General features: G+C 59.7%; 42 protein-coding genes, 4 tRNA genes and 3 pseudogenes. 35 read left to right on the forward strand and 14 right to left on the reverse strand.

All coding sequences use genetic code 11. The annotated features are described in order from the left end of the window. From PMI35_RS34655 to PMI35_RS13695, 9 genes and pseudogenes are all read left to right on the forward strand, one after another. Window positions 1-69, forward strand: a pseudogene (locus PMI35_RS34655) (electron transfer flavoprotein subunit alpha/FixB family protein); the annotation flags it as partial. 196 nt (window positions 70-265) lie between these two features. Then, window positions 266-1,081, forward strand: a complete 816-nt coding sequence (locus PMI35_RS13730; RefSeq protein WP_008060820.1) for a substrate-binding periplasmic protein — start codon at window positions 266-268, stop codon at window positions 1,079-1,081. Window positions 1,082-1,090: 9 nt separating this feature from the next. Beyond that, complete coding sequence (locus PMI35_RS13725; protein ID WP_008060823.1) at window positions 1,091-1,447, forward strand: DUF4398 domain-containing protein; 357 nt, start codon at window positions 1,091-1,093, stop codon at window positions 1,445-1,447. Next, window positions 1,444-2,256, forward strand: a complete 813-nt coding sequence (locus PMI35_RS13720) for an OmpA family protein (RefSeq protein ID WP_008060825.1) — start codon at window positions 1,444-1,446, stop codon at window positions 2,254-2,256. The genes PMI35_RS13725 and PMI35_RS13720 overlap by 4 nt, the downstream gene beginning before the upstream one ends. Before the next feature lie 202 nt (window positions 2,257-2,458). Beyond that, window positions 2,459-3,898 carry an aminotransferase-like domain-containing protein gene (locus PMI35_RS13715; protein ID WP_008060827.1) on the forward strand — a complete coding sequence of 480 codons (1,440 nt, stop codon included), beginning with the start codon at window positions 2,459-2,461 and terminating at the stop codon, window positions 3,896-3,898. 90 nt (window positions 3,899-3,988) lie between these two features. Continuing rightward, window positions 3,989-4,444: a hypothetical protein gene (locus PMI35_RS13710; protein ID WP_008060829.1), complete on the forward strand. Its 456-nt coding sequence runs from the start codon at window positions 3,989-3,991 to the stop codon at window positions 4,442-4,444. Window positions 4,445-4,609: 165 nt separating this feature from the next. Continuing rightward, window positions 4,610-4,864: a YkgJ family cysteine cluster protein gene (locus PMI35_RS13705; protein WP_008060831.1), complete on the forward strand. Its 255-nt coding sequence runs from the start codon at window positions 4,610-4,612 to the stop codon at window positions 4,862-4,864. A gap of 41 nt (window positions 4,865-4,905) precedes the next feature. Next, entirely contained in the window at window positions 4,906-5,511 is a 606-nt protein-coding gene (locus PMI35_RS13700) for an START domain-containing protein (protein WP_008060832.1), read from the forward strand. A 337-nt stretch (window positions 5,512-5,848) separates the two neighbouring features. Further along, window positions 5,849-7,948: an LTA synthase family protein gene (locus PMI35_RS13695; protein WP_032831701.1), complete on the forward strand. Its 2,100-nt coding sequence runs from the start codon at window positions 5,849-5,851 to the stop codon at window positions 7,946-7,948. 77 nt (window positions 7,949-8,025) lie between these two features. Here PMI35_RS13695 and PMI35_RS34035 read toward each other — a convergent pair whose 3' ends face one another. Then, complete coding sequence (locus tag PMI35_RS34035) at window positions 8,026-8,178, reverse strand: DUF3309 family protein (RefSeq protein WP_008060837.1); 153 nt, start codon at window positions 8,176-8,178, stop codon at window positions 8,026-8,028. A gap of 286 nt (window positions 8,179-8,464) precedes the next feature. Here PMI35_RS34035 and PMI35_RS13685 point away from each other — a divergent pair, with 286 nt between their 5' ends. The 3 genes from PMI35_RS13685 to csrA all read left to right on the forward strand — a co-directional run bounded on the left by PMI35_RS13685 (window position 8,465) and on the right by csrA (window position 10,021). After that, complete coding sequence (locus PMI35_RS13685; protein WP_008060839.1) at window positions 8,465-9,280, forward strand: SDR family oxidoreductase; 816 nt, start codon at window positions 8,465-8,467, stop codon at window positions 9,278-9,280. A 64-nt stretch (window positions 9,281-9,344) separates the two neighbouring features. Continuing rightward, a complete protein-coding gene (locus PMI35_RS13680; protein ID WP_008060845.1) occupies window positions 9,345-9,677 on the forward strand; it encodes a YnfA family protein in 333 nt (110 codons plus the stop codon). 152 nt (window positions 9,678-9,829) lie between these two features. Beyond that, window positions 9,830-10,021 (forward strand): carbon storage regulator CsrA, encoded by a 192-nt coding sequence (csrA, locus tag PMI35_RS13675; protein WP_008060847.1) that lies wholly within the window; start codon window positions 9,830-9,832, stop codon window positions 10,019-10,021. Here the strand turns inward: csrA and PMI35_RS13670 are convergent. From PMI35_RS13670 to PMI35_RS13655, 4 genes are all read right to left on the reverse strand, one after another. Next, complete coding sequence (locus PMI35_RS13670) at window positions 10,010-10,237, reverse strand: YheU family protein (RefSeq protein ID WP_008060849.1); 228 nt, start codon at window positions 10,235-10,237, stop codon at window positions 10,010-10,012. The genes csrA and PMI35_RS13670 overlap by 12 nt on opposite strands. Window positions 10,238-10,383: 146 nt before the next feature. Then, complete coding sequence (locus PMI35_RS13665) at window positions 10,384-11,574, reverse strand: osmoprotectant NAGGN system M42 family peptidase (protein ID WP_008060851.1); 1,191 nt, start codon at window positions 11,572-11,574, stop codon at window positions 10,384-10,386. Window positions 11,575-11,720: 146 nt separating this feature from the next. Beyond that, window positions 11,721-13,466 carry an N-acetylglutaminylglutamine synthetase gene (gene ngg / locus PMI35_RS13660; protein ID WP_008060854.1) on the reverse strand — a complete coding sequence of 582 codons (1,746 nt, stop codon included), beginning with the start codon at window positions 13,464-13,466 and terminating at the stop codon, window positions 11,721-11,723. A 3-nt stretch (window positions 13,467-13,469) separates the two neighbouring features. Continuing rightward, window positions 13,470-15,242 (reverse strand): N-acetylglutaminylglutamine amidotransferase, encoded by a 1,773-nt coding sequence (locus PMI35_RS13655; protein ID WP_008060856.1) that lies wholly within the window; start codon window positions 15,240-15,242, stop codon window positions 13,470-13,472. 296 nt (window positions 15,243-15,538) lie between these two features. On the opposite strand from PMI35_RS13655, the gene PMI35_RS13650 reads away from it, so the two are divergent. Next, the gene (locus PMI35_RS13650) at window positions 15,539-20,365 is read left to right on the forward strand and encodes an NEL-type E3 ubiquitin ligase domain-containing protein (protein ID WP_008060858.1); all 4,827 of its coding nucleotides are present in this window, start codon (window positions 15,539-15,541) and stop codon (window positions 20,363-20,365) included. A gap of 5 nt (window positions 20,366-20,370) precedes the next feature. On the opposite strand, the gene mnmC is transcribed toward PMI35_RS13650, so the two are convergent. Then, the gene (mnmC, locus tag PMI35_RS13645; RefSeq protein WP_008060859.1) at window positions 20,371-22,353 is read right to left on the reverse strand and encodes a bifunctional tRNA (5-methylaminomethyl-2-thiouridine)(34)-methyltransferase MnmD/FAD-dependent 5-carboxymethylaminomethyl-2-thiouridine(34) oxidoreductase MnmC; all 1,983 of its coding nucleotides are present in this window, start codon (window positions 22,351-22,353) and stop codon (window positions 20,371-20,373) included. A gap of 160 nt (window positions 22,354-22,513) precedes the next feature. Here mnmC and pap point away from each other — a divergent pair, with 160 nt between their 5' ends. The 3 genes from pap (at window position 22,514) to PMI35_RS13630 (ending at window position 26,412) form a co-directional block, all read left to right on the forward strand. Then, window positions 22,514-24,019 (forward strand): polyphosphate:AMP phosphotransferase, encoded by a 1,506-nt coding sequence (pap, locus tag PMI35_RS13640; RefSeq protein ID WP_008060861.1) that lies wholly within the window; start codon window positions 22,514-22,516, stop codon window positions 24,017-24,019. Window positions 24,020-24,124: 105 nt separating this feature from the next. Continuing rightward, a complete protein-coding gene (locus tag PMI35_RS13635) occupies window positions 24,125-25,309 on the forward strand; it encodes a thiolase family protein (RefSeq protein ID WP_008060862.1) in 1,185 nt (394 codons plus the stop codon). Between the two features lie 143 nt (window positions 25,310-25,452). Continuing rightward, window positions 25,453-26,412, forward strand: a complete 960-nt coding sequence (locus tag PMI35_RS13630) for a DMT family transporter (protein ID WP_008060863.1) — start codon at window positions 25,453-25,455, stop codon at window positions 26,410-26,412. A 129-nt stretch (window positions 26,413-26,541) separates the two neighbouring features. Here the strand turns inward: PMI35_RS13630 and PMI35_RS13625 are convergent, their stop codons facing one another. Next, on the reverse strand, window positions 26,542-27,936 hold the full coding sequence (locus PMI35_RS13625) for a class II fumarate hydratase (protein WP_008060864.1): 1,395 nt from the start codon (window positions 27,934-27,936) through the stop codon (window positions 26,542-26,544). Between the two features lie 192 nt (window positions 27,937-28,128). On the opposite strand from PMI35_RS13625, the gene PMI35_RS13620 reads away from it, so the two are divergent. From PMI35_RS13620 to PMI35_RS13590, 7 genes are all read left to right on the forward strand, one after another. After that, the gene (locus PMI35_RS13620; protein WP_008060865.1) at window positions 28,129-28,647 is read left to right on the forward strand and encodes a DUF2059 domain-containing protein; all 519 of its coding nucleotides are present in this window, start codon (window positions 28,129-28,131) and stop codon (window positions 28,645-28,647) included. Window positions 28,648-28,660: 13 nt separating this feature from the next. Continuing rightward, a complete protein-coding gene (locus tag PMI35_RS13615) occupies window positions 28,661-28,960 on the forward strand; it encodes a BolA family protein (RefSeq protein WP_008060866.1) in 300 nt (99 codons plus the stop codon). A gap of 173 nt (window positions 28,961-29,133) precedes the next feature. Next, the gene (gene trhO, locus PMI35_RS13610) at window positions 29,134-30,075 is read left to right on the forward strand and encodes an oxygen-dependent tRNA uridine(34) hydroxylase TrhO (protein ID WP_008060867.1); all 942 of its coding nucleotides are present in this window, start codon (window positions 29,134-29,136) and stop codon (window positions 30,073-30,075) included. Window positions 30,076-30,111: 36 nt separating this feature from the next. After that, the gene (locus PMI35_RS13605; protein ID WP_177325078.1) at window positions 30,112-30,714 is read left to right on the forward strand and encodes a DsbA family protein; all 603 of its coding nucleotides are present in this window, start codon (window positions 30,112-30,114) and stop codon (window positions 30,712-30,714) included. Continuing rightward, a complete protein-coding gene (locus PMI35_RS13600; protein WP_008060869.1) occupies window positions 30,707-32,524 on the forward strand; it encodes an ABC transporter ATP-binding protein in 1,818 nt (605 codons plus the stop codon). Before PMI35_RS13605 ends, PMI35_RS13600 begins: the two co-directional genes overlap by 8 nt. Window positions 32,525-32,661: 137 nt before the next feature. Beyond that, the gene (locus PMI35_RS13595; protein WP_008060871.1) at window positions 32,662-35,121 is read left to right on the forward strand and encodes an EAL domain-containing protein; all 2,460 of its coding nucleotides are present in this window, start codon (window positions 32,662-32,664) and stop codon (window positions 35,119-35,121) included. Window positions 35,122-35,166: 45 nt separating this feature from the next. Then, complete coding sequence (locus PMI35_RS13590; RefSeq protein ID WP_032831695.1) at window positions 35,167-35,961, forward strand: TenA family transcriptional regulator; 795 nt, start codon at window positions 35,167-35,169, stop codon at window positions 35,959-35,961. Window positions 35,962-36,021: 60 nt separating this feature from the next. On the opposite strand, the gene sugE is transcribed toward PMI35_RS13590, so the two are convergent. The 3 genes from sugE to rdgC form a co-directional block, all read right to left on the reverse strand. Continuing rightward, window positions 36,022-36,336 (reverse strand): quaternary ammonium compound efflux SMR transporter SugE, encoded by a 315-nt coding sequence (gene sugE, locus PMI35_RS13585; RefSeq protein WP_008060873.1) that lies wholly within the window; start codon window positions 36,334-36,336, stop codon window positions 36,022-36,024. A gap of 120 nt (window positions 36,337-36,456) precedes the next feature. Continuing rightward, the gene (locus tag PMI35_RS13580; RefSeq protein ID WP_008060874.1) at window positions 36,457-37,422 is read right to left on the reverse strand and encodes a bile acid:sodium symporter family protein; all 966 of its coding nucleotides are present in this window, start codon (window positions 37,420-37,422) and stop codon (window positions 36,457-36,459) included. Window positions 37,423-37,560: 138 nt separating this feature from the next. Further along, the gene (gene rdgC / locus PMI35_RS13575; RefSeq protein WP_008060875.1) at window positions 37,561-38,481 is read right to left on the reverse strand and encodes a recombination-associated protein RdgC; all 921 of its coding nucleotides are present in this window, start codon (window positions 38,479-38,481) and stop codon (window positions 37,561-37,563) included. A 160-nt stretch (window positions 38,482-38,641) separates the two neighbouring features. On the opposite strand from rdgC, the gene PMI35_RS13570 reads away from it, so the two are divergent. From PMI35_RS13570 to PMI35_RS13555, 4 genes are all read left to right on the forward strand, one after another. Continuing rightward, window positions 38,642-38,717 (forward strand) — tRNA-Val (locus PMI35_RS13570). A gap of 19 nt (window positions 38,718-38,736) precedes the next feature. Next, window positions 38,737-38,813 (forward strand) — tRNA-Asp (locus PMI35_RS13565). Window positions 38,814-39,010: 197 nt separating this feature from the next. Then, window positions 39,011-39,086, forward strand: a tRNA-Val gene (locus tag PMI35_RS13560). 19 nt (window positions 39,087-39,105) lie between these two features. Next, a tRNA-Asp gene (locus tag PMI35_RS13555) sits at window positions 39,106-39,182 on the forward strand. 196 nt (window positions 39,183-39,378) lie between these two features. Here the strand turns inward: PMI35_RS13555 and PMI35_RS13550 are convergent. Continuing rightward, window positions 39,379-40,512, reverse strand: a complete 1,134-nt coding sequence (locus PMI35_RS13550; protein ID WP_008060883.1) for a catalase family protein — start codon at window positions 40,510-40,512, stop codon at window positions 39,379-39,381. Continuing rightward, window positions 40,509-42,317 (reverse strand): di-heme-cytochrome C peroxidase, encoded by a 1,809-nt coding sequence (locus PMI35_RS13545; protein ID WP_008060885.1) that lies wholly within the window; start codon window positions 42,315-42,317, stop codon window positions 40,509-40,511. The genes PMI35_RS13550 and PMI35_RS13545 overlap by 4 nt, the downstream gene beginning before the upstream one ends. A gap of 254 nt (window positions 42,318-42,571) precedes the next feature. On the opposite strand from PMI35_RS13545, the gene PMI35_RS13540 reads away from it, so the two are divergent. The 6 genes from PMI35_RS13540 (at window position 42,572) to PMI35_RS13515 (ending at window position 46,046) form a co-directional block, all read left to right on the forward strand. Further along, window positions 42,572-43,285, forward strand: a complete 714-nt coding sequence (locus tag PMI35_RS13540; protein WP_008060887.1) for an FKBP-type peptidyl-prolyl cis-trans isomerase — start codon at window positions 42,572-42,574, stop codon at window positions 43,283-43,285. A 296-nt stretch (window positions 43,286-43,581) separates the two neighbouring features. Next, the gene (locus tag PMI35_RS13535) at window positions 43,582-44,037 is read left to right on the forward strand and encodes a YkvA family protein (protein ID WP_008060888.1); all 456 of its coding nucleotides are present in this window, start codon (window positions 43,582-43,584) and stop codon (window positions 44,035-44,037) included. A gap of 114 nt (window positions 44,038-44,151) precedes the next feature. After that, a complete protein-coding gene (locus PMI35_RS13530; protein ID WP_008060890.1) occupies window positions 44,152-44,493 on the forward strand; it encodes a helix-turn-helix domain-containing protein in 342 nt (113 codons plus the stop codon). Next, on the forward strand, window positions 44,490-44,861 hold the full coding sequence (locus PMI35_RS13525) for a hypothetical protein (protein ID WP_008060892.1): 372 nt from the start codon (window positions 44,490-44,492) through the stop codon (window positions 44,859-44,861). Before PMI35_RS13530 ends, PMI35_RS13525 begins: the two co-directional genes overlap by 4 nt. After that, window positions 44,862-45,269: a sel1 repeat family protein gene (locus PMI35_RS13520; RefSeq protein ID WP_008060894.1), complete on the forward strand. Its 408-nt coding sequence runs from the start codon at window positions 44,862-44,864 to the stop codon at window positions 45,267-45,269. A 450-nt stretch (window positions 45,270-45,719) separates the two neighbouring features. Next, a complete protein-coding gene (locus PMI35_RS13515; RefSeq protein ID WP_008060896.1) occupies window positions 45,720-46,046 on the forward strand; it encodes a hypothetical protein in 327 nt (108 codons plus the stop codon). A gap of 389 nt (window positions 46,047-46,435) precedes the next feature. On the opposite strand, the gene PMI35_RS13510 is transcribed toward PMI35_RS13515, so the two are convergent. Then, window positions 46,436-47,203: a GIY-YIG nuclease family protein gene (locus PMI35_RS13510; RefSeq protein ID WP_238543183.1), complete on the reverse strand. Its 768-nt coding sequence runs from the start codon at window positions 47,201-47,203 to the stop codon at window positions 46,436-46,438. Between the two features lie 20 nt (window positions 47,204-47,223). Further along, window positions 47,224-47,892 (reverse strand): TIR domain-containing protein, encoded by a 669-nt coding sequence (locus PMI35_RS35360; protein ID WP_238543184.1) that lies wholly within the window; start codon window positions 47,890-47,892, stop codon window positions 47,224-47,226. Between the two features lie 297 nt (window positions 47,893-48,189). Here PMI35_RS35360 and PMI35_RS35365 point away from each other — a divergent pair. Next, window positions 48,190-48,291, forward strand: a pseudogene (locus PMI35_RS35365) (VOC family protein); the annotation flags it as partial. A 200-nt stretch (window positions 48,292-48,491) separates the two neighbouring features. Continuing rightward, window positions 48,492-48,627 (forward strand): annotated as a pseudogene (locus PMI35_RS34045) (molybdate ABC transporter substrate-binding protein); the annotation flags it as partial.

The following is a 48,627-nucleotide window of genomic DNA, read 5'->3' on the forward strand; positions in this document are numbered from 1 at the left end:
CAGGTGGCCGATTACGGCCTGGTGGCGGACCTGTTCGAAGCCATCCCTGAGCTGGAGAAGCTGGTCTAATCCGGCGGCTTCACTTATAAAGAGCCCGACCTTCTGGTCGGGCTTTTTTTTGCCTTTCCCCCTGTAGGAGCGAGCCTGCTCGCGATGGACGTCAACGATGACGCGGGGAACTTGGATGCACGCGGTGCATTTGAGACCATCGCGAGCATGCTCGCTCCTACAGGGATATAAACGGTCTCAACGGGAGTGTGCTGCTATGGATCTGCGTCTCGTGTGGAGTTTTCTGGGTCTGGCGCTATTGCCAGCACTGTCGATCGCCGCCGGCAAGTGCGAACGCCTGGTGGTCACCGGCAGCCCGGATGCGCCACCGTACCTGTGGCAAGACCCGCAAGATCCCAAGCACCTGATCGGCGCCAGTGCCGATTTGTTGCAGCAGGTAGCGGGGCAGTTGGGCATCAAGGTCCAGCTGCTCTACGCCGGCAAACGCGCCCAGGCGCTGGAGGAAGTACGCAGCGGGCGCATGGACATGCTGGCCGATGCCCCGTTGACGGTCAGCGAGCTGGAATCCCTGGACTACATTCATCCAGCGTTGCTGGAAAACGATTACCTGGTGTGGACCCGCAAGGATTCATCGCTGGTCTACAACGCAGTCGCGGACCTGCACGGTCATCCCGGGGCGTTGTCGGAAAAGTCGCGATTAACCGCGCAATTCGCCACTTTCGCCGAGCAGCAATTGACCCTCATCCGTACGCCAAACCTGACCCAGGCCTTTCAGAAACTGCTCTTGGGCGAGGTGGAGTTTGTCCTGGCAGGGCGTTACTCCGGCATGGCGATGGCGCAGACACTGGGCATGGCCAATGACCTGGTGGCCCGCGCGCAACCGGTCGACAAACCGGGTCTGTTTCTGGCGGTTTCCCACAACTCGGCCTGCAACGATCCGTGGTTGCGCGGACAGTTGGCCAAAAAGATGACAGAATTGCCCGCGTCCGGACTGACGGAGGCCGTGCTGCAACGCAATATCGAGCGTTGGAACGCGCAGCAGAAACAACCTGTCAGTACCCCAAAACAGTAGGGATTCTTAGTGAGTATTCGACCTCTTTTCGCTGCCCTGGCCGTTCTGGCTCTGGCGGGTTGTGCAGCCGATCCGGCGCCGAATGAACAAATGCGCCTGACCGCACAGGCCGTCGAGCAGGCCAGGGCCGTGGGTGCCACTGCCGACGAAGTGCCGGAAATGAAACTGGCCGAAGACAAGTACAACCGGGCCAAGGGCAGCATGGCTGACCAGTCTTTCCGGAATGCGCGGATGCGCGCCGAGCAGGCCGAGCTGGACGCGCGCCTGGCCGAAGCCCGGGTCCTGACCCTCAAGAGTGAAGAACAGCTGAACGTGCTCAACACCCGCATCGCCCGCCTGCAAAAGCAGTTGGGAGCCGCCCAATGAGCCTCAAGTCAAACGTTCTCGGCGCTTTGATCCTGGCGGGTACTGTCAGCCTTGTCGGCTGCGCCGGCCAGCAAGGCGAGGCGGCGCTGCAACAGGCGGGCGCCGACTTCCAGAAGGTCAAGGAAGACTCCAACGTGCTGCGCATCGCCCCCAAGGATGTGATTCGCGCCGGTGAGTCCCTGGCCCGCGCCGACCGTTTGTCCACCTATTGGGGCAGCGGCTCGGATGTAGTGCATTACGCTTACCTGAGCCAGCGCTACAGCGAAATCGCCAGGGAGCACACCAATCTGGTGCTCAACGAAGAGCGCGCCGCCAAGCTGGAGCTGGAACGACAGCGTCTGCAACTGGCCCTGCGCGAATCCAAGTTGCTCAGCGTGCAGCAGCAGGGCAAATGGCTGGAAGAGCAGATCCTTGCCCTGGCCACCACCCAGACCGACCGTGGCCTGGTGATGACCCTGGGCGATGTGCTGTTCGACACCGGCGAGGCAGAGCTGAAAAACTCGGCCAACCGCGTGGTGTTGAAGATTGTGCAGTTCCTGCAGCTTAACCCCAAGCGCGTGGTGCGCATCGAAGGCTACGCCGACAGTACCGGCGGCAAGCAGGAAAACCTCAAGCTGTCCCGCGACCGGGCGCAATCGGTGGCGGATGTGCTGATGGACCTGGGCATCGACGACAAGCGCATCCGGGTTGAAGGCTATGGCGACGAGTATCCGGTTGACGCGAACGCCTCCGAACGGGGCCGGGCGCAGAACCGTCGGGTGGAAATTGTGTTTTCCGACGAAAAAGGCCAGCTCGGCGCTGCCCGCTAAAGGGTAGCGTCTCTGGAAAGCCCGGCCTGCCAGACAGCGCCGGGTTTTTTTTCGCCTGCCGATTACCGCACAAAACAGTACAGTTTTTGCTGACACTGCACTGTACTGTCGACTATTGTGGCAACTGTCCCCGTACACTTCTAAACTGTTCCGGTATTGTTTCACACAAGAATAAAATGCCCGTGAAATCGAGTGCTGCGTCATGACCAACCTCTTGCTCTACCAACGTATTGCTCAGCAACTGGCCGAAGACATCCGCCGTGGTGTCTATCAACCGGGAGAGCGCGTGCCTTCGGTGCGCAAGATGAGTTCGCAGCTCAATGTCAGCCATGCCACGGTGCTGCAGGCGTATGCCAATCTTGAAGATCAGGGGCTGATCCGCGCGCGGCCGCAGTCTGGTTACTACGTGCACCAGACCCCGGCGCTGACCGCGCCGACACCGGACATTGCCCGGGTCGAACGACCAGGCCTGGTCACCCGCAGCAGCATCATTCAGCAGGTGTTGGTCGAGTCCCGTCGCGAAGGCGTATTTCCACTGGGCGCCGCGGTGCCCAGCGTCGACTATTTGCCCGTGCGGGCCCTGCATCAGCAATTGGCCAAAGTCACCCGGTTCCATAGCCCGCGGGCGTTCAGCTACATGTTCAGCCCCGGTTTCGAACCCTTGCGCCGACAAGTGGCGATCCGCATGCGCGATGCCGGCGTGGTGGTCGACCCTTCGGAAGTGGTGATCACCCACGGCTGCGTCGATGCCCTGCAGATGTCACTGCGGGTGCTGACCCGGCCTGGTGACCTGATCGCGGCCGAGTCGCCGACTTACTACGGGTTGTTGCAGCTGGCCGATCTTTTGGGTCTCAAGGTCATCGAAATCCCCAGCGACCCGTCCACCGGCATGAGCCTCGAAGCCCTGCAATTGGCGGCCAACCAGTGGTCGATCAAGGCGCTGGTGCTGACCACTCGTCTGAGCAATCCGTTAGGCGGTACCATGCCTGAGGAGCGGCAGAAGCAACTGCTGCGCCTGGCGTCGGACTTCGACATCCAGGTCGTCGAAGACGATATCTACGGCGAGCTGATGTTCGAGCAGGGCCGTACCAAATCGCTCAAGGCCTATGACCGGCTGGACCGGGTGATCTATTGCTCGAGCTTCTCCAAGACCCTGTCGCCGGGGGTGCGGATCGGCTGGATGATTGCCGGCAAGTACCAGCAGGAGATCCAGCGCTTGCAGACCTTCAGTACCCATTCGGCCTGCAGCGTCACGCAGATGGGCATTGCCGCCTATCTGGAAAACGGTGGTTACGACCGTCACTTGCGTTACATCCGCCAGGAGTACCGCAAGAACCTCAGCGCCTTCCAGCTGGCGGTGCAGCAGTATTTCCCCGAAGGCACGCAGATGACCCGGCCTACCGGCGGTTTCATTTTGTGGGTGAGCTTGCCGGGGCGGGTCAATACTCAGGAACTGCATGTGCGGGCGTTGCAGCAGGGCATCAGTATCGCGCCGGGGCTGATTTTCAGTAACACCGAGCAGTTCAACCACTGCATCCGGCTCAATTGCGGCATTCCGTGGAACCGCGAAGCCGAACGTGCGTTGATGACCCTGGGCATGCTTGCCACCCAGCTCTGCCAGGAGATGGCCGGCGGCTTCTGACCGGGCGGCCTCTGTCCGTGCTTGTCACGGGGCGTGCAACAGGCGAGCATAGGCACCTCTGTCGTTTTCGCCGTTTGCGTCGTTGGGTACATGAAGCCGATTTCTCCTGCCGTCTGGCTGTTGATCTGCCTGTTAGTGAGTGTTCAGCCGGCGTCCGTGAAGGCCGAATCCGTGCCGGAAAAACCCGCCGTGAGCGCTGCCAAGGCAACTCCGAAAAAAACCGCACCGGTCAAAAAGCCCGCCGCGGTAAAAAAGCGCCCACCGATTGCCTCCAAGTCCAAACCGGCCAGCGAAGTGGTGAAAACCCCGGTGCCTTCAGCCGACCTGGATTTGAGCCTGCCCAAGGACATGGTCGAAGAACTGAAACCGGTCGGTACCGTTCCATTGCCCAAGCGTGAACCGGTATTGCCGCAAATGTTCGGTGACAAAAGCAGCCAATTCCAGCTCAACGGCAGGCTGATCAACAACGAAATGCAGTTGCAAATGCGTAACGAAGAGCGCCGTGAAGTCGAAGGCGCAGCGCTGGAATTCGAGTTCAAGCGGTAAATCCCGTCTTTGGCTGACCTGCCCGTCAGACGCTTGGTCGGAGACTGGCCGGTCACACCCGTTTACAGGCAAATACCCAGTCCAGGGTAATTTAAAACAACTGTTTTAGCGGTTACTCTGTGCCCCGTCCTTTAACACATTGCACGTCGCGAGGAGCTTTTCGTCATGAAATGCCGTGAGGGCTGTGGCGCCTGCTGCATTGCCCCTTCCATCAGTTCACCGATTCCCGGTATGCCCCATGGCAAAGCCGCCGGGGAACGTTGCCTGCAACTGTCTGCCGAAAACCTGTGCAACATTTTCGGTAAACCCGAGCGCCCGGCGGTGTGTTCGGCCTTCGAGGCCGACATCGAGGTGTGTGGCAACAGCAGCGTAGAGGCTATCCGCTTGATTGGCTGGTGGGAGCAGATGACCGCGGCGTGATGTGTTCGACGAACGGAACTTCAACAATAAGGAATAAGATTATGGGTTCGCTGCATCGTATCGCTGTGTTGTGTGGTTTGACGGCTGTACTGGCCACTTCGGTCGTCCAGGCCGAAGACTGGAAAGTCGCCAAGAATGAAGACGGCATCAAGATCTCCCTGAGTGAAGTGGCCGGCTCCGACTACAAGGCCTATCAGGGCGTTACCCTGATGAAGACCACCGTGGCCAAACTGCGGGCGCTGCAGGACGACGTGGTCGGTGCCTGCGCCTGGATTCACGAGTGCAAGACCCAGAAGCTGCTCAAGCACGAAGGCGATCAGAGCTGGACCTACACCCAGTTCAATACGCCATGGCCGGTCACGCCGCGTGATTCGGTGTTGCACATCACAACGATCACAGGCGCCGACGGCAGCCTGACGCGCAAGCTCGAGGGCGTGCCGAAATACCTTCCTGAAGAAAAGGGCTTTGTGCGGGTCGCCAAGGTCGATGGTTTCTGGAAGTTCGTCCCCAAGGGCGATCAGGTTGAAGTGACCTACCAGGTGCATACCGAGCCCGGTGGTAGCGTGCCATCGATGGTGGCCAACAAGTTTGTGGTGGATGCGCCGTTCAATACCCTGAAAAATCTGAAGGCTCTGGCCGAGAAATAAAAGCGGGTTGTAGGAGCGAGCCTGCTCGCGAAAAACCTGAGAGCGCCGCAGGGTGCCAGTTACCCCGCGTTAACGTTGGCCCTCCATCGCGAGCAAGCATCGCTCCTACACAAACCTTTATTGTGTTTCCGAATATTCGTTGCACAAAATTTTCACAAAGCCTCCAAGACAATTCCCCCCCGCGCGGCCATCGACGAACAGTAATCAATGGCAATGCCGCGATTGATCGTGCAACATTTGCGCACCGCGCGAACCCCGGGGCCGAGTACTGGCCAACAGAGGGCAGGGCGCAGCTGTATTTTCGAAACTTAAACTTCCAATGGGTCCTAAAAACGACATGGCAATCCCGGACGCCCTGAGTCAGAAGCGAGCATCGAGTCGCTTGCTGCAACCGACCGTCAAATCGCATCTGGCCTACACACTGTTGTGCGCTCTGGTCATGATGGTGATGTTTTCCGTGCTGCGCCTCGCGCTGCTGGTCTACAACCGCGAAATGATCCTCGACACACCGGCCGCGACCTTTTTCGAAGCATTCGCCAACGGCTTGCGTTTCGACCTCCGCCTGGTGGTCTACCTGAGCGTTCCGTTGGTGCTGGCGCTGTTCAGTGCCCGGGCCATGGCGGCGCGGGGGATCTTCCGCTTCTGGCTGACAGTCACCTCCAGCATCGCGCTGTTCCTGGGCCTGATGGAGATGGACTTCTACCGTGAGTTCCACCAGCGCCTCAACGGGTTGGTCTTCCAGTATGTGAAGGAAGACCCGAAAACCGTGATGAGCATGCTCTGGTACGGTTTTCCGGTAGTTCGCTACCTGCTGGCCTGGGCCCTGGGTACCTGGATCCTGAGCCTCGCGTTCAAGGGTGCCGACCGTGCCACGCGTCCTCGTGGCCCTTTCAGCGGCGGCAGTATCAGTACCCGGCAAGTTGCCCCCTGGTACTCGCGCGCGATGGTGTTCGTGGTGTGCCTGCTGATCTGCGTGGTCGCGGCCCGCGGTACCTTGCGTCAAGGCCCGCCCATGCGCTGGGGTGATGTCTACACCACCGATTCCAACTTCGCCAACCAACTGGGCCTCAACGGTACCCTGTCCCTGGTGGCTGCGGCGAAGAGCCGGATGTCCGAAGATCGCGACAACATCTGGAAAGCCACGTTGCCTCAACCGATGGCGCAGCAGACCGTGCGCGACCTGCTGGTGATGAAGGACGAAAAACTGGTGGATGCCGAGACCGCCGCCGTGCGTCGTGACTACATGCCGCCGGCCGACAAGACCTTGCCGATCAAGAACGTCGTCGTGATCCTGATGGAAAGCATGGCCGGTCACTCGGTGGGTGCACTGGGCGCACCGGGCAACATCACGCCGTACCTCGACAAACTGTCGAAGGAAGGCCTGCTGTTCGACCACTTCTTCTCCAACGGTACCCACACCCACCAGGGCATGTTCGCCACCATGGCCTGCTTCCCGAACCTGCCGGGTTTCGAATACCTGATGCAGACCCCGGAAGGCAGCCACAAACTGTCCGGCCTGCCGCAGTTGCTCAGCGCCCGTGACTACGACGATGTGTATGTCTACAACGGCGATTTCGCCTGGGACAACCAGTCGGGTTTCTTCAGCAACCAGGGCATGACCAACTTCATCGGGCGTAACGACTTCGTTAACCCGGTGTTCTCCGACCCGACCTGGGGTGTGTCCGACCAGGACATGTTCGACCGTGGCCTGGTGGAGCTCAAGGCCCGCGATGGCAAGGACAAGAAACCTTTCTATGCCTTGCTGCAAACCTTGTCCAACCACACCCCCTATGCGTTGCCGACCCCCTTGCCGGTCGAACGCGTAACCGATCGTGGCAGCCTGAACGAACATTTGACCGCCATGCGCTACTCGGATTGGGCGCTGGGCCAGTTCTTCGAGAAGGCGCGCAATGAGCCTTACTTCAAGGAAACCCTGTTTGTCATCGTCGGCGACCACGGTTTCGGCAACGAGCGCCAGATCACCGAAATGGACTTGGGTCGTTTCAACGTGCCGATGCTGATGATCGCACCAGGCATCCAGGAAAAGTTCGGCACGCTCGACCACACCGTTGGCACTCAAGTCGACATCGTACCGACCATCATGGGCCGGATCGGTGGCGAAGTGCGTCATCAGTGCTGGGGCCGTGACTTGCTCAACCTGCCGGAAGGCGACACCGGTTTCGGTGTGATCAAACCGTCGGGCAGCGAGCAGACCACCGCGATCATCACCGCGGACCAGATCCTGGTTCTGCCGAAGGACAAGGACATGGCGCCGAAGATGTACCAGTACGAACTGGGCGCTACGCCTCGTGCCGTGGTCGTTCCTGATGCACCGCGTACCGCTGAGCTTAAAACCAAGCTCGAAGCGTTCCTGCAAACGGCGACCAAGAGTCTGATCGACAACACCGCCGGTGTGGTCGACGGCAAGCCGGATTAAACTGGCAACACCGAGCAGATAGCGATGCAATAAAAAAGAGGCTCTTTTAGAGCCTCTTTTTTTTACCGGTCAGAACTTCATATCTTGCCGAGCAACAACAGGATCAGTATCACCACCAACACCACGCCGATGATACCGGACGGGCCATAACCCCAACTTCTGGAGTGCGGGAAGACCGGTAGACCACCGATCAGTAACAGGATCAGAATGATCAGAAGAATTGTGCCCATGTCTGTTTCCTTGCTTTAAGTATTCAGGAATGACCTAGCCGTTATCAGTCAGCGGGAATGTCATTTATTCGAGCTGCTTAAAAAATCCGACCGCTACTCAGGGCAAAAAATTCCATGTTTTTTTGCTGTTTTTAGAACTATTGCCTATTCCGTCTGATGTTGCGTTAGTTGGTTGAGCCGCGCCTGCGGTTTGCTCGGGGCATTCAGCAATCTGATAGAGCGTGGGACGACCAATATCCTTCGCTACACTCGACGCATCTTCCCCGGAACAACAAGGCTGTTTGCTATGCAAAATCGCATGATGATCACTGGTGCGGGCTCCGGCCTGGGTCGCGAAATCGCGCTGCGCTGGGCGCGCGAAGGCTGGCAGCTGGCCTTGTCGGACGTCAGCGAACCAGGCCTGCAGGAAACCCTGAAACAGGTGCGCGAAGCCGGTGGCGACGGTTTTATCCAGCGTTGCGATGTGCGTGATTACAGTCAGCTGACCGCGTTTGCCCAGGCCTGCGAGTCGAAGTTTGGTGGTATCGACGTCATCGTCAATAACGCGGGCGTGGCCTCGGGCGGGTTCTTCAGTGAACTGTCCCTGGAAGACTGGGACTGGCAGATCGCAATCAACCTCATGGGCGTGGTCAAGGGCTGCAAGGCCTTCCTGCCGTTGCTGGAAAAGAGCAAGGGCAAGATCATCAACATCGCGTCGATGGCGGCATTGATGCAAGGCCCGGCCATGAGCAACTACAACGTGGCCAAGGCCGGCGTAGTGGCGTTGTCCGAAAGCCTGCTGATCGAACTCGCGCATCAGGAAGTCGGCGTGCACGTGGTTTGCCCGTCGTTTTTCCAGACCAATCTGCTGGACTCCTTCCGCGGCCCGACGCCGGCCATGAAAGCCCAGGTTGGCAAGTTGCTGGAAAGCTCGCCCATCAGTGCCGCCGATATCGCCGACTATATCTACCAACAGGTCGCCGCCGGTGAGTTCATGATCCTGCCCCACGAACAGGGCCGCCAGGCCTGGGCGTTGAAGCAGAAGAACCCGCAACTGCTCTACAACGAAATGACCCTGATGGCCGACAAGATGCGCGCCAAGGCCAGGCAATCGGCAAGCTGAACTTGCCCGTACGGAACAGCCTCGCTAGGGTGGCCGCCATCGGCCATCCTCGCGAGACGTTCGCATGCTCAATTACCTGTGGTTTTTCCTCGCCGCGTTGTTCGAAATCGCCGGCTGCTTCGCCTTCTGGATGTGGTTGCGCCAGGGCAAAAGCGTCTGGTGGGTTGTGCCGGCGTTACTCAGCCTGACGTTGTTCGCATTGTTGCTCACGCGCATAGAGGCGACTTACGCAGGCCGTGCCTATGCCGCTTATGGCGGTATCTACATTATTGCTTCGATTGGCTGGCTGGCGGTGGTCGAGCGGATTCGTCCACTAGGCTCCGACTGGCTCGGCGTGGCGCTGTGCGTGATCGGGGCCAGCGTTATCCTGTTCGGCCCACGCTTCTCGGCTTCCTGACGAATCGGCCCTCGATTGAGGTGCGTGTCAGGCATTTCCTTCAGCAAGGCAACCCAGTGGTTGTAGGTTCGGTCTGGATTACCCTGGCTGTCTTGTAGGCCCGTCGTGCACCGGGCATCTTCAAGGCCCGGTAACCCTGAAGGACCAAAGCCATGCTTGTACTGAGTCGTGTAGTCGGCGAATTGATTTCCATCGGCGACACCATTTCGGTGCGCATCATTGCCGTCAATGGCGGTAACGTGCGCTTCGGCATCGAAGCCCCGAACCATGTCAACGTGCACCGCAGCGAGATCTACGAGCGAATCCAGCGCAAGCTGGCGCGCAACAAGAAATCAGTCGAATAGATGCTTGGGCACGTCGTGCTTGAGCATCAACTGGCATTGCTCGCTCTCCGGATCGAAGACAATCAGGGCCTGGCCCTTGATCAAGGCCTGGCGAACACGCAATACGCGGGTCTCCAGCGGCGTGTCATCGCCATTGTCGGTACCGTCGCGGGTCACGAAGTCTTCGATCAGGCGGGTCAGGGTATCGACTTCAAGTTGGTCGTGGGGAATCAGCATAGGCACCTCGGCTAAACAATGGCGCGATGCTACGGCGGTTATGAACACATCACCAGTAGGAGCTGCCGCAGGCTGCGATCTTTTGATCTTGCTTTTTAAGATCAAAAGATCGCAGCCTGCGGCAGCTCCTACATGATCGCATTCCCTTACCTGTCGTTGCGTTGCCCCACCAGGCTATCCACCGACGGCACTCGCGTATCGCTCTCCATCTGCGTCTCGTGTTCGATCTGGTGACTGAACCGGTCCAGCGAGCCCGTGGCCGGCTGCGCGTCGCTGGCGAACACCGGCGGGCTGAGGATGTAGGCGCCGAGCAGGCGGCTGAGGGCGGCGAGACTGTCGATGTGGGTGCGTTCGTAGCCGTGGGTGGCGTCGCAGCCGAAGGCGAGCAGGGCGGTGCGGATGTCATGGCCGGCGGTAACCGCCGAGTGAGCGTCGCTGAAGTAGTAGCGGAACAGGTCGCGGCGTACCGGCAACTCGTTGTCACTGGCCAGGCGCAGCAGGTGCCGCGACAAGTGATAGTCGTACGGCCCGCCGGAATCCTGCATCGCAATGCTCACCGCGTGTTCGCTGGAGTGCTGGCCGGGCGCGACGGGCGCGATGTCGATGCCGACGAATTCACTGACGTCCCAGGGCAACGCCGCCGCGGCGCCACTGCCGGTTTCCTCGGTGATGGTGAACAGCGGATGGCAATCGATCGCCAGCTCTTCGCCGCTGTCGACGATGGCTTTCAACGCTGCCAGCAATGCGGCGACGCCAGCCTTGTCGTCCAGGTGACGGGCGCTGATGTGGCCACTCTCGGTGAATTCCGGCAACGGGTCGAAGGCGACGAAATCACCGACGCTGATGCCCAGGGAATCGCAATCGGCGCGGGTGGCGCAATAGGCGTCCAGGCGCAGTTCGATGTGATCCCAGCTGATCGGCATTTCATCAACCGCGGTATTGAACGCGTGCCCGGAGGCCATCAAGGGCAGCACACTGCCACGGATCACGCCGGCGTCGGTAAACAGGCTGACGCGGCTGCCCTCGGCGAAACGGCTGGACCAGCAACCCACGGGGGCCAGCGTCAGGCGGCCGTTGTCCTTGATGGCGCGCACGGCGGCGCCAATGGTGTCCAGGTGCGCGGAAACGGCACGGTCCGGGCTGTTTTTCTTGCCCTTGAGGGTGGCGCGGATGGTGCCGCGACGGGTCATCTCGAAGGGAATGCCCAGCTCTTCGAGCCGTTCGGCGACGTAACGCACGATGGTGTCGGTGAAGCCGGTGGGGCTGGGAATGGCGAGCATTTCCAGCAGGACTTTTTGCAGGTAGGTCAGGTCCGGTTCCGGGTATTGGCGGGTCATGGAAACTCCTGATGAATTGGGTGCTGTTGGGGATCGTTCCCACGCTCTGCGTGGGAATGAATCAACGGACGCTCTGCGTTCGGCTCTTGAGGGACGCGGAGCGTCCCGGGCTGGATTCCTTTGCTGCGCGTGGGAACGATCGGGCGCTACACGGCCGGCTGACTGTGCGGAAACAACAGATCGACAAACCGCTCGGCCGTCGGTTGCGGTTCATGATTAGCCAGTCCTGCGCGCTCGTTGGCTTCGATAAACACGTACTGCGGTTGATCGGCGGCAGACACCATCAGGTCGAGGCCGACCACGGGAATATCCAGCGCCCGAGCCGCGCGCACCGCAGCATCCACCAGTGTGGGATGGAGGATCGCGGTGACGTCCTCGAGAATCCCGCCGGTATGAAGATTTGCCGTACGCCGCACGAACAGGTGCTCGCCAGCCGGCAGTATGCTGGCGTAGTCGTAACCGGCTGCCTGCACGGTTCGTTCGGTCTCAGAGTCCAGCGGGATCTTGCTTTCGCCGCCTGTAGCCGCCTGGCGCCGTCGGCTCTGGGCTTCGATCAGCGCACCGATGGAGTGCTGGCCATCTCCCACCACCTCGGCGGGCCGACGAATCGCCGCGGCGACCACTTCAAAGCCGATCACGAGGATCCGCAGGTCGAGGCCTTCGTGGAAGCTTTCCAGCAGCACGCGATTGTCGAATTGGCGGGCGGCTTCGATGGCGTTCTGGAGCTCTTCGATGGTCTGTAGATCCACCGCCACCCCTTGCCCCTGTTCACCGTCCAACGGCTTGACCACCACCCGCTGGTGTTCGTCGAGAAACGCCAGGTTGTCATCGGCATTACCCGCCAGTTGCTGCGCGGGCAGGTTCAGGCCGGCAGCCGTGAGCACTTTATGGGTCAGGCTTTTGTCCTGGCACAGGCTCATGCTGATAGCGCTGGTCAGGTCAGTCAGCGACTCGCGGCAACGTACCCGCCGACCGCCGTGGCTGAGGGTAAACATCCCGGCCTCGGCATCATCGACCTGCACATCAATGCCGCGGCGATGGGCTTCCTCGACGATGATCCGCGCGTACGGATTGAACGCCGCTTCAGGGCCTGGGCCGAGAAACAACGACTGGTTGATGCCGTTCTTGCGCTTGATGGCGAAGGTCGAGAGATTGCGAAAACCGAGCTTGGCGTAAAGGTTCTTCGCCTGGCGATTGTCGTGCAGCACGGACAAGTCCAGGTAGCTCAGCCCACGGCTCATGAAGTGTTCGATCAAATGCCGCACCAGCACTTCACCGACGCCGGGCCGCGAACAGTGCGGATCGACCGCCAGGCACCACAGGCTGCTGCCGTGTTCCGGATCGTTGAAGGCCTTTTGATGATTGAGGCCCATGACGCTGCCGATCACCGCGCCGCTGTCCTCGTCCTCGGCCAGCCAGTACACCGGGCCGCCCAGGTGACGCGGGGTCAGCAAACGGGCGTCGATCGCCAACATGCCGCGCGCCTGATACAACTGATTGATCGCCTGCCAGTCGGCATCGCCTTGCGCACGGCGAATGCGAAAACCGCGAAACACCCGGGTTGCCTGGCGGTAATCGCTGAACCACAACCGCAGGGTGTCAGAGGGGTCGAGAAACAGCTGGGCCGGTTCCAGCCCCAGCACTTGCTGGGGCGCGGCAACATACAGGGCGATGTCGCGCTCACCCGGTTGCTCGTTGAGCAACGCCTGGGCGAGGCTCACCGGGTCGGGGAACGTATGGCCGATCAACAGTCGTCCCCAGCCGCAATGCACGGCAATCGGCGCGGTACCGAGTTCGCTGCCGTCTTCGGCCAGGCGCGCCTGCAAGCGTTCGTAAGAGGGCGCCTGACCCCGCAACAGGCGTTGGCTGTACGCCGTGGCTTGAGGTTTCATCGATCAGATTCCTTGTTCACTGAGCCACAGGTTCAGCGCCGCCAGTTGCCACAGCTTGGAGCCGCGCAACGGGGTTAACTGGCCTTGTGGATCGGTCAGCAAACGGTCGAGCATCGCCGGGTTGAACAGGCCACGATCCTGGCTCGGATCCAGAAGCAATTCACGCACCCAGTTCAGCGTGTCGCCCTGCAAATGCTTGAGGCCCGGCACCGGGAAGTAGCCTTTCTTGCGGTCGATGACTTCGCTCGGAATCACCAGGCGCGCCGCTTCCTTGAGCACTTGCTTGCCGCCGTCCGGTAGTTTGAATTTGCCCGGCACCCGGGCTGACAATTCCACCAGGCGATAGTCGAGAAACGGCGTGCGCGCTTCCAGGCCCCAGGCCATGGTCATGTTGTCGACGCGCTTGACCGGGTCGTCCACCAGCATCACCGTGCTGTCCAGGCGCAGGGCCTTGTCCACCGCCGCATCGGCACCGGGCTGTGCGAAATGTTCCTTCACGAAGTCGCCGGCGGCGTCATTCGCGGTCAGCCATTTCGGCTGAACGGTGGCAGCGTAGTCGTCGTAGCTGCGGTCGAAGAACGCGTCGCGATAGGCAGCGTACGGGTCGCTGGCGCCATCGACCTGCGGGTACCAGTGATAACCGGCGAAGAGCTCGTCCGCGCCCTGGCCGCTTTGCACCACTTTGCAATGCTTGGCCACTTCGCGGGACAACAGATAGAAAGCGATGCAGTCATGACTGACCATCGGCTCGTTCATGGCGCGGAAGGCGGCGGGCAGTTGCTCGATGATCTCTTTTTCGTCGATGCGCAATTGGTGATGTTGGGTGCCGTAATGCCGGGCGATCAGGTCCGAATACTGGAACTCGTCACCGCGCTCGCCGCCGGCATCCTGGAAACCGATGGAGAAGGTCGACAGGTTTTCCACGCCGACCTCACGCAACAGGCCGACGAGCATGCTCGAATCGACACCGCCCGACAGCAGCACGCCAACGTCCACCGCCGCCCGCTGACGAATTGCCACCGCCTCGCGGGTACTGTCGAGTACGCGGTCGCGCCAGTCTTCGAGGGTCAGGTTTTTCTCATCCTCGTGTGGGCCGTAGGGCAGGGTCCACCAGATTTTCTGCTCGGTACGGCCATCCGCTTCAATGCGCATCCAGGTCGCCGGTGGCAGTTTTTCGATGCCGGCCAGCAACGTGCGTGGCGCCGGGACGACGGCATGGAAGTTCAGGTAATGATTGAGCGCGACCGGATCGAGGATCGGGTTGATGTCTCCGCCCTTGAGCAAAGCTGGCAACGCCGAGGCAAAGCGCAGGCGCTGGCCGGTGCGCGACAGGTACAGCGGCTTCACGCCCAGACGGTCCCGGGCGATGAACAGGCGCTTGGCGTCGCGCTCCCAGATAGCGAAGGCAAACATACCGTTGAGCTTGGGCAAAAGCGCTTCGCCCCAAGCGTGGTAGCCCTTGAGCAGCACTTCGGTGTCGCCCCCGGAATAGAAGGCATAACCGAGGCTTTCGAGTTCGCTGCGCAGTTCCGGGAAGTTGTAGATCGCGCCGTTGAAGGCCAGGGACAGGCCCAGTTGCTGGTCGATCATCGGCTGCGCCGAGCCGTCCGACAGGTCCATGATTTTCAGGCGGCGATGGCCCAGGGCAATCGGCCCCTGGCTATGAAAACCCCAGGCATCAGGGCCTCGAGGTGCCAGGTGATGGGTGATTCGCTCAATGGCTGCAAGGTCTGCAGGTTGATTGTCAAAACGTAACTCGCCAGCTAATCCGCACATAAATTCCTTACCGGTTTTTCCGTTGGGGAGGGTCAATCGATACCGTGCCAAAAGGGCAGGTACTCAAAAACTGACCCGCCTCGGTTGTGGGAGTTTTAGAACGATAAGTTATAAGCAGGAATAGCGGGGCGAATGGCAGGCACGGCAGAACCACCGTTGGCCGTGGCGGTAACTATTGCTGGGATGCATAGAAGTAGCTGCTGGGATGGGTTGCGATCCGACCCGGTATTCGAATTATCAATTGCCTGCCGGGCTTCCTAGACTGAGCGTCTCTTCACGCAATAAGGATATTGCTCATGCTGGCTACGACTTCCAAAACCGCCACCGCAGCGGAGCCGCTGACCTCGGCACAACGCCTCGAAGCGTTGTTGGAACACACAGGAGACCTGGACAAAGCGCAAGTGTTGAAAGCGTCCATTGCACCCTGGTTGGCGACTGCGGACCTTACCGTGGTGCAGGCTCTGAAGGCTGCGTTCGAGCAGTCATTTGAAACTCAAGGCAAGGTCACGGAGGCGCTCAAGAAACTCAAGCCCTTGGACGAGTTCTGTAAAGAGCAACTGACCGAATTCCTCAAGGGTAAATGGACAGTCGATTTTGATGTCGAGCGGGACATGCTGGACATCACGAAAACTCTGTACACGTCCACAGGCGCGCTCCCGGTCCTCGGTTACCCGGATCAAAAAACCACGACATCACGCAGCCTGCTCCAGGCGGCCATGGAAAACTTTACTTCCGGGGAAGCGGGGAGCGGCGGTTTTCCAGCAGAGTCGGTAATTCGCATCAATGAACAAGCCCAATCAGACGCTGAAATCACCCCTGTAAAATTCGCAGCACTGTGTCGTGAACTCGACCTGGGGGCTCGCTATCAGCGCCATATCGACCAGGCCCTGGCATTGCCGGCCAAACCCGCAAAAGATGCACCTGTCGATGACCGGGCCAGCGTTGCGGACATTCGGCGCCTGAAGGTGCTGGACATGCGGGTTGCCCTGCACATGGCCTCCCTGAAAAAGGACATCACTCCCGCGGTCTATACCATGCTGCTGAGTGTGATCGATCAGGATCTCCCGGCAGCTCAAACCAGGGGCGCATCGTTCGATGGCGGGCCGGTGCAATGGCAGGGCTTGATGATTCACGACACTTGCATCTGTGGGGCACTGGTATTTACCAAAGTCTCCATCGATACCGAGCCGAAGGCCCGGTGTGTGGTCTACATGCCGAACGAACCCCGACGACCCCTGTATGAATACGCCTCGCTGGATGACTTCAAGGTCTACCTGACCCTCCATTTGCAAAGCAAAAGCTACAGAAAGTCTTTCGCCGGGCAGTACCTGCATGGCCACGATAAAACCGGGTTTTTTACCGGGTTTGACAAGGGCAAGACCTTGGGCACGCTCGCTGCCGCTCCTGCCGACACCTGTCTTGGCGATTTTTTCTTCAGTACTTTTGTCAGCACGACTCAAAAAGACGCGCAAATGCTTGCCGTGCCGACTGAAGACGTCGATGAGCAGCAGCGGGAAAAAAACCTTCAGGCATTGATCGATGGTGGTCTTGTGTTGTTGAACGCAGCCGCTTTTTTCGTCCCGGTGATCGGCCAGCTCATGCTGGCTGCGGCGGTCGTCGATATCGTCAGTGAGGTGTATGAAGGCGTGGTGGACTGGACGCACGGCGAGCGGGCCGAGGCGTTGACACATTTGTTGAGTGTGGTGGAAAACGTCGCGCAGCTGGCAGCGTTTGCCGTTGGTGGAAAAATCATCGCCAAAGCCATCGGTAAGGGCGCGAAGGAGCAGGAGGCATTCTTCGACGAGTTCGAGGCCGTCACTCACGCTGATGGTACGGCTAAATTGTGGAAGCCCAACCTCGACGCCTACAAACAGACCACGGCTTTGCCAATTGACGCGCAACCTGATGCGCAGGGGCTTTACCGGCATGCCGGGCAGACGTCGATCGTCATCGAGGGTGCTCCCTATCGAGTCACCCAAAGCGCAGAGGGATCGCCATGGACCCTCAATCATTCTGTGCGTACTGACGCCTTTGCGCCTGCCGTCGAGCGAAATGTCGAAGGGGGCTGGCGGCATGTCTATGAGCATGCGCACGAGTGGCGCGACGGTGCCTATGCATTGGAGCGCACGAATCCGCGCCTGGGTGATCTGGGCGATGACCTGGAAGCGATTGCCGACATCACCGACATGACGCCTGACAAGTTGCATCGGCTTCATGAAAGCAACCTCAAGTTACCACAGCGGCTGAACGATTGTGTCGAGCGCTTCAGGATCGACCGGCGCATCACCACGATGGTCGCGGCAATGGAAGGGGGAGAGAGCGCAAACAAGGACTTCATCCAGGAGCAACTGCATACGCTGCCGAGGCTGCCCGGCTGGCCGACGGAGCGCTTCATTGAAGTGCGCGACGGGGAAGACCTGGTCGTGTCCCGCTTCCCCGAGACGGCGCCGCATGATGATGACGTCAACAGCGTGCACGTCCTTCAATCGGAACTGGACTCGGGAAAACTGCTCGATACGGTCATCAATGGGCTCTACCCGACTGAGGTGGAGGGCATCATCGGCAAGACAACCATTGAATCGAAATCGCAGCTGTTGGCAAAGAAAATCGCGACAAGCCTCAAGAGTGGTCGCCAGCCGCTGTTCGAGTGGCTCTATAAAACCTGGGACGGCACCGCCACCGGTGACTTGGCGCTGTTGCGCGAACACACCGCTGACCTTCCCACGAGGGTATGCGAGGAATTGCTGGATAACGCCTCTGCCAGCGATCGCAGCTTTTTGCGTGACCGCAAGATCCTCGGCATGGATCTCGCCGTACAGGTCAGCGAAGCACAGGCGCAGATCAGGCAGGACCGTGCGCTCACCGGGCTGCACCTCCCGCGATTGGCCAATGCCGACACCGACAAACTGTCGCTCGGGCTGATGGAAAGGGTGCAAGGCTGGGACGGCAGTTGTCGACTTGAAGTGCGACAGGGTTCCGCGACCGGCACCTTGCTGGACAGCGTGGGCGAAATGGATGCGCAGTCGCTCGGGATCATTGTCAAGACGCCCACCGGTTACCAGGTCACCCAAACCGCTGGCAATGTGTCTTCCACGCTGACCAGCGACACGCTGCTGGGGTCGATACTTGACGCATTGCCAACGACCCAGCGCACGCGCATGAGTCTCACGGGCGAAGATCCGCTGGATGTACCGACGTTACGGGCACGATTGTCGAGGGCCGCCGCTGGCGATCCGGTGCGTACCGGGCGGGTGTTGCGAGGGGAGCGCAGTGATACACCCAAACACCTTTTTGCCTGTGTCCAGGCGGACTCCCCCGCTGCGAACTCGTATGCAAGGGGCTTGATTCGTAAAGTCAAAAAACTTTATCCGCTGTTCACGGATGCCCAGGCTTCGGCGTTTCTCGACAGCGCCGGCAGCACCCAGATGCAGCGGGTGAATCGAATCAAGGAACTGGAGCAGCAACTGAAAAAACTGCGCGGTGTGCTGCACACCTGGCGTGACGATAAAGTGGCAATAGCTGAAGCAGTAGAGAAGCTGCCGGGGAATGAAAACGATATCCGTGTCAGCCGTCGTCAAGTGGCCAATACCATCGAAAAATGCTGGCGCCGGATAGCACGGTCCACTCGTACTTCTACAATGCTCAGGCTGGAGCGCAACCCTGTAGGCCCATTACCGACGCTGACCGAGCAGGATGTTGCCCATGTGCGCAGCCTTTCCATCACTGAGATGAAGGCTGGCGATGAGCTGGCGTATTTCCTTGCGCCGTTCAAAGGGCTTGTCACGCTGAACCTGGACCACAATAACCTCAAGCGATTGCCTGAAGCCTTGTCGTACATGCCCGATCTTGAGCAATTGAGCCTGCAGGGTAATCAGATACAACTGACCGAGTACACCTTGCGCAAACTGGCGGACATGCACAAATTGCGCTCGTTGGGGCTGAGCGACAACAACCTGGGAGCTACGGTTGACGTCAGCAAGATGATCAATCTGAAAGAACTGTTACTGCGTGATACTCACGCGACGGAACTGCCTGTCGGGCTTCAACACGTTCTGGATCTGGACTTCGTGGACCTGCGAGGAAACAACATAGTGGAGTTGCCGGAGTGGCTGTTCAACCTCCGTCAGCGAAACGCTCTGTCGATCAACCTGAGTGGTAACCCCGTATCCGCACGTAGCCGAGCGAGGCTGGGGACCTTCCATAGCAATACGGGCATCGGGATGGGTCTGTGGCAAAATGAAACTGTGGTGGTCCATGATCAAAGGGCTCGAGACCTGTGGATGCCCAAACCGGCTGAAGCGACCTATGCCCGTCGTAATGGTGTATGGCTGGCGCTAAAGGAAAACCCCGAATCGAAAGCATTCTTTGAATTGCTGGCACAACTTGGAAGTTCGGCCGATAGCCGCTTTGTGCATGAAAACATGACATGGCGGGTCTGGAGTGTCATGGAGGCGACCCGGAGCGATGAGGCGTTGTGCCGTCTATTGCTGAAGATGGCGGCGACAGCCCGTTGCGCTGATGACGCGGCGTCGCTCTTCAGTAATATTGAGGTCGCCGTCGAGATCGAAAAGGAGGTTCGACTGTCCGCTAATGCCCATGATAAGGCCGCTCGGCTGTTGAGACTTGGGCGTCGCCTGTTCCGACAGGATTATCTTGCCAAAATTGCCAAGGAACGGGTCGAGGCCAATCCAGCGCTCGATGATGTGGAGGTTGAGCTGGCTTATTGCACCGGTCTGGCCGACAGGCTCGAACTGATCGGTCAACCCCGGCACATGCGTTTTGAATTGGTGAGTGGTGTAAACGCAAATGACCTGGATGCGGCCTACAACAAAGTCATTACCGCAGAACTTTCACCTGAACTCTTGACATCCCTCATTGAACGCTCGTTCTGGAGCGATTTTTTGCGAGCGCATCATGGCGAGAAATTCTCCGAAATGATTGCGCCCTTTCAAGTGCGGGAGCAGACGGCTTCTGAAAACGAAGCAAAGCTTGGCGAGGACTATGGCCCCACGCTCGACCGCATCGACGCTGATATGAAGACGGCTGAACACGATTTGTTGAAGGGCCTGACCCAGGCTGCCATGGACGCCGACGCGGCAAGGACCTGTTTTACGTTGGATTGATCACCTCAGGCCTTGCCGCGTATCAAGCGACGCAAAGTGAAGCGGTTAGGATGACAGGCCTCCGCCACAGCCCTGGGCAGTGGCAGTGGTTCGTCATCGAGCCACGCGGCGATCAATTCACCTGACAACGGCGCTGTAATCAATCCTCGGGAACCGTGGCCGCTGTTGACGTACAAGCCATCCAGCCAGGGGCAGGGGATGTCCGGGATTTGCCGGGCATCCTTGCTCAGTGCACTGTAGACGTCGACGAATGCCTGGCTGTCGGCCAATGGCCCGACAATCGGCAAGTAATCCGGGCTGGTACAGCGAAACGCGGCGCGGCCTTCAAGTTCATCGGCTTGCAAGGTGTGCGCACCGAGCCGGGCGACCAGGTCCTGCGAGATTTCTTCAAGCATCTGCAAGTTGCCCAGATGTTCGGCCGTGGTTGGGGTCAGGTCGTCGCTGTTGAAATCGAAACTCGCCCCCAGGGTGTGTTCGCCCAAGCGTGCCGGCGCGACATAGCCTTCGGCGCACACCACGGTACTCAGCGCCCGGCTTGAAGCTGTTTGCTGCAAGCGGGTGATTTGTCCGCGGATGCGCTTGAGCGGCAACTCGCTGCTGAAAGTGAATCGCTTGATCTCGGCAGCGCCGGCCAGCACCACCGCAGGTGCTTCGGCCAGCAAGCTGTCGCCATCCCATGCTTGCCAACTTCCGTCCACACGGCGCAACTCCAACACATCGTGATGGGTCAGCAACTCGATGTTCGATTGCCCGGCCTGCCATTGGCACAGCGCAGGCGGGTGCACCCAACCGCCTTCAGGGTAAAACAGGCCTCCCGCAGGCAGTGCGATACCGGCGCGAGCCTCGGCGTGTGCCCGGTCGAGTGTGTGCAGCAAGTCACTGGGAAACGCCGTCGCCAACTGCGCCTGACGCTCGGTTTCCTTGGCATTGAAGGCCAGTTGCAAGACCCCGCAATCGTCCCAGTCAACGCCCCGTTGCAAATGCTCAAGCAAGCGCCGGGTGTAGCCGAACCCGCTGACAATCAATTGCGACAATGCGGTGCCGTGGGCGGACAGCTTGAGGTACAGCACGCCCTGGGGATTGCCTGAGGCTTCCTGCGCCAGCGCATCGTGACGCTCCAGCAGACTCACCTGCCAACCGCGTGCGGCCAGGCTGGCGGCCGTCGCACAGCCGGCGAGCCCGGCGCCGATCACCAGCGCGTGACGTTCCTCTGTTAGCGGGGTCGGTCGGGCAAACCAGGGTTTCGCCACGGCGGGCGTCGGCGTTTCTGCTGGCCAGCCAAGGAAGGTGCCGCGCAGGATTTCCCATTTGTGGCCGATGCCGGGCGTACGTTTCATCTTGAAGCCGGCGGCATTGAGCAGCCGGCGCACCCAACCGGTGCTGGTGAAGGTGCTGATGGTTGAGCCGGGCGCCGCCAGGCGGGCCAGCTCGGCAAACAGTTCGGCGGTCCACATGTCGGGGTTTTTCGCCGGCGCGAAACCGTCGAGAAACCAGGCGTCGATCTGCGCGTCCAGTTGCGGTAGCTGCTCCAGTGCATCGCCGATCAGCAAGGTGAGCGTGACGCGGCCGCTATCCAGAACCAGGCGCTGGAAGCCCTGGTGGATCGCCCTGTATTGCGCCAGCAGTTGATCGGCGAACGGCTTGAGTTCCGGCCACAACGCCAGCGCCCGTTGCAGGTCGGGCAGACTCAGCGGGTATTTTTCGACACTGACAAAATGCAGTCGCGCACCGGCCACCGCGTGCTGCTCGAACAACTGCCAGGCGCACAGGAAATTCAACCCGGTACCGAACCCGGTTTCGCCAATCACCAATCGCCCACCCGCCGGCAGCGCGGCGAAACGCTCACGCAAAGCGTTCTGTTCCAGGAACACATAGCGGGTTTCGTCCAGCCCCGACAGGTCGGAAAAATACACATCATCGAACACCCGCGAGCGCGGGAGCCCTTGGTCGTCCCAGTCGATCTGGGCGTGGGGCATTACAGGTTTCATGGCAGGCTCGGCAACGGCAAGGTCGCCATTCTATCCGATCGCGGCAAGGGGGCATGATCCATGGCAAGGCCTGCATCGGCCAACGCGATGAAAATGGGATTTCTGCCCCGCGGGAGCGGTCAATCCACTAGTCTTGCTCACATCTGCCAGGGAGCCGCCCATGTTCGAATCCGCTGAAATCGATCACGCCATCGACAAAGAAACCTACGACGCCGAGGTACCGGCCCTGCGTGAAGCCTTGCTTGAAGCGCAATTCGAACTGCGCCAGCAGAGCCGGTTTCCGGTGATCATCCTGATCAACGGCATCGAAGGCGCCGGCAAGGGTGAGACGGTCAAGTTGCTCAATGAATGGATGGACCCGCGCTTGATCGAGGTCCGCACCTTCGATCAGCAAACCGACGAAGAGCTGGCGCGACCACCGGCCTGGCGCTACTGGCGGATGCTTCCGGCCCAGGGCCGCATGGGCATCTTCTTCGGCAACTGGTACAGCCAGATGCTGCAGGCTCGGGTGCACGGCGTTATCAAGGACCCGAGGTTCGATCAAAGCATCAACGGCGCCGAACGCCTGGAAAAAATGCTTTGCGACGAAGGCGCCCTGATCTTCAAGTTCTGGTTCCACCTCTCCAAGAAACAAATGAAGGCGCGCCTCAAGGCGTTGGCCGATGACCCGTTGCACAGCTGGCGCATCAGCCCGCTGGACTGGCAGCAGTCCGAAACCTACGACCGCTTTGTGAAGTACGGTGAACGCGTCTTGCGCCGTACCAGCCGTGACTATGCGCCGTGGCATGTGATCGCCGGAAAGGATGCGCATTATCGCAGCCTGGTGGTGGGGAAAATTTTGCTCGAAGGCCTGCAGGGCGCCCTGAAACGGCCGAAAATCCACCCGGAAAAAGTAAACGCCGCGCCGGTGTTCCCAAGCGTCGATCAATTGAACCTGCTGGACAGCCTCGACCTGACCCTGAATTTGGCCAAGGGCGATTATGAAGAGCAACTGATCACCGAACAGGCGAGGTTTTCCGGGTTGATGCGCGACAAACGCATGCGCCGCCACGCATTGATGGCGGTGTTTGAAGGCAATGACGCAGCGGGCAAGGGCGGGGCGATTCGCCGGGTGGCCGCGGCGCTGGACCCGCGCCAATACAACATCGTGCCGATTGCCGCGCCCACCGAAGACGAACGGGCGCAGCCGTATCTCTGGCGTTTTTGGCGGCATGTTCCCGCGCGGGGCAAATTCACCGTGTTCGACCGTTCCTGGTATGGCCGGGTGTTGGTGGAACGCGTCGAAGGCTTCTGCACCCCGGCGGACTGGCTGCGTGCCTACGGTGAAATCAACGACTTTGAGGAACAGCTCACCGATGCCGGGGTGATCGTGGTCAAGTTCTGGCTGGCCATCGACAAACAGACGCAGCTGGAGCGCTTCCAGGAACGCGAAGAGATCCCGTTCAAGCGCTTCAAGATCACCGAGGACGATTGGCGCAACCGCGACAAGTGGGACGACTATCGCACTGCCGTCGGCGACATGGTTGACCGCACCAGCACGGAAATCTCGCCCTGGACCCTGGTGGAGGCCAATGACAAGCGCTGGGCACGGGTCAAGGTGTTGCGCACCATCAACCGCGCACTGGAAGAGGCGTTCGAAAAGTCGGACAAGCGCAAGGGCAAGTAGCCAGGCGATGGTTACGCATACGCGGGATGAATGATTGTCGCAGTCGGTTATTGGGTGGGCTTATGCTCGGTCCACTCTCAACCGACAACAACAATGAGGTATGCCATGCGTGAAGTGGTGATCGTCGACAGCGTGCGGACCGGCCTGGCCAAATCCTTTCGCGGCAAGTTCAACATGACCCGTCCCGACGACATGGCGGCGCATTGTGTCGACGCCTTGCTGGCGCGCACCGGGATCGACCCGGCCAGCGTCGAGGACTGCATCGTCGGTGCCGGCTCCAACGAAGGCTCCCAGGGCTACAACATCGGGCGCAACGTCGCGGTATTGTCGCGCCTGGGCATCGGCGTGGCCGGCATGACCCTCAACCGCTTCTGCTCGTCAGGCTTGCAGGCGATCGCCATCGCCGCCAACCAGATCGCATCCGGTTGCAGCGACATCATCGTTGCCGGTGGCGTCGAGTCCATCAGCCTGACGATGAAAAGCATCAACACCGATCACCTGATCAACCCGCTGCTCAAGGAGCAGGTACCGGGGATCTACTTCCCGATGGGCCAGACCGCCGAAATCGTCGCTCGACGTTACGACGTCAGCCGCGAAGAACAGGACCTGTACGCCCTGCAAAGTCAGCAGCGCACTGCCCAGGCACAAGCGGCGGGGTTGTTCGACGATGAAATCGTGCCGATGGCGGTGAAGTACCGGGTTGAAGACAAGACCAGCGGCCAGGTGCAGATTCTCGAAGGCGTCGTGGATCACGATGACTGCAACCGCCCGGATACCACCCTGCAAAGCCTGGCCGGGTTGAAACCGGTGTTCCTTGAAGATGGCTCGGTCACCGCCGGTAACTCGTCGCAGCTGTCCGACGGCGCCTCCATGACCCTGGTGATGAGCCTGGAAAAAGCCCTGGCGCTGGGCTTGAAGCCCAAAGCGTTCTTCCGCGGATTCACCGTAGCGGGTTGCGAACCGGACGAGATGGGCATCGGCCCGGTGTTCTCGGTGCCCAAGCTGCTCAAGGCCAAGGGCCTGAACCTGGGCGATATCGATTTGTGGGAACTCAACGAAGCCTTCGCCTCGCAGTGCCTGTACGCGCGTAACCGGCTGGAGATCGACAACGACAGGTACAACGTCAATGGCGGCTCGATCTCCTTTGGTCACCCGTTCGGCATGACCGGTTCGCGTCAGGTCGGGCATATCGTTCGCGAGTTGCAGCGGCGCAATCTGCGTTACGGCATCGTCACCATGTGCGTGGGCGGCGGGATGGGGGCTACCGGGTTGTTCGAGGCGGTGCGCTGATCCGACGCTTGTGCATGTACCCTCTGGCCAGAACCATGTTGCGACCTGCACAGTTTCATTCGCGGCCAGGCGTTAACTGTCCCTGTGTACCACCCGGCTTAGCGCCTAGAATGACGCGACTTGTTTTCCGGATTGGGGTTCGCATGCACGTTTCATCGGGTCGCTGGGTTTATGGGCTGTTGCTGGCCTTGCTGACCGCGCTGTTGTGGGGAATCCTGCCGATCAAACTCAAGCAGGTACTGCTGGTGATGGACCCGGTCACGGTGACCTGGTTTCGCCTGATGGTGTCCGGTGGCTGCCTGTTCATCTACCTGGCGGCGACCAGGCGCCTGCCGAGCCGCAAGGTACTCGGGCCGCGGGGTGGCTGGCTGGTGCTGATGGCGGTGCTCGGCCTGGTGGGCAACTACGTGCTGTACCTGATGGGGTTGAACCTGCTCAGCCCCGGCACAGCACAACTGGTGGTGCAGATGGGCCCGATCATGTTGCTGATCGCCAGTGTGTTCGTGTTCAAGGAACGGTTCAGCCTGGGGCAGGGGATTGGCCTGCTGGTGTTGTTGATCGGCTTTGCGCTGTTTTTCAACCAGCGCCTGAGTGAGCTGCTGACCTCGTTGAGCGACTACACCGCCGGTGTTTTGCTGGTGTTGCTGGCGTCTACGGTCTGGACCTTTTACGCGCTGGGGCAGAAGCAGTTGCTGACGGTGTGGAATTCGCTGCAGGTGATGATGGTGATCTACCTGTTTTGCGGGCTGTTGCTGACACCTTGGGTGCATCCGCTGGAAGCCCTGCAATTGAACCCGTTGCAAGGCTGGCTGTTGCTGGCGTGCTGCATGAACACCCTGATTGCCTATGGCGCATTTGCCGAGGCGCTGGCGCATTGGGAGGCGTCGCGGGTCAGTGCGACATTGGCGATCACGCCGCTGGTGACCTTTGGTGCCGTTGCCGTGGCCGCCTGGTGGTGGCCGGAGTATGTGCATGCCGAGACCATCAATGGCCTGGGGTATGGCGGGGCGATATTGGTGGTGTTGGGGTCGGCGCTGGTGGCGTTGGGGCCGTCGTTGATTGCCGGGCTCAAGGCGCGCAAGGTGAGGATGGCGGCCAGTTAGACCGCGTCATCGTTCATCGCGGGCAAGCCCGCTCCCACAGATTTTGTGTTGTTCACAGATTTCGTGGTCGACGCATAACCTGTGGGAGCGGGCTTGCCCGCGATGACTGACTGTCAGTCACCGCTAACCTCAGCCCTTGGCCCCTGCCTCCAGCATATTCTCCGGCCTCACCCAGGCATCAAACTGCTCGTCGGTCAGATACCCCAGCTGCAACGCCGCCGCACGCAACGTCAGCCCTTCGCTGTAGGCCTTCTTGGCAATCTCTGCCGATTTGTCATAACCAATGTGCGGGTTCAACGCCGTCACCAGCATCAACCCTTGCTCCAGGTGTTCAGCCATTTTCCCGGCGTCCGGTTCCAGGCCGGCGATGCAATGCTGCTGGAAGTTGCTGCAGCCATCGGCCAGCAGGCGGATCGATTGCAGCAGATTGTGGATGATCACCGGCTTGAACACATTCAGCTGCAGGTGACCCTGGCTCGCCGCGAAGCCGATGGTCACGTCGTTGCCCAGGACCTGGCAGGCCAGCATCGACAGCGCTTCGCACTGGGTCGGGTTGACCTTGCCTGGCATGATCGAACTGCCCGGTTCGTTGGCCGGCAGTTTCACTTCGGCGAAGCCTGCGCGCGGGCCGGAGCCCAGCAAACGCAGGTCATTGGCAATTTTCATCAGCGTCACGGCGAGGGTTTTCAGCGCGCCAGACAATGTGGTCAGCGGCTCGTGGCCGGCCAGGGCCGCGAACTTGTTCGGCGCGGTGATGAACGGCAAGCCGGACAGGGCGGCCAGTTCCGCGGCAATGGCTTCACCGAAACCGTGGGGCGAGTTCAGCCCGGTGCCGACCGCCGTACCGCCCTGGGCCAGCTCACAGACCGCCGGCAGCGCGCTGCGGATTGCCCGTTCGGCGTAATCGAGCTGGGCGATGAACGCCGAGACTTCCTGGCCAAAGGTGATCGGCGTGGCGTCCATCATGTGGGTGCGGCCGGTCTTGACCAGTTTCATGTGGCGGGCCGACAGCTCGGCCAGGCCACCGGACAGTTCGCTGATCGCCGGCAGCAATTGCTGTTGCACCGCCTGTGCGGCGGCGATGTGCATGGCCGTGGGGAAGCAGTCGTTGGAACTCTGGGAGCGGTTGACGTGATCGTTGGGGTGCACCGGCGACTTGCCGCCACGCGGGTTGCCGGCCAGTTCGTTGGCGCGTCCGGCGATCACTTCGTTGACGTTCATGTTGCTCTGGGTGCCGCTACCGGTCTGCCAGACCACCAGCGGGAACTGATCGTCATGCTCGCCATCGAGTACTTCGTCGGCTGCCTGCTCGATCAGCCTGGCAATGTCGGCGGGCAAATCGCCGTTACGGTCGTTGACCCGTGCCGCCGCTTTCTTGATCAGCGCCAGGGCGTGCAGCACCGCCAGCGGCATGCGTTCGTCGCCGATGGCAAAGTTGACCAGCGAGCGTTGTGTCTGAGCCCCCCAATAGGCCTCATCCGGGACTTCCACCTGGCCCAGGCTGTCGGTTTCGATTCGGCTCATCGTGCACACTCCTGTAGGTCTGATTGCGCAGTTTAGGCCGTGATCGGCGGCCGTGGTTCCATCAGTCTGGATTCTGCCCATTCAACCCCTCTAAATCAGGCGCGACAAGGCTTGGGGTTGAGCGACAGAGTTTTTTAGGCGCAGAATGGACGTCCTTGGGGTTTTACCTCGCCTGCTAGAAAAGGAAACTCGATGACTCGTCTTCGTGCCATCTGTACCGCGGTTGCACTGGTCTGCGCCAGCGGCCCTGTTTTTGCCGATACCGCCAGCCACAACGCCAGTGCCGAGGCTTTCCTGACCCTGGCGCATGCTGACAAACTGGGTACTCCGGTGTACATGCAAGTACAGCAGATGTTCGCCCAGCGCTTCCAGCAAACCAAAGCCCCCGAGTCGAAAAAAGCCGTACTCGAAACCTACCAGGCAAAGGCCAACGCCGCCCTGGACCAGGCCATTGGCTGGAACAAGCTGAAGCCGGACATGGTCAAGCTCTACACCACCAACTTCACCGAGTCGGAGCTCAAGGACCTGGTCGCGTTCTACCAGTCGCCACTGGGCAAGAAAGTCCTGGAAAAAATGCCGCAGCTGACCCAGCAATCGGCCCAGATGACCCAGGCCAAGCTGGAAAGCGCGGTGCCTGTGGTCAACAAGCTGCTGGCTGACATGACCGCCGAGCTGGAGCCTAAAGCCGCACCAGCCAAGAAAAAGCCTTGAGCCGGAGTTGGGCATGACCATGCAACAACGCATTGAATCGACGCTGGGCCTGCTTCAGCCCGAGCATTTGCAGGTGCTGGATGAAAGCCACATGCACAGCCGTGGGTTGCAAACCCACTTCAAGGCCGTGGTGGTCAGTGCACAGTTCGAAGGCTTGAACCGGGTCAAGCGCCACCAGAAGGTCTACGGCACGCTTGGCGAGCTGATGGGCGAGTTCCACGCCTTGGCGCTGCATACCTACACGCCTGAGGAATGGGCACAAATCGACGCGGCCCCGGCCTCGCCGACTTGTGCCGGTGGCAGCAAATCCTGACACGCCCCCCCTGTAGGAGCTGGCTTGCCAGCGAAGGCGATCTCGAGGACGCCTTCGCTGGCAAGCCAGCTCCTACAATTATTTGTTAGAATGTCCAAAGCGCCGCTCCTGCGGCGCGTTTTTTTTCGCATCCGGTTCACCCCTTACGAGGGTAGCCACCTGGAGATTTACCCATGACACAACAGATTGTCGTGGCGGCACTGTATAAGTTCGTCACCCTGCAAGATTACGTCGCCCTGCGCGAGCCCCTGCTCAAGGCCATGGTCGACAACGGCATCAAAGGCACGCTGCTGATCGCCGAGGAAGGCATCAACGGCACCGTGTCCGGCAGCCGCGAAGGCATCGACGGGCTGATGGCCTGGCTCAAGAACGACCCGCGCATGGACGACATCGACCATAAAGAGTCGTACTGCGACGAGCAGCCTTTCTACCGCACCAAGGTCAAGCTCAAGAAAGAGATCGTGACCCTGGGCGTCGAAGGCGTGGACCCGAACAAGAAAGTCGGCACCTACGTCGACCCGCAGGACTGGAACGCGCTGATCAGCGACCCGCAAGTGCTGTTGATCGATACCCGCAACGACTACGAAGTCTCGATCGGTACCTTCGAAGGCGCTATCGACCCGAAAACCACCAGTTTTCGCGAATTTCCCGACTACATCAAAGCCAACTTCGACCCTGCCGTGCACAAGAAGGTGGCGATGTTCTGCACCGGCGGCATTCGTTGCGAAAAAGCCTCGAGCTACATGCTCAGCGAGGGCTTCGATGAGGTCTATCACCTCAAGGGTGGCATCCTGAAATACCTCGAAGAGGTGCCTCAGGAAGAAACCAAGTGGCAGGGCGACTGCTTCGTGTTCGACAACCGCGTGACGGTTCGCCACGACCTGAGCGAAGGCGACTACGATCAATGTCATGCCTGCCGTACACCGGTCAGCGTCGACGACCGGGCCAGCGAGCATTACGTGGCCGGGATCAGTTGCCCGCATTGCTGGGATACGCTGAGCGAGAAAACCCGTCGCAGCGCCATCGACCGGCAAAAGCAGATCGAACTGGCCAAGGCTCGCAACATGCCGCACCCGATCGGCTACAACTACAAGCAAGCATCCACCGAGGCCTGAACCATGTCTGCACGCCTGCTCTATGTGATGGACCCGATGTGTTCCTGGTGCTGGGGTTTCGCCCCGGTGGCCAACGCGTTGGTCGAGCAGGCGCAAGCCGCAGGCGTGGACGTGCACCTGGTGGCGGGTGGGTTGCGCACCGGCAGTGGCTCGGCGCTGGAGCCGAGCACCCGCCGCTACATCCTTGAGCACTGGCAGGCCGTCACCGAGGCCACGGGGCAACCCTTCAAGCTCGAGGGTGCGTTGCCCGACGGCTTCGTCTATGACACCGAGCCGGCATGCCGGGCGCTGGTGACTGCACGCGGCCTGGCACCGGATTGCGCGTGGAAGCTGCTGGGGTTGATCCAGCACGCGTTTTACGCCGAAGGTCGCGATGTCACCCGCGCCAGCGTTCTGGTTGAGTTGGCGGAACAGGCCGGGCTGCCGCGCATCGAATTCGCCGCCGCTTTCGACCGTGCTGATACTCACGCCGCGACGGCTGCCGATTTCACCTGGGTCCAGGACCTGGGCATTGCCGGTTTCCCGACGTTGCTGGCTGAACGCAATGGCCAGTTGGCGTTGCTGACCAATGGCTATCAACCCCTCAGTGTCCTGTCCCCCTTGCTCGGCCGCTGGCTGGAGCGTGCTGCCTGTGCATGATCCGGCCGACGACACCCCAACCGTCAAACGTGTCGACCGGCTGAGCTGGGCAGAAATCCGTCGCCTGGCCCTTCATCACAAGAAATCCCTGTGGATCGCCAACGGCGTGGCCGTGTTGGCGACCCTGTGCAGCGTACCGATTCCCTTACTCCTGCCGTTGCTGGTAGACGAAGTGTTGCTGGGGCACGGCGACGCCGCGCTGAACATCATGAACCTCGCACTGCCCGATGCCTGGCAGAAAGCCGCGGGCTACATCGGCCTGATGCTGGTTGTGACCCTGGCCCTGCGTTGCGCGGCATTGCTGTTCAACGTGGTACAGGCGCGCCTGTTCGCCGCCTTGGCCAAGGACATCGTCTACCGCATTCGCATCCGCCTGATCGAACGCCTCAAGCGTATTTCGCTGGGGGAATACGAAAGCCTGGGCAGCGGCACGGTGACCACGCACCTGGTGACAGATCTCGACACCCTGGACAAATTCGTCGGCGAAACCCTCAGTCGTTTCCTGGTGGCCATGCTGACGCTGGTGGGCACTGCCGGCATCCTGGTGTGGATGCACTGGCAACTGGCGCTGCTGATCCTGTTGTTCAATCCCTTGGTGATCTACGCCACGGTGCAGTTGGGCAAGCGGGTCAAGCACCTGAAGAAACTCGAGAACGACAGCACCTCGCGCTTCACCCAGGCGTTGACCGAAACCCTGGACGCGATCCAGGAAGTGCGGGCCGGTAACCGCCAGGGCTTTTTCCTCGGTCGTTTAGGGCAACGAGCCCGGGACGTTCGTGATTACGCGGTGAACTCGCAATGGAAAACCGATGCCTCGAACCGGGCCAGCGGTTTGCTGTTCCAGTTCGGTATCGATATTTTCCGTGCCGCCGCCATGCTCACCGTGCTGTTTTCCGACCTGTCCATCGGCCAGATGCTCGCGGTGTTCAGCTACCTGTGGTTCATGATCGGCCCGGTCGAACAACTGCTGAACCTGCAGTACGCGTATTACGCTGCCGGCGGCGCACTATCGCGGATCAACGAGCTGCTTGCCCGGGCCGATGAGCCGCAACACCCGGGCGGTGTCGACCCGTTCAAAGGTCGTGAAACCGTTGGCATCGAAGTCCAGGGATTGAGTTTCGGCTACGGCGACGAGCTGGTGTTGAACCAGATGGACCTGTCGATTGCGCCCGGCGAAAAGGTCGCGATCGTCGGCGCCAGCGGTGGCGGCAAGAGCACCCTGGTGCAGTTGCTGCTCGGCTTGTACACGCCGCTGGCCGGGACCATCCGTTTCGGTGGTTCGACCCAGCAGGAGATCGGCCTGGAGACCGTGCGGGAAAATGTCGCGGTGGTCCTGCAACACCCGGCGCTGTTCAATGACACCATCCGCGCGAACCTGACCATGGGACGCGAGCGCAGCGACGAGGCGTGCTGGAACGCCCTGGAAATCGCGCAATTGCACAACACTGTGCACGAGTTGCCCAATGGCCTGGACAGCATCGTCGGGCGTTCCGGCGTGCGCTTGTCCGGCGGCCAGCGCCAACGCCTGGCCATTGCGCGGATGGTGCTGGCCGATCCCAAGGTGGTGATTCTCGACGAGGCCACCTCAGCGCTGGATGCCGCCACCGAATACAACCTGCACCAGGCCCTGGCGCGATTCCTCAGCCACCGCACCACCTTGATCATTGCCCACCGCTTGTCCGCGGTGAAACAGGCCGATCGGGTGCTGGTGTTTGACGGTGGGCAGATCGCCGAGGATGGCGACCACCAGCAGCTGATCGCCGATGGTGGTTTGTACGCCAAGCTGTATGGGCATCTGCAGCAGCACTGACTCAGTGCCAAGGCACCTTGAGTGAACTTTCCCGCAATGGGAGGCAGGGTGCCGCTTGCCGGGATGCGGAAGGCCCCCTAGTCTAGCTGTAGCGATCACGTGGATGATGATCTGGTAGTGCTAAAACAAGGGACCTCATGAATCAAGCGCGGACTCTCGGAACGCCACGGTTGCTGGGCATCGTCTGGCCATTTATCGCCGTTGTGTTATTTCAGGCCCTGTTGGGGGGCGTCAGTCTTTATGTATTGTCGGCGGTTCGTGGTTATGTTGCCGGTGAAAGCCTATGGTCCAAGGGCCAGAAGGACGCCATCTATTACCTCAATCTGTATGCCGACAGTCGCGACGAGAGCAAATTCCTCAAGTACCAGGAGGCCATTGCCGTCCCTCAGGGAGGGCATGAGCTGCGTCTGGCACTTGACCAGCAGCCACCCGATATCGAGGCGGCCAGGGTGGCGATTCTCAAGGGTGGCAACCATCCCGATGACGTCCCCAGCCTGATCTGGCTGTACCTCAATTTCCGCCATTTCAGCTACCTCGAAAAAGCCATCGATCGCTGGACCGTGGGTGACGCGCACCTTGATCAACTCGATGATGTCGCCAGGGACATGCACCGGCACATCAGCGTCAAGCCGGCCGACCCCGCTGACATCCATCGCTGGAAGGAACAGATTTTCGCCATCAACAACGAGGTGACGCCAGCGGCGAAGGCGTTCAGCGATGCCCTGGGCGAAGGCTCGCGGATGATCCTGCGCCTGCTGCTGGCGACGAACCTGGCCACCGCCCTCGGCCTGATCGCCCTGGCGCTGCTGCGCACGCACAAACTGCTCAAGCAGCGGCACGCGTTTGCCGACGCCCTCCAACTGGAGAAGGAGCGGGCGCAAATCACCCTGCAATCGATTGGCGACGCGGTGATCACCACGAATGTCGAGGGCGCGATCGCCTACATGAATCCGGCCGCTGAAGCCTTGACTCACTGGAAAGCCGAACAGGCGACCGGTTTGCCACTGGCAGCGCTGTTCAACCTGCTGGATGACAATGCCCAGGCCGATGGTTTTACCTTGATCGAGCACATCCTGAGCGGTCAGCTCAGTGGCGGCAGCGAACATTCCAAGCTCATTCAGCGCCTCGATGGCAGCACGGTGTCGGTCACGCTGGTGGGGGCGCCGATCCGCAATGCCGGGAAGGTCAGCGGTGCCGTGCTGGTGCTGCATGACATGACCCAGGAGCGGCAATACATTGCCAATCTGTCCTGGCAGGCAACCCATGATGCGTTGACCGGGCTCGCCAACCGCCGCGAGTTCGAATTCCGTCTGGAACAGGCGCTGCAGACCTTGACGCGAACGCCTGGGCGCCACGCCTTGATGTTCCTCGATCTGGACCAGTTCAAGTTGGTCAACGACACCTGCGGGCACGCGGCGGGTGACGAGTTGCTGCGGCACATCTGTGCGCTGCTGCAATCCGGATTGCGCGAGAGCGACACCCTGGCCCGGTTGGGCGGTGACGAGTTCGGCATCCTGCTGGAGAACTGTGCGCCGGAGGCGGCCGAAAAAATCGCCGAGGGCTTGCGCCAGACCGTGCAGAACCTGCATTTCGTGTGGAAAGGGCGGCCGTTCGTGACCACCGTGAGCATCGGGCTGGTGCATATCAATGCGCATCCGACCACTCTCGAAGTTTCGCTGCGCGCGGCTGACATGGCCTGCTACATGGCCAAGGAAAAGGGCCGCAACCGGGTCCAGGTGTATCACGCCGACGACTCGGAGCTATCCCTGCGCTTTGGCGAAATGGCCTGGGTGCAGCGCTTGCACATGGCCCTGGAAGAAGATCGTTTTTGCCTGTACGCCCAGGAAATCGCCCCGCTCGGGCATGTTGAACAGGGTGGTGGGCATATCGAAATTCTGCTGCGCCTGCATGACGAAGCCGGGCGCATGATATTGCCCGACAGTTTTATTCCGGCAGCCGAACGTTATGGCCTGATGACTTCCCTGGATCGTTGGGTTGTACAGAATGTATTCAAGATCATTGCCCAATGTATAGCCGAGAAGCACAAAGAGCCTTTGGCGATGTGTGCGATTAATCTGTCAGGCACAACTATAGGAGATGAAGCGTTCCTGGACTTCCTGCGTCAACAGTTCATTAGTTACGCCATACCACCTGAAATAATTTGTTTTGAAATCACTGAAACCAGTGCTATTTCAAATCTTGCCAGTGCAATTAAATTCATCAATGAACTCAAAGGCTTAGGGTGCCTGTTTTCCCTCGACGACTTTTGCGCCGGTATGTCCTCGTTCGCCTACTTGAAACATTTGCCTGTAGACTTCCTGAAGATCGACGGGAGTTTCGTAAAGGATATGCTGGACGACCCGATTAACCGCGCCATGGTCGAAGTGATCAACCACATCGGTCATGTCATGGGTAAGCGTACGATTGCCGAGTTTGTTGAAACGCCCCAGATCGAGCAGGCATTGCTGGAAATCGGGGTTGATTACGCTCAAGGGTATGTCATTGAACGCCCGCATCTGTTTACCTGCGACAGCTTGAAGAGTCGTCCAGCCAGGCCGCAGCCCCTGTTGTTCAAGGCGCCAGGCACGTTCCGTTGAAGTCTCTCGTTGATCAGAACAATCACAATCAAAAGGAACCCGACAGTGATCGAGACATTCAACCGAACCGGACCACTCATGGAAGCTGCAAGTTATCCCGCCTGGGCCCAGCGCCTGATTCAGGATTGCAGCGCGAGTAAGCGCCGGGTTGTAGAACACGAGCTGTATCAGCGCATGCGAGATAACAGACTCAGCGCCAAGACGATGCGCCAGTACCTGATCGGGGGCTGGCCCGTGGTCGAACAGTTCGCGTTATACATGGCACAGAACCTGACCAAGACCCGTTTTGCCCGCCACCCGGGCGAAGACATGGCGCGTCGCTGGTTGATGCGCAACATTCGTGTCGAACTCAACCATGCCGACTACTGGGTGAACTGGAGTCGTGCCCACGGCGTCAGCCTGGAAGACCTGCAGGCGCAGCAGGTAGCCCCTGAACTTCATGCGTTGAGCCATTGGTGCTGGCACACCAGTTCTGCCGATTCGCTGATCGTTGCCATTGCCGCCACCAATTACGCCATCGAAGGCGCGACCGGTGAGTGGTCGGCGGTGGTCTGTTCCAATGGTCTGTACGCAGCAGCCTTCCCCGAGGAGGATCGCAAGCGGGCCATGAAGTGGCTGAAGATGCATGCCCAGTATGACGATGCCCACCCGTGGGAAGCACTGGAAATCATCTGCACCCTGGCCGGCATGAACCCGAGCAAGTCTTTGCAGGTGGAATTGCGCCAGGCCGTGTGCAAGAGCTACGACTACATGTTTCTGTTCCTGGAACGTTGCATGCAACTGGAGCATTCGGAAAAGGCCCCGATGATGCGTGAGCGATTGGAGATGGCCGAAAGCTGATCGTTAAACGCCTATGAAAAAGCCCGCCCCTGGTGACAGGGGCGGGCTTTTTTACAGGTGTCAGGCGCTGACTTTAAGCCCCACCAGCCCGGTGATGATCAACGCCACGCTGGCCAGGCGGACCAGCGCCATGGATTCGCCAAACAGAATGATGCCGGCGATCACGGTGCCGACAGCACCCACTCCAGTCCAGATTGCATAGGCCGTGCCCAGCGGCAATTCCTTCATGGCCAGGCCCAGCAAGCCAAGGCTGACGGCCATCGCCGCTACCGTGAGGGCAGTGGGCAACGGGCGGCTGAAACCATCGGTGTACTTGAGGCCAACGGCCCAGCCCACTTCGAACAGGCCCGCGAAAAACAGAATGATCCAGGACAAGGAAGACCTCCATCGATTGACGGGGTCGTCCCCAGGTTAATGACTCGATCGAGCCGCGAGGTCGTCCTCGCGTTGCGCAATATAGTGCCCAGCATTAACCGGGGGATCAAGTTTTCCTGATCAGTCAGCTGCCTGCTGAGCCGCGACCTGGCGATCTTCCTTCTCGCTCATGCGACGGAAGTACGTCGAGAGCAACGCCCCGGAAATGTTGTGCCACACACTGAACAGTGCGCTTGGCACCGCCGCCAGCGGTGAGAAGTGCGCGCTGGCCAGGGCCGCGCCCAGCCCGGAGTTCTGCATCCCGACTTCCAGCGCCAGGGATTTGCGCTGGGCCAGTGGCAACTTGAACAGGCGCCCTGTGAAGTAACCCAGCAGGTAACCGAAGCTGTTGTGCAGCATGACCACGGCCATGATCAACAGCCCCGACTCGGCAATTTTCGCCTGGCTGGCGGCGACCACGGCGGTGACGATGATCACGATGCTCACCACCGAAACCAGAGGCAACACATCCACCGCGTGGCGAACCTTGTCGCCGAGCACACGCTGGGCAACCACACCCAACACGATCGGCAGCAGCACCACCTGCAGGATCGACCAGAACAGCTCCATGAACGACACCGGCAACCAGGCCGAAGCCAGCAGCCAGATCAGGGCCGGGGTCAGTAGCGGAGCGAGGAGGGTGGTCACGGCGGCGATGGCCACCGACAACGCCAGGTCGCCGCGGGCCAGCCAGGTCATCACGTTCGACGAGGTACCGCTTGGGCAGCAGCCGACCAGAATCACGCCGACGGCGATCTCTGGCGGCAAATGGAACGCCTGGCAGAGCAACCACGCCACGCCGGGCATGATCACGAAATGCGCCACCACGCCCAAAGCCACGCGCCACGGGTGCCGGGCGACTTCGGCGAAGTCTTCGAGCTTGAGAGTCAGGCCCATGCCGAACATCACCAGCCCCAGCAACGGCACGATGGCGCCCTTGAGGCCAATGAACCAGGCCGGTTGCAGGAACGCCACGACGGCGAAAATCAGTACCCAGTAGGCGAAGGTGTTACCGACAAAACGACTCAATGCAGCCAGTGCACGCATGGCCAGATCCTTATTGTAAGAAAGCGTTAGGGAGCTAAGCATACGCTGCTCGCAAAAAAAGATCGCAGCCTGCGACAGCTCCTAATGTGGGAGCTGCCGCAGGCTGCGATCTTTTACAGGCGCCGCCGATTCAGATAATCAGATGCCCTGCGGTGTCTCTTCCCCACCCAACGCTTCAACCAATGCCGGCAGGAAATCACCGAAGGTCAGCATCATCAGAGTAAAGCTGGCATCCAGTTGGCCGAGGGCTTCATCGCCACCGTCCTGTTCCGCCTGGTCTTGAAGCAGGTCTTCGAACTTCAGGCGCTTGACCACCATCTTGTCGTCGAGGACGAAAGACAGTTTGTCCTGCCAGGCCAGCGACAGCTGTGTGACCACTTTGCCGGTGCTCAGGTGCAGCTGGATTTCTTCGCTGGTCAAGTCCTGGCGCTTGCAACGCACGATGCCGCCGTCTTCGTGGGTGTCGCGCAGTTCGCACTCGTCCAGCACAAAGAAGTCGTCCGCGGCTTTCTGGGTGGTGACCCACTCGGTCATGGTTGCGGTCGGGGACATCTTCACGGTCAGCGGGCGCACCGGTAGGGTGCCGATCACTTCACGCAGCGTGGACAACAGGTCTTCGGCGCGTTTCGGGCTGGCCGAGTTGACCAGGATCAGGCCCTGTTTCGGCGCGATGGCGGCGAAGGTCGAGGAGCGACGGATAAAGGCGCGCGGCAGGAAGGCCTGGATGATTTCATCCTTGATCTGGTCGCGTTCCTTCTTATAGACCTTACGCATTTGCTCGGCTTCGATCTCTTCGACCTTTTCCTTCACCGCGTCACGCACGACGCTGCCCGGCAGGATGCGTTCTTCCTTGCGCGCGCTGATCAGCAGGAAATCACCGCTGACGTGCACCAGCGGGGCATCTTCGCCCTTGCCGAACGGCGCGACGAAACCGTAGGTGGTCAACTCCTGGCTTGCACATGGACGCGCCAGCTTGGTGGCCAGTGCAGTCTCCAACGCCTCGGCATCAACAGGCAGATCTTGGGTCAGGCGATAGATAAGCAGGTTTTTGAACCACATGGGGTGAGTCTCTCCTTATATACAAAGGGGGGCATTATTGTCTTCCGTGTGCCATAGGCCAACCCTTCTCTAAGCCTTTGGAAGGCATGAGAAAATTAATTAAAAAAGTGCTTGCCAGAGGTGGGGTCGCTCCGTAGAATGCGCGCCACACCGAAGCGAAGGGTGATTAGCTCAGCTGGGAGAGCGTCTGCCTTACAAGCAGAATGTCGGCGGTTCGATCCCGTCATCACCCACCATTCGTTTCAAGTGTTTAGCGCAGCGGTAGTTCAGTCGGTTAGAATACCGGCCTGTCACGCCGGGGGTCGCGGGTTCGAGTCCCGTCCGCTGCGCCATATTCGGTAACCTGGACCACTGAACGCCAGGTCACCACGGAAAAACCCGCCAAGGCGGGTTTTTTTCTGCCTCAAGTTTGTACGTTGTACCCGCGGGATGTGTCGTTTCACCGGTTTTTAGATTTTTTTGAAAAAACTTCAAATAAATCAACACTTTATGAAAACTTGTGGCATAATGCGTCCCGTAACGAAGCGAAGGGTGATTAGCTCAGCTGGGAGAGCGTCTGCCTTACAAGCAGAATGTCGGCGGTTCGATCCCGTCATCACCCACCATTCGTTTCAAGCGTTTCGCGCAGCGGTAGTTCAGTCGGTTAGAATACCGGCCTGTCACGCCGGGGGTCGCGGGTTCGAGTCCCGTCCGCTGCGCCATATTCGGTAACCTGGACCACTGAACGCCAGGTCACCACAGAAAGCCCGCCTAGTGCGGGCTTTTTGCTGTCTGGGTTTTGGCTTTTCCTGTAGGAGCGAGCCTGCTCGCGATGGACGCTAACGATAACGCGTGCGCCCTGAATAAACGCGGCGCCCTCAGGTTCTTCGCGAGCATTCGAGCGTCGACCGGCTGCTTCTACATATCTTGATTACGGGCGTGGCGGTAATCGCTCACAGCTTCATAAACCGCCTTGCGCAACCGGTTGATGCCGCCGATGGGGCGATGGGCCTCCAGCCCAAACCATGGGTTGAAGGACAGGTTGTCGCATTGCAGGTTCAGCGCCGGCGTATCGAAGTCCTGGGCCGGTACCTTGATCCGCGCCACCGTCTCGAACGGCGCATCGCTCTCTCGCCACTCAATGCTGGTGTCCTCGATCGGCATGTACTTGCCCGGGTCCTGCCGCTGTATCTGCAAGACAAAACACGCGGGCATCCGGTCGGTCGATAACTGCTGGTACAACGCATTGCGCAGGAAATTCGGTAACTTGTGATTCTGCGCGGGCAGGCTATAGGCCGGGCAGCTATCCGGATCCGGCATGACCCGAAACTTCGCATTGGCCTCACCGAACTTGTAGGGCGACACCGAAAAATAAGTCGTACGCGTCGGGCTTTCCGGGGCGGGGGAGAGGGTCGCCAGGGCGATAAACAAATGGCGGACCTGCCAGGTGCGCGGGTCCCAATTCGGGAAGAACGCCAACATTTTTTTGCCGTCCGCCTGGGCGGCCACATTCTGACGATACTCGGCGACATCGCTGACAAAGAAGTTCGGATGACTGAACATCACGAAATCCTGTTCAGCGCGACCCGCTTGATCGCCCAGCAGCTGTTTGCCGGGCACATCGTGCAGCTTGATCGCCATGCCCCGTGCATCGCGGATACTGTCGAATTGAGGGTAGGCGTTGCCGTTGGACAGGCGCATCGTCGCCTGCCAGGTTTTGCCCGGCTCGCTGAACACACCCTGACGCAGTTCTCCCGCCAGTTCCGGCAACACCTGCACCTCGGCCTTCATGCAGCCGTGGGCCTTGGCGTGGGCATCGCGCAGGTAGCGGGTGTTGTCACGGTGCTGGTCGACGATACGCACCGCCGTCTGGATGATGTCCTGGGTCATTGCGGCTTCGCCGTCGGGGATCAGCTCTTGTGCTGACACCGGCCCACGGTGCTGCCAGGCGAACCACGCCGTGGCCAATGCCCAGCCGAGCAGCCCCAGGCCCAGCAACCAGAGCAGGGTCTTGCCGAGAAAGGCGCACAGGCGCGTCCACAGACGATTCATGGCAGTTGCGCCTCCAGAGGGCCGCCCAGCACTTTCAAATACTCCAGCAACGCCCAGCGCTCTTCGGGTTGCAACAAGCGCCCGATCACGCCGTTGCCACGCTTGCCGGCGCGGAATTCGTGGCCGCTGTTGTGATTGCCGGTCATGCGTGTGTCGAACACGAAGCCATTGGTAAAGGCTTCAGTGCGATAGCCCAAGTGCCTTGGGTCGTACTCGAAGGTGCCTTTGTAAAAGGTGGTGGCGCGTTCGTCCTGGGGCGACAGCAATTGATAAATGCTCGGCACCGAACCGTTGTGCAGGAAGGGCGGCGTCGCCCATACACCCGCCAGGGGCCGGGCCTTGTAGGCGCGCAATTCCTGGACCCCGATGGGCAGGCCGAAGCCATCCATGTCCGCGCGCTCGGTGGGCGTGACGGCGGCTTCGCGATAAGCGCGGTTGCCGACGAATGCCGTGACGTAAGCGAGCCCCTTTGCGACCGACAGCTGGCTCAGGTCCAGCGGTTCGGTAGGCGCTGGATGCAGTTGCACGTCCAGTTGAGCCAGCTCGGCCGGGTCCCACTGCAAGGCCGTCAGGTCGAAGCGGTGATCGGCGATATTGTTGGCGGCGCCCGGGTCGGTGCCGATCACCTCCACGGGAAGCATTTTCAGCTGTTGCACCGGGCGCCCTGCGCTGAGGCTGACCCGCGGTACGTGACAGCCAGCGCAGTTCTCGCTGAACAACGCGCGACCTTTGGCGGCGAGCGGTTTGTCGACCGCGCCTAGCCATTCTTCTGGCCAGGCGGGCGGCTTGAGGCCCTGCAGGGTTTGTTCGATCAGGTGCAAATCACGCACCCGGACGCTGGACGGATAACGATGGTCGCCCTTGAGTGGCTGCCCGTCGGCATCGAAAAAGTTCAGCGTGGCGCCCACCCCCAGGGCTTCACCGATGTTGCGCGCCATGGGCTGCTGCGCCGAGCCGTTCCACTGCACCCAGTCGAAGGTCCACATGTCCCACAACTGTGGGTAGTCGACGGGGGCGTTGGCCACGCGGTAGTTGGCGGGGGAAATCGCATCGCCGAAGCTGGCGTTGGCAATGCGCCCGAACGCGTCGGCACGTCCGGGACCTTCTTCGGTCGGGTAAAGCCCGCGATGGGTGTCGTTCCAGGCCACCTTGAGGAAGGTGTAGAGAGAGCCCTTGAAGGCCGCGCGCAGAGCCTGGTGTCCGGTCTCGTAGTCAGGGCCCAGGACTTTGCGCGCGAAGCGTTCGAACTTCCAGGGGTTGTAGTAAGTGGAAGCCAGGCTCGCCACCAGTGCCTGGCCAAAACTGCCGCCCTGCAGGGTGGGCACGCTGGAGGGCAGCACATGCTGCGCAGCGCCGCCGTCGATGCGCACGGCTTGGCCGTTCAGGCGCAGTTCACCGGTGTGGCAGGCCGCGCAGGTAATATCCAGAAATGTATCCGCACTGCCAGGATTCTGATGCCGGGCGAAGCCCACGGGCAGGTTGCCGGGGTTGTTCGGTGTGGGTTTCTGCGCGGGGTCGATGAGGAAACCGAAGCGTGCGAGGTATTCCGGGGCGGCGAATCGTTGTTGTGAAAAGGGCAGTTCCAGGGCGGTGAACCAGTCGTAGTGCAAGCCCTTGACCTGAGTACCCTGGGGCGTGAAATAGTAACGCTGGCGGTCGTCGCTGTTCCATTGGTCCAGGTAATGCACCTGTTGCGCGGCCGCGTGGCGCGGCAGTTTCGGGTTGGCGACGTAGTACAGGATTACGGCCAGGGCGATAGCCACCAGGGCAACGATCAGGCCCAGCAAGCGGAGCAAGAGGCGCATGTTGACCATCCGTGTCGAGTTTTCTACCGTTATGCCTCAGGGCCGAGGATGCGGCAAGAGGCCATTACGCCAGACGTTCAGCCTCCCGGCGTGCAAGATGACAGAAGTTTCATCACCAACATGGCGAAATGCGTTTAAACACCTGAACTTATCGCCAGTTTGCGGCTCTCATGCCGGTAGCCATTGGTCGTGGCCGCCTGATAAGCTCGCGACTTTACTCGATTGCCCTTTAGGCGCATGAACAAGGAAATAGCATGAAACAGCATCGGTTGGCGGCGGCGGTGGCCCTGGTTAGCCTGGTACTTGCGGGTTGCGACTCGCAAACCAGCGTAGAGCTGAAAACCCCGGCGCAAAAAGCTTCCTACGGAATTGGCCTGAACATGGGCAAGAGCCTGGCTCAGGAAGGCATGGATGATCTGGACTCCAAAGCCGTTGCCCAGGGCATCGAAGATGCGGTCGGCAAGAAAGAACAGAAACTCAAGGACGAAGAATTGGTAGAAGCCTTCGCCGCGCTGCAAAAGCGTGCCGAAGAGCGTATGGCCAAGATGAGCGAAGAGTCGGCAGCCGCCGGCAAGAAATTCCTCGAAGAAAACGCCAAGAAAGCTGGCGTCGTGACCACAGCTTCCGGCCTGCAATATGAAGTGGAAAAGAAAGCCGATGGCGCCCAGCCAAAGCCGACTGACGTAGTGACCGTTCACTACACCGGCAAGCTGACCAATGGCACCGTTTTCGACAGCTCTGTTGAGCGCGGCAGCCCGATCGATCTGCCGGTCAGCGGTGTGATCCCGGGTTGGGTCGAAGGCCTGCAACTGATGCACGTCGGCGAGAAGTACAAGCTGTACATTCCTAGTGAACTGGCTTACGGCGCGCAAAGCCCAAGCCCGGCGATCCCGGCCAACTCGGTCCTGGTGTTCGACCTGGAACTGCTGGCCATCAAGGATCCAGCCAAAGAAGACGCCGCCAAGTAATCCGCGTCTGCTTTAACGACAACGCCTCGCTCATGCGGGGCGTTGTTGCATCTGGCCTTCTGAATGGGTAAACAAAGCGAACAGTTGCCGTACACTGAAGTCATAGACAGTGTGGGGGGGCGTGCCTAACCTTCGGCAGACCTCCAAGTCAATGAAATATTGGGGTTTTTTTAGATGGGTAAAAAACGCCCGATCTGAGTTCAGCCCTTATGCAGCGGGCCTTTCAGCCATGAAAAGGGGCTCTGTTCACAAGGTTATCCACAATTTGTGTGGATAACATTCCTGTCGGAGGCGTCATGAAAGTACCCTGGAATTTTGCTCGTTTCCTGCCCCTGGCCGGACGCCTGCTCGCCCGTGGGCGCTTGCCGACCTTGCTGTTTGCGGTTGCCAGCAAAAGTGCCAGCCAGGGGAACCGGCTGGGCAAGCTCAAGGATGACCTGCGCCTGTTGCAGGCGCTGTGCCTGGCGTACTGGCGCGGCGAATACCGGGCCATCAGTCCCAAGGCGCTGCTATCGGTGGTCGCCGGCCTGATGTATTTCCTCAGTCCGGTCGATGCCATTCCGGATTTCCTGCCGTTGTTCGGCATGATCGATGACATCGCCGTGCTGGCCTGGCTGATGAAAGTCCTCGACGATGAACTCAACGCCTTCCGCACCTGGCGCAAACGCCAGGTCCCGGAAAAGCTCGCCGTGGTCGAGCGCCTGCCCGACACCCCTGAGCAACTCAGGCTGCAGAAGCCGAAAAAAACCTGATTCGATCCCGTCTGTGCTTCAGATAGATAGCCCCCGCGACCTTAGCCGCTGTTAGGATTACACTTCTAGGGAAAAGTGCTGACTCGCTAAGTGTTGTTGTCCTACGGGGTAGTCATGGATATTCAGATAATTACACGCGAAGGCGAGCCCGAATACGCGGTTCTGCCATGGGCTCAGTATCAGGCTCTACTGAAAGCAGCAGGCATCAACGAAGCACCGTCACGTCCGGCTCCGACGCCGCTCGCGACCACACCAGACGCCATTCTTCCGGGTCTGGATCAACTACGCAGTTTGCGCGAAGGGAAGGGCATCGCCATCGAGGCGCTGGCCCGCACGGTAGGCATCAGCCCGTCTTACCTGGCCATGATCGAAAGTGGCGAGCGTCTGCCCGACGCCGCGATTCGCCGCAGCCTGGCCTGGGAATTGACGGTGCCAGGGTGGAGGGATGAATCGTGAGCGTACGCATCAGTCGTCATCATTGGGACGGATTGCTGGGCGAGCTGGATCAGGCGCGCCGTCAGCGTCATCTCCTGACTTATCGGGCATTGCTGGAGCGTTTGCAGCTTCCTACGCCCGCCATGCAAACCCTGACCGCCGCACTTGAACATCTGGCCGCACTGGATGCCAAGGCCGAACAGCCGCTGCGCAGTTCGCTGGTGATCAGCCAGGGCGCCAGCCGCTTGCCGCGTACCGGTTTTTTCGAGTGTGTCGAGCGGTTGGGGCGTTTCACCGGCCCGTCCGACGGCGTTGCCGCCGCCTCGTGGCACGCCTCGGAAGTGGTTCGCGTATTCGAATACGAGTACCCCGAATCGGCGGAAGCCTGAGTGTTCCTGCGGCTCAAGGCGCGGGCCGGCTACTGGCTGGCCCGCCGGTTGTTTCATTGGCCATGGTTCGTGCGCCAGCCCCGCGGCTGGAGCTGGATGGAGGGCCAGTTCGCACGCATGGCGAACCTTGGAGATGTCGGCGCGCAGAGTTTCTATGGGCACATCCTGACCTTTCGTGGCGTCGGCCTGGGGGCGCGGGAAGAGGGTATTCGGCTGCTGCGCCTGGCGGCATTGGCCGGTGATGGCAAGGCCGCTTACCAGGTGGGTGTGATCAGCCTGGCCGGCAGCCCGAGCAAGGCGCCGGACCCGGCAGAAGCGGCGCGGTTCTGGGAGATGGCCGCGAAGGCAGGGCATCCGCTGGCGCAGATGAAGCTGCAAGAGCTGGCATCGCGCGGATCTACCCGTTAATCCCGGCAGTTGGGTGAATGGGGATTTGCCCTACGCCAGCGTGCGACTTTACCGACTTCTTTCCTGAACGATCTCCCGCAAACTGGCGCGCGCGTTTGTGGTTGTGCTGCTGTCCGCGAAATTTCTGGGCAAGATCTTCGGAAGTTTCCTTCAAGTTGTAGTGGTTTGCGTGAACTGTCGAGAAGTGAAATACGTCGATAGTCTTTGGCGGCCACTGCAAAACAGGGGCAGGGCGTAGGAACCCTTGGACTTCAACGTGCATCACCGCTGGCGTTTGATTGCGGCACTTTATCGTGCGAGTGATCGTCCGCGGCGGCTGTGTGCGGGACACGTTTCGACGTGGCTGAGTTGAAGTGCCTCAGTTTCCTACTCCCGCGCACGGCTGCCACCCAAGCCCGTAGGAAAGGCCGTTGGCAGCTTCAAGTCAGCACTTAAAAGGTCTATCAAAAAATGACGACGGTAACCCCCGATCCGCCCTATGAAAAACCAACTTCCCACCCCAACAACCGCTTCATGGCCCTCACCAGCAACTGCAACGACATTCCCACCTTGTTCGTGGATACCCACGCGCCACTCGACATTTTGACCGATGCTGCCGGCTACCGATTCCGCGCGGTTACCCAGGTGCTTGAGAATCTGTCCATGCGTGGAACGATCGAATGTGAATCCTTCATCCTCAGCGACTTTGCCTTGCTGTGCGCCATCCCGCTTCGCGATGGCTGTGATGTGCTGGATGTGATTGGGCGGCGGTTGCGGGCTCAGTCGGCGGCGGATTAGCTCAGAGATTTGCAGTGTTTGAGCTGGCCTCTTCGAGGGCAAGCCATGCTCCTACAGGGTTAAGAGTCTTTTGCAATTATTACATTCGGCACAAAACCCTTTAGGAGCGTGCGGGCGGCGATCCGACTTGCCCGCGAAGGCATCCTTCCCAATCACCGCTGCCCCATCAACTGGGTATTTGCACTGACTTGACCACCTATTTGCAATCGACCTGATCGCCATTTGCATCGGATATGACCGGCACGCTTCGTAACCATGACCGGCAGAGAACGGCCAGAAGCGGTCAATCACTACTGCCGCACTGGTGACGATTACTGGCGAGTCTAGAATCACTGATTGCTTCAGCGCCTTTACGCAAGGCGGATCGACCTTTTCACCAGAAGTGAGGACTATTCTTCGACGTTGCCTTGAACCTTCTCGAATAACAGACCACGAATTTCCAATTTACCCTGCTTTTTCCACTGGATCCGTGCAGGTTGGCGGCCTGGAGTTTCCTCGCCGAATAAAGAGATCCATGCATTTCGAAAGCTCTTATACGTCACGCCATTGACCGTGCATTGGGGGCTGTCCAGGCGTGCTTCCCGCACCTCCGGAATGTCCCAGCCATTCATTCTTGATGGAACCTTGATGTGGCCTTCCATATCGCACACCTCATAGCCTTCACCCAACGGTGACTCGAGCGCAGCAAGGAGGAGATTGCTCACCAAACGAAAGTATCCGATACGAAAGCATTCTGTACGGCCATCAATAATGCGACTAGCCCCCTTACCGCGTGCGCTTGGTAGAGAGCGTAGGATCAGCAGTTCAAGGTGGCGCGCGGCTTCGATACTCGGGAGCTTGTAAAGCGTACCATCAGCGACCACGAAATCTTGACGTGTATGCTTGTGGAGACGGTTGGTGGGCACTGTACTAATCCCGACTTTAAACACATCACCGCGACTGTGAACGAGCAAGTAAAGATACCCATGGGACATGTTCATGACTCCAGTGAAAACGACATAGTCGCGTTCATTATGTCTCACGAGGTAAGTGCCACAGCCCGCGAGATAGATCCGATTCGTCGTAAGCCATTCGACATGCACGCTGCTAGCGGCCAGAAGCAGGAAATACAATTGGGCCTGCTTGCCGCTCATTGCGAGCAGGCTGAAGACTGGCAAGGAAGAAACTAGTTGCTGGCTTACGCCCGCATGACCTTGTTCCAGTCGATCTCATGACCGGCAGCTTCAAGTTCACGGCCTAAGGCTTGCTTCCAGCTATTACTTTCCATGGACTCCCACACCACACCGGCGAAATCGCTGGGGATCTCCACGGCGCCGCGTTTCAACGCGCACACTTTGTCGCGTCCCAGGCGCCCGAGGAAATAGCCCAGTTCGAGCAAGACATTCTGCCGCGCTCGCGGCTCGGGAATTCCACCCTTGGTGCAACCCTGGTCATCGGGCGTCAACAGCACAACGGCAAAACCCACCTCGCCATGCGCTTCGACTTTCTCCATGACCGTGCGGCCCTGGTTGGCTTGCTCGTGCAAAATGATGGACTGAAAACCAAGCCGTTCAAGGAAGCGAGCAACCATTTCTCGCGCACCTTCGTCGTGTCCGTGCACGATAAAGACCTTACGAGATAGCGGTGGCTGACCTTTGTCAGCAGCATCCGGACTTTCTGGCTTGGCTTCGTGCTCATGGTCAGCAAGGTCTTCTCTTAGGGTCCGCTGCGCCTCCCCAAGCATACTCATCGATTGCAGAATATTTTTCTGTGTACCTTCTACGTAGTGGTGCCTTTGCGGGTAATTATCTGTCCAAACGCCTGGGGAAAAGTGCAGCTGTGCCGCAGATGAAAAACGGTAATACACCGATGTATTCTCACCAAAGCATCGCACTAATGTGTCTTCGATTGAAGTTGAAAGGGCCACCGGAAAAGCGGAAAAGGGGACAAGCGGAAAAGGGGACAAGCGGAAAAGAGCGGAAAAGGGGACGGATTTATTTTTCGGAAAAGGGGACGGATTTATTTTTGGAAAAGGGGACGGATTTATTTTTCAGAAAGGGAAGGAAAAATCGGGAAAAATAAATCCGTCCCCTTTTTCGCTGTCCCTTTTTCGCTTTTTCGGTCTCCCCTTTTTCGGTCCCCTTTTTCGCTTTAAAGAGCAAGCGCTACGATTAGCCGTGAAGTTTTCTCTTTTCCAGGTGGGCGCCGATTCCACTTCATCGACCCAGATGGCTATGAGCTAGCCGTGTGGTCGACCTCTCCTTGATTTATACCAAAAAGGGGAAGGAAAAATGAATCCTCCCCGCTTTTTCTCCTGTTCTGACTTTTAAGTCAGCTTTTTGCTGGCAAGGTTATGCCTGTCGCTGTATATTAATTTATACAGCGACTTTGAGATGCTTTCCCGCGGCTCTGCGGCGGCTAGCGAATTCAAATCTCAGCGCTTTATAAAAAAAACAGGAGCGGTCCATGATTCATCGCGTTTCTCACCTAATGGTTGCAGTGCTGGCTGGCACTGTCATTTCCAATGCTTCTGCGGATGAGGTTCAAGTAGCTGTTGCTGCCAATTTCACCGCGCCTATTCAGGCCATCGCCGCCGATTTCG

Origin of the sequence: Pseudomonas sp. GM78 (assembly GCF_000282475.1) — a bacterium.
GTDB lineage: Bacteria > Pseudomonadota > Gammaproteobacteria > Pseudomonadales > Pseudomonadaceae > Aquipseudomonas.

Excerpts from the sequence above, each read along its gene's own strand:
- PMI35_RS13730 (WP_008060820.1), top strand. The coding sequence starts at position 266 with ATGGATCTGCGTCTCGTGTGGAGTTTTCTGGGTCTGGCGCTATTGCCA.
- PMI35_RS13720 (WP_008060825.1), top strand. The coding sequence starts at position 1,444 with ATGAGCCTCAAGTCAAACGTTCTCGGCGCTTTGATCCTGGCGGGTACT.
- PMI35_RS13715 (WP_008060827.1), top strand. The coding sequence starts at position 2,459 with ATGACCAACCTCTTGCTCTACCAACGTATTGCTCAGCAACTGGCCGAA.
- PMI35_RS13710 (WP_008060829.1), top strand. The coding sequence starts at position 3,989 with ATGAAGCCGATTTCTCCTGCCGTCTGGCTGTTGATCTGCCTGTTAGTG.
- PMI35_RS13705 (WP_008060831.1), top strand. The coding sequence starts at position 4,610 with ATGAAATGCCGTGAGGGCTGTGGCGCCTGCTGCATTGCCCCTTCCATC.
- PMI35_RS13700 (WP_008060832.1), top strand. The coding sequence starts at position 4,906 with ATGGGTTCGCTGCATCGTATCGCTGTGTTGTGTGGTTTGACGGCTGTA.
- PMI35_RS13695 (WP_032831701.1), top strand. The coding sequence starts at position 5,849 with ATGGCAATCCCGGACGCCCTGAGTCAGAAGCGAGCATCGAGTCGCTTG.
- PMI35_RS34035 (WP_008060837.1), bottom strand. The coding sequence starts at position 8,178 with ATGGGCACAATTCTTCTGATCATTCTGATCCTGTTACTGATCGGTGGT.
- PMI35_RS13685 (WP_008060839.1), top strand. The coding sequence starts at position 8,465 with ATGCAAAATCGCATGATGATCACTGGTGCGGGCTCCGGCCTGGGTCGC.
- PMI35_RS13680 (WP_008060845.1), top strand. The coding sequence starts at position 9,345 with ATGCTCAATTACCTGTGGTTTTTCCTCGCCGCGTTGTTCGAAATCGCC.
- csrA (WP_008060847.1), top strand. The coding sequence starts at position 9,830 with ATGCTTGTACTGAGTCGTGTAGTCGGCGAATTGATTTCCATCGGCGAC.
- PMI35_RS13670 (WP_008060849.1), bottom strand. The coding sequence starts at position 10,237 with ATGCTGATTCCCCACGACCAACTTGAAGTCGATACCCTGACCCGCCTG.
- PMI35_RS13665 (WP_008060851.1), bottom strand. The coding sequence starts at position 11,574 with ATGACCCGCCAATACCCGGAACCGGACCTGACCTACCTGCAAAAAGTC.
- ngg (WP_008060854.1), bottom strand. The coding sequence starts at position 13,466 with ATGAAACCTCAAGCCACGGCGTACAGCCAACGCCTGTTGCGGGGTCAG.
- PMI35_RS13655 (WP_008060856.1), bottom strand. The coding sequence starts at position 15,242 with ATGTGCGGATTAGCTGGCGAGTTACGTTTTGACAATCAACCTGCAGAC.
- PMI35_RS13650 (WP_008060858.1), top strand. The coding sequence starts at position 15,539 with ATGCTGGCTACGACTTCCAAAACCGCCACCGCAGCGGAGCCGCTGACC.
- mnmC (WP_008060859.1), bottom strand. The coding sequence starts at position 22,353 with ATGAAACCTGTAATGCCCCACGCCCAGATCGACTGGGACGACCAAGGG.
- pap (WP_008060861.1), top strand. The coding sequence starts at position 22,514 with ATGTTCGAATCCGCTGAAATCGATCACGCCATCGACAAAGAAACCTAC.
- PMI35_RS13635 (WP_008060862.1), top strand. The coding sequence starts at position 24,125 with ATGCGTGAAGTGGTGATCGTCGACAGCGTGCGGACCGGCCTGGCCAAA.
- PMI35_RS13630 (WP_008060863.1), top strand. The coding sequence starts at position 25,453 with ATGCACGTTTCATCGGGTCGCTGGGTTTATGGGCTGTTGCTGGCCTTG.
- PMI35_RS13625 (WP_008060864.1), bottom strand. The coding sequence starts at position 27,936 with ATGAGCCGAATCGAAACCGACAGCCTGGGCCAGGTGGAAGTCCCGGAT.
- PMI35_RS13620 (WP_008060865.1), top strand. The coding sequence starts at position 28,129 with ATGACTCGTCTTCGTGCCATCTGTACCGCGGTTGCACTGGTCTGCGCC.
- PMI35_RS13615 (WP_008060866.1), top strand. The coding sequence starts at position 28,661 with ATGACCATGCAACAACGCATTGAATCGACGCTGGGCCTGCTTCAGCCC.
- trhO (WP_008060867.1), top strand. The coding sequence starts at position 29,134 with ATGACACAACAGATTGTCGTGGCGGCACTGTATAAGTTCGTCACCCTG.
- PMI35_RS13605 (WP_177325078.1), top strand. The coding sequence starts at position 30,112 with ATGTGTTCCTGGTGCTGGGGTTTCGCCCCGGTGGCCAACGCGTTGGTC.
- PMI35_RS13595 (WP_008060871.1), top strand. The coding sequence starts at position 32,662 with ATGAATCAAGCGCGGACTCTCGGAACGCCACGGTTGCTGGGCATCGTC.
- PMI35_RS13580 (WP_008060874.1), bottom strand. The coding sequence starts at position 37,422 with ATGCGTGCACTGGCTGCATTGAGTCGTTTTGTCGGTAACACCTTCGCC.
- rdgC (WP_008060875.1), bottom strand. The coding sequence starts at position 38,481 with ATGTGGTTCAAAAACCTGCTTATCTATCGCCTGACCCAAGATCTGCCT.
- PMI35_RS13550 (WP_008060883.1), bottom strand. The coding sequence starts at position 40,512 with ATGAATCGTCTGTGGACGCGCCTGTGCGCCTTTCTCGGCAAGACCCTG.
- PMI35_RS13545 (WP_008060885.1), bottom strand. The coding sequence starts at position 42,317 with ATGCGCCTCTTGCTCCGCTTGCTGGGCCTGATCGTTGCCCTGGTGGCT.
- PMI35_RS13540 (WP_008060887.1), top strand. The coding sequence starts at position 42,572 with ATGAAACAGCATCGGTTGGCGGCGGCGGTGGCCCTGGTTAGCCTGGTA.
- PMI35_RS13535 (WP_008060888.1), top strand. The coding sequence starts at position 43,582 with ATGAAAGTACCCTGGAATTTTGCTCGTTTCCTGCCCCTGGCCGGACGC.
- PMI35_RS13530 (WP_008060890.1), top strand. The coding sequence starts at position 44,152 with ATGGATATTCAGATAATTACACGCGAAGGCGAGCCCGAATACGCGGTT.
- PMI35_RS13515 (WP_008060896.1), top strand. The coding sequence starts at position 45,720 with ATGACGACGGTAACCCCCGATCCGCCCTATGAAAAACCAACTTCCCAC.